The organism is Allomesorhizobium camelthorni, assembly GCF_011045125.1.
GTDB classification, from domain to species: Bacteria; Pseudomonadota; Alphaproteobacteria; order Rhizobiales; family Rhizobiaceae; genus Allomesorhizobium; species Allomesorhizobium camelthorni.
The window spans coordinates 1-45325 of the sequence record NZ_JAAKZF010000045.1 but is presented as its reverse complement, the minus strand read 5'-3'; the positions used below and the strand labels follow the sequence as shown (position 1 = coordinate 45325).

Below are 45325 nucleotides of genomic sequence, written 5' to 3'. Positions count from 1 at the left end.
GCAGTTCTCGAATCTTACGGTTTTCAGGCAGGGAAGGCTGCGTCGGCCGGTCCTGCGTAATCTGCTTCTTCAGTCCGTTGCGTCTGTCGCGCTACTATGCCTCACCGATGCGCGGGCGTTTGCGGATTGCGCGCCGGCGAATCCCGGACCAGGAGGCACGGTGACGTGCTCCGGCGCCGACAATGACGGTTACCCGGCGCCGGTCAACACGCCAGTCACGATCAATGTCCAGAGCGGCGCATCGGTCGGCGGCAGCGGGGTCAATGTTTCTGGAACAGGTAACAGCTTCATCAACAATGACGGCTTCATCAATGGCGGCCCTTCATCCGTCGTGTTCAATGGAGTTGCTGGTTTTTCCAAGACGCTGACCAACAATGGGACGCTCAACACCGGCATCGTGGGGTCGGGCAACGGCATCATCGTCATCAACCACAACGGGGTGATCAACAGCGGAGGCATAACGATCACCGGGGCCGGCCAGAACACGCTGAACATCTTTGCCGGCAAGACTGTCAACGGTTTGGCGAATATTACAGGTGCGAGAAATTTCGTCGACAGCCAGGGAACGTTCAACGCCGGCCTGACGATGACCAGCACGGAGTTGAATTCGGTGATCATCCGCGCCGGCGGCGCGGTAAGCGGCACCTTCAGCCTCACCGGTCCTAACAATTTCATTGACAATTTCGGCACGTTCAACAGCGGCATAACGCTGACAGGTGACGGAATTAATCTTGTCGTCAACCGCCAATCCAGGGTGATGCAGGGAGTTACCAGCAACGGCTCGGCGAACGACTTTTTCTTCAATAACGGGACCATCAACCAAGCCGTCATGCTGGGCGATGGCGACGACGTTCTCATCAATCGCAGCACTGTGTCCAACGTCATCGATATGGCGCCGGCGAGGATGTATTCGACATGGCGGCCGGCACGGTCAACGGAAACGTGCTCTTGGGTTCGGGCGAGGATCAAGCGCTCATCCGAAACGGGACGATCACGAACACCGTTCAAGGACAGGATGGAGACGACCACGTCGTATGGACCGGTGGTGAGATCATCGGCCTCGACACGGGAGCCGACACCGACTTTGCTCATTTCATCGGCCTCACGCCAACCAACCTGAAGACCGGGCTTCCCGTCAATGGCGGGTCAGGATCGGATGATGTGCTGCTATGGACAAATACTGTCGGCGGCGACGTTGCTCGTTATACCAACTGGGAACGGTTTGAGCTTACCGATAGTTCCGAGCTGACGTTTGACAATTTCGCGACACTTACGCTGGGCGATGCCGGCACTGGGACCGGCGTGCTTTCCATTGACGAAACCAGCACGGTATTTGCCGGCAACGGCACGCATACGGTAGCGCCATCCACCAGCGGCCAACTCGTCACAGTCAACAATTGGGGCGCCATCGACCTCACGAACAACAACACAAATGTATCCGACAGGTTCGTCGTCGAGGGCAATTATGTCGGCCAAGGTGGAAATCTTAATCTGCAGACCTTCCTCGGCACCGATGCCTCTCCCTCCGATCGGCTGGTCATCGACAGCGGTCAGGGGAGCGGCTCGACAAACATTCTGGTGACCAATGTGGACGGGCCGGGCCAACTGACGGTCGCCAACGGTATCCTTGTGGTCGATGCGATGAACGGCGCCAACACCACTGCGGGCGCGTTTACGCTTGGCGGACCTGTTGCCGCCGGGCCGTTTGAATACCTGCTGTTTCGCGGAGGCGTGACGCCGTCGACGGAGACGGACAACGACTGGTTCCTGCGAAGCTCCAGGTCTTCGCCGTCACCGCCGCCGCCGCCGCCACCACCGCCACCGCCACCGCCACCGCCGCCGCCGCCACCGCCGCCACCGCCACCGCCGCCCATCCCGTTCGTGCGACCTGAGGTCCCTGGGCATATCATGGCGCCGCTTGTCGCCGAGCGGATGGGACTAATGACCATGGGCACTTTCCATCAACGGCGCGGCGATCAATCGCTTCTGATTGGAGACGGCGCCCTGGTGTATGGCGTTCCTGAACCGCAGGGCGCCGACGTGCCATCGGAGGGAGTCCGCCCGCCGCCCGCTATCTGGGGCCGCGTGTTCGGCGCCGAGAGCGACTTGGGTTCCGGTGCGAATGTGAGCGTCGTTGGCTTCGATATCGCACCGTCCTTCGATGGCAATTATTGGGGACTGCAGGCCGGCAGCGACCTCGTTGGCATTGAACATAGTAATGGCCATGTCGATCGCTTCGGGTTGTTCTATACGCACGCCGAGGCGTCCGGCGACATCAGCGGCAACGTGCTGGGCGGCTTGCAACTGTCGGCCGGCAGCCTCGATCTGAACGAAGACAGCATCGCCGGCTACTGGACCCATCTGTCGCCCGACGGCTGGTACGTTGATGTCGTCGCCAAATACGCCTGGCTCAACGGTTCCAGTGAATCGAACCGTGGCATCGGCGCCGATCTCGATGGCAACAGCATCGCCGCCTCGATCGAGACGGGGGTACCCTTCGTGATCGCCGACGGCTGGACGATCGAACCGCAGGCGCAGCTGATCTGGCAGCGCATCGACTTCGACGACAGCAGCGATCCGTTCTCCGAGATAAGACATGACGATTTCGACTCGTTGACCGGACGAGTGGGTGCGCGCCTGGAGTACAGTAGAGAGGCGCTGCTGGCGCATGCCGGCGTCAACCTGTGGCACGGCTTCTCGCAGGACCCGTCCGCCGTCACCTTCAACACCGTTCCGATACTGGTTGGGAGCGAAGGGACCTGGCTGGAGGTGCATGGAGGCGTGGCGTTTACGATCAGCGAAAATCTGTCCGCCTTCGGCGACGTCAGCTACAATTTCGATGTCGAAGACAGCGATCGCAATCTGTTCGGCGGCCAGATCGGACTCAAGGTGAGATGGTAAAGTCCCGCGGCTGGCCTTGACCGTCGCGTCGCCGGCGCAAAGGCTTGGCTTCGGCGACAAGGCCGCCTGCATCTGATCTGACGTGGTAAGCTCCTTTCATGAACCAGCTAATCGCCTATGTCATTGATGGACACGAACTGCGTATTCGGCCTGCGCCACTCGAGCGCCAGTGGATGGACGATAGCGACCAGCGTTTCGCCTATCGCTGCCTGCCGCTGAACATCGCCAATACGCATGGCTGGGAGATTTTGTGCACGGCCGCCTTTTCGGCGATCTGGGACGGCCGGAGAACCAACGATGCGATCCGCATCAAGGCAGAACCCGGGACGCCGCCGCCGGCGGTCAGCCATTTCGGCGGCGGCGTCCTGACGTTCCACATCCCTTGCCTTTTCCGGACTGATCCGGGTGTGGACCTGTTCGTAACCGGGCCGATCAATCGGCCCAAGGACGCGATCTTTGCACTGTCCGGGGTCATCGAGACGGACTGGTCGCCCTACACGTTCACCATGAACTGGCAGTTTACGCGACCCAATCAGCGCGTCCATTTCGAGGTCGACGAGCCATTCTGCCACCTGTTTCCGGTCAAGCGCGGCGAACTCGAAAATCTGCATCCGGCCGTCCGCTACCTCTCCGAAAATCCCGAACTCGAACGTGAGCACAAATTGTGGTCGCAGAGCCGCAACACGTTCAACGCCAGCCTTGCCGATCCAGCCTCGAAAGCCGCACAGGACCAATGGCAAAAAACATATTTCCGGGGCAAAGCGCCCTCGGGAAAGCCCGCTCCGGACGGACATCGCAGCCGCCTGCGGTTGCGGCCATTCGGAACGAAACGTTCATAATCAGGGTAGTCCTTCGATGCCGCGCCGAGCGAAAGTGCGGTCGAAAGCCGCCAGAGCAATCAGCGATGAACTTGAGAGGAGCCCGGCTCGGACGGTGTTTCAAGCAGAAGCGCAGCACCGTACCGGCAAAGCCGCGTGTCAATGTACCTGCGAGCGCTACTCGTCTTGAGTTATCCTGAACTGACACGAAACTGGCGTGCCCGGCTGACGGCATCATCGACCGCCGGGCGCCGTGATCGTAGTTCCGCATGAGGCGCGACTCCGCGCCCGGACAGGTCTGTGTTCCTTAAAAATCGACGAGAGGCGTGTCTGGCATCTGCTGCTCGAACAGGACCCAGAACGGCGATCCTCGGGTTTCAGCGTACCAGTGTTCGAAAGCCGCAATGGCCTCGTGAGCCTTGGCCGAAGATTCCTCCTCGCTCGATACTTCGGCGCGAAATACCGCCAGCGCTACCGGGCTGAAATGCATAATCACCTCCGATCGCGCCTCGCTGTCCAAGTTCCAGCCGAGGCGCGTGCGCAGGGCGGCAAACGCGCTCGCTACGGCGATCTCCTCGCTTTCGGCTGATGCCATAGCCTCGGCGATGGCCTGCATGAGATTGAGCCGCCTGAAGGCGAATGCGCGCTCCTCTTCGAGAGCCGCAATTCGCAGGGCGGCCTCCCGCCGGAAGCTTGCTTCAGCGGTTTTGGCGGCTTCGGCCGCCGTCTTCAGTTCACGGAGGAGCAATGCGGTCATTGTCATCGTCCTCAGGAGGATGGCGGAAGAGAGTGGGAGTCGAACCCACCAAGGACCGGCTCGCGGCCCCTCCCGGATTTGAAGTCCGGACGCCCCACCGGGGACGATGCTCCTCCAAAGGCTTCCGCCGTCGGCGGCCGGTCATCGGCCGGACAGCGAAACTGGTCCAGCCGATGCCGGTTGGGGCGGCGCAGATCGCCACGCCGCACGGTGACACCATGCCGATCGAGAAATTCGAGGATATGGATGGCGACCTTGCGGCCGCTACCGGCGCGATCGCGAAACTGGGCGGCGACGAACTGTCCGTCTGGCGTCGTTGCCGCAAGCTCGCGGATAATCTCGACGATCTCGGCCAGTGCGTTGCGCAGGAAAAAATGGTCATGGGCGATTTCGTGCACCTTCCCCATGCGGGCAGTAAGCTTCAAGAGCCTTCGAATCTCAGCTTCCGGCCCGGCAAGCATTTCGGCGATGTCGCGCACCCTCGGCGGATGGAAACGTTGCGGACCGCCGAGGAGCGGCTGGATTCGCAGCCAGAGGGACTCGTCCTTCGGCGCAAGCCGTACTTCATGGCCCGGAAGCCGTACCCAAGCGCCGTCGAGAGCCAGGTCACGGGTGCGCGACAGGTCACGCAGAACGGCGGCGAAAGCGGGGGTCGGAAGACGTGGATCGAGTTGAAGCCGCAGCCTTTCCATTCCGATGCCCGGCAGATCGGGGTTGTCGGCGTGGAAAGCCTCCAGCCTGGAGATCAAGGCACCTTTGAACGCCATCCATCGCTCCGGCAAGAACGCAAGCAGCATCTCTCCGACGGGAATACGAACGAGCCCGAGGCTCTCGATCAGGCTTTCCGTCTCGTCCGTGCCGAGCGCCCGATCACGCCCGAAAGTTTTCAGGTCGAGATAGTGGGGCGGCACGTCGAGGAGCGCGGCCGCGGCCTGCTCGGACAGCGGGATAGCGTGTGCCTCGAGCCGGGCAAGCCGTTCCAGTGTGCGGCGCTTGCGGCTGGGCGCCCTGAGGTCGAGAAAGCTTCCACCGCCGATGGTCCGCTGCGCCGAGGTGTCGCGCAGAACATAAGCGTCCCCGGCTGCTGCGGCGATCGGGCTGTCCAGCACCAGTTGCACCGTGGCCGCGCCGCCGGGCCTGACCGGTTCGTCGCCGAGGAGCACGATCCGCGCCCCGACCTCGGCTGCGGCATGATGCAGCCGCACCGGAAACCATTGGCAGATCGGTTTCGGTTCTGCAGGCAGAACGCGCAGCCTTGCGTCGATACGGTCCGTTGGCGCGTGAAGCTCCGGATCGAGTATCACGTCGCCACGTCGAATCGCCTCCTTGGTGATGCCTTCGCCAGCAAGGTTGAGCGCGCAGCGATCTCCCCCATTTCCGCGCTTGGCCGGCCGGTTCTGCGTATGGATAGACCGGACGCGCGCGGACAACCCCGGCGGACTGACCACGACGCTGTCGCCGATGCCCACCGAGCCTGACAGAACGGTGCCGGTGACAACGGTGCCGACGCCATGCAGCGTGAATGAGCGGTCGACCGCCAGTCTGAAGCGGCCCGAGGCCGCACGGCCGGCAAAGCGGGTCGCTTCCTGGAACAGGAGTTGCCGAAGAGCGTCGATGCCTTCGCCGGTGATGGAAGAGGCCGGAATTATTTCCGCCGCGGCGAGCGCTGTATCTGCGAGCGTGGCGTGTATCTCCGCCGCAATGGCAGCGCGTCGTGCCGTGTCGGCAAGGTCTGATTTTGAGAGCACGACAGTGCCGCGCTTGATGTCGAGCAAATCGACGATGGCGAGGTGCTCCCGCGTCTGCGGCATGACACCATCGTCAGCAGCTACGACCAGCAACGCGAAATCGATGCCGCTGGCTCCTGCGAGCATCGTGTGCACGAACCGTTCGTGACCCGGGACATCGACGAACCCGATAATGTCTCCGCTGGGCGCCGGCAGGTAGGCGAAGCCGAGATCGATCGTCATGCCGCGCGCTTTTTCTTCCAGGAGGCGGTCGGTGTCGACGCCGGTGAGTGCATGCACTAGCGCGGTTTTGCCATGGTCGACATGCCCAGCCGTGCCCACGATCATGGCGCGATCTCCGGCAATGGCGCGGCGGCGCGGCGCTCAGCCTCGGCGATTTCCTCAGTGCTGAGGGCGGCACGCGCTGTTGTCAAATAACGGGCTGCCAGCGGGCTGCCGCCCGCCTGGGCACGCAGCAACCACGCCAGCGCCTCAACCGCGTCCACGGGCACGCCCGCGCCAAGATGGCAGGCGGCGCCCAGCATCGCTTGGCCGTCCGCATCTCCGCGCGCGGCCGCGCTGCGCCACCACCGGACAGCTTCGGCCGGATCGCGCGGTACGCCGAGCGCGTTGTGATGGAGCATGCCGACCCGGGTCATCGCCGAGGCGATCCCCTGCCGGGCCGCTGCCTCGGCCCAGCGCCGCGCTTCCGCGACATCGGGATCAACCACCTCACCTTCGAGCAGCATCCAGCTCAGCATGTCCTGCGCCGGTCCGTCGCCTTGTTCCGCGGCGCTCCGATAGAGCTCGGCCGCACGCATGTAGTCTTGCTCGACGCCTTCGCCGCGGAAATAGAACGACGCGAGATTCCGCTGCCCGACCGGATCGTTGCCCTCCGCAGCAAGCGTCAGCCACCGGAAGGCAAGATCGGGGTCGCGCACAACGCCGAGCCCCTCGGCGAAGCAGGCGCCGATATTGTTCTGCGCGCGGGCCACACCGGCCTGGGCCAGCGGCTCCCAGATGGCGAGAGCCGTGGCATGGTCGCCTCGCCTGGCGGCTTCGAGGGCCGTGGCCATGCGTTCCGACACCGGCACTTCAGCTGGTTGGCGCGCAATGCGGTCAAGCCAGCGCATTGGCGCCTCCCGCATCGAGACCGGCGAGATTGGCGGTGAAACCGGCTTCGTCTTCAAGGCAGCGCAGATCGAGCGCCAACGTCTGGTTAGCGATGCGCCCTATCACCGGAACCGGCAGTGCACGCAGCGCGGCCGCGAGTGCCTCCAGCGCCTTTCCGCTCCCGGATCGCGGGCTGAGAGCGAGACCAGCGCTGGGCAGTGTTTCAAGCGGCAGCGCGCCTGATCCGATCTGGCTCCGGCACTCCACCACGTCGACTGTGAAGGCCTCGCCGAGAGCATCGGCAACCACGGGGCGAAGGTGCGCCGCCAGTGCTGCGATGTCGGCCGCCGGACGCGCCAGCAATCTCAGTGTCGGCAAGCGTCCCGCCAGGCGGTCGGGATCGCGATAGAGCTTGAGCGTCGCCTCGAGCGCGGCGAGGCGAAGTTTGTCGAGCCTGAGCGCCCGTTTCATCGGATTGCGGCCGAGCGCCGCGATCAGATCCTTGCGGCCGACGATGAAGCCCGCCTGAGGGCCCCCGAGCAGCTTGTCGCCGGAAAACGTAACGAGATCGGCGCCATCGGCGACCGCCTCGCGCACGGTCGGCTCGTGCCCGAGGCCGTAACGGGCGAGGTCGACGAGCGTGCCGGAGCCGAGATCATGGACCAGCGGCACACCGCGCGCTTTCGAGATCGAGGATAGTTCCCGCGCCGAAACCTCGGCCGTGAACCCCTCGACGCGGTAGTTCGACGTGTGCACCTTGAGGACAAGTCCGGTCTCTGCGCCGAGCGCTGCCGCATAATCCTTCGGATGCGTGCGGTTGGTTGTGCCGACCTCGACCAGCCTGGCGCCGGCGCGGGTCATGATGTCCGGCATTCGGAAGGAGCCGCCGATCTCGATCAGTTCACCGCGCGAGACGATAGCCTCTCGGCCAAGCGCGAATGTGTTGAGGACGAGAAGAACTGCCGCTGCGTTGTTGTTGACGACGGTTGCATCCTCGGCGCCGGTCAGTTCGCAGACAAGCGAGCGCAGATGATCGTCGCGCTCACCGCGCTCGCCCTTCTCGACATCAAATTCGAGGGCCACAGCCTCGCGCATGGCAGCGCGGATGGCCTCGATCGCCTCTTCTGCGAGAAGGGCACGGCCGAGATTGGTGTGCAGCACCGTTCCGGTCAGATTGAAGACGGGGCGCAGGGAGGAGCGTTCCCCGGCCTTGAGCTGCGCAAGCGCCTCGGCGGCTACATCGCTCGCTTCCGGCACGGCAGCGCCCGCAAGCCCGGCCGCGCGCGCATTAGCGAGCGCGTTGCGAACGGCATCCGTGACGGCGTGCCGCCCGAAGCGCTGGATCGCCGTCGCAGCGGGCGGTTCCCTCAGCACCTGATCGACCGATGGCAGATTGCGCAGGCGGCTTGCGGGCAACGCGGTCATCGCATCCTCAATAGCCGATCAGGAATGGATTGAACGATCCGCGCCGATAGCCGCCTTCGCGCACGAGCAGATCGAGGCCGAGCGTCGCGACATCGTCGGCGACCGGGTCGAGCGCCGGATCCTTGTGCTGATGCAGGATCTTGACGTAGCAGCCGCATGCCTCGCAGGTTTCGGCCTTCACCGTGCCCGGACCGCCTTCGATTTCCTGATAGCCTATCCCCTTGGTCGAACCGCACAGGGTGCATTTGATACGCACGTAATTCCACAATGTCCCGCAGAGCGAGCAGGCGCAAAACCGCGCGCCGTGGGCGCCTTGCCAGCCGACGATTATGGAGGACACTGGTGGGCCGCCGCAGACAGGGCATGCTCCATCGCCAACGGGAACCAGCGCGGCGGCATCGAGCCATCCGGCAAGGCGGGTGAAGTGAACCTGCAGCGCGGCCGCGACATAGACATGCTCGGCCAGAGCTTCCATTGGGATCGCATCGGCGAGCACGTTGCGCACCATGCCGTCGCGTTCGGAAGGCCCGGCCTGTTTCAGCCGTTCGAGCGCCCCTGTCGCCACTTCCGGCTTCTCGACCTTCGATGCCGCAACAATCAGCCGTTCGAGCGTTTCGGCAAGCGCCGCAGTGGCGGGTCTGTTACGATCGAGCGGCGGCATGCCGAAAGAGCGTGCTCGCTCGCGTGCGTCGATGTCCGGCGCTGCAGGATCGGGCAACCCGTCCCGGATATGGTGCTGGGCGTTGCTCAGGGCGGCAAGGAAGCGAAGATATGGGCCGAGTTGATGTCCTTCAGCCAGCGCAGCGAGCCGTTGCGCGCGGCGCGCGAACAGAATTGACGGGTCAGGCAGTCGAGCGAAGGGTGGCGCCGAAACTTCGCCGATAGCGGTAGGGTCGGAACCGGCTGGAACGATTTGTCTCGGCATTCAAACCTCACGAACCGCACGGGCCACGTGGTTGCGCCTGACCAGCGCATAGATCAAAGCGGTACTTAGGGCGGCGTGATCGAAAGTCATCCCGCCGGCGCCTGCTCTATTCGGCGGGCTTCGATCCCGATCCTTCTTTCGATCTCATCGTGACGAGCTCCCGCAGCCACTTGCGATGGTGCCGCCAGGCCCAGCCTCCGGTTACCGAGCCGCGGATCATCGCGGGGATCGTGCCGCGCACCCAGATCGCGGAATAGAAGTGGATGATCCACACGCCGATGATAGCGACTGCTGCGACGGCGTGGACGAGGAGCGCCACCCGTTGCTGACCGAGCGTGGTGTACGCGGAGAAGTACTGCTCCCAGATCACAAGTCCGCTCGAGATCAGAACGATGATCAGGATCGACATCGCCCAGAATACGAACTTCTGGCCTGCATTGTACTTGCCAACCTCGGGGACGTTCTCCTCGTGATTGGCCAGCACGTCGCGAAAGCGGGCAAGCCACGTCCCGTCCTCGCGTTTCCAGAGATTGGCCTTCCAGAAGCGAAGAAACAGTCCGAAGAAGCTGAAGAAGAGCAGGACGCCGATCCAGGGATGGATGAAACGCGTGAACTGGCCGCCGCCGAACAGGCCGGACAGGAAAAACAGGCTCGGATGAAACAGCGCCAGCCCGGACAGGGCAAGCAGGATCAGGCTCGCCGCCGTGATCCAGTGATTGATGCGCGCGCCCACCGTGTACCGGTCCACCACAACGGGCTTGCCGGGGTGAACCTTCTCGCTTGGTCCGACATCATACGCGGCCATGACCGTCACCTTCCGTCAACTCTTCGGCGTGCTCCTCGTCATCTTCCGTGACCCTGTTCGGTCCCATGATCAGATGATGCAGGACGCCGACGCCGGCCGCGACGCCAAGCACGGTCAGGCCGGCATATTTGGTGATGCCCTTCCACGCCTCCACCAGTGGGCTGATCCTCGGCTCCCTCGGCAGGCCGGAATAGAGTTCCGGCTGGTCGGCATGATGCAATACATACATCACATGCGTCCCGCCGACACCGGGCGGATCGTAGAGGCCGGCATTGGCATAGCCCCGTGATTTCAGGTCGGTGATCCGGCCCTCGGCGTGCTGCTTCATCTCATCTTTCGTGCCGAAGACGATCGCCTGCGTCGGGCATGCCTTGGCGCAGGCCGGCCCCTGGCCGACCGCGATGCGGTCCGAACAGAGCGTGCATTTGTATGCCGTGTTGTCGACGCGCGAGATGCGCGGGATGTTGAAGGGGCAACCCTTGATGCAGTAGCCGCAGCCGATGCAGTTCTCGTGGACGAAATCGACGATGCCGTTCGAGTACTGAACGATCGCGCCCGGCGCCGGGCAGGCCTTGAGGCAGCCCGGATCGGCGCAATGCATGCAGCCGTCCTTGCGGATCAGCCATTCGAGCTCGTTCGTCTCCGGGTTTTCCCACTCGCTGAAGCGCATCAGCGTGAACATGTCCGGCGTCAGGTCGGGCGGATTCTCGAAGACGCCGGCGAAGACGCCGACCTCCTCATGCGTGTCGTTCCACTCGATGCAGGCTGTCTGGCATGCCTTGCAGCCGATGCATTTCGAGACGTCGATGAGTTTCGCGACTTCAGTCAGCTGCTGCTCCGGAGCGGGGACCGTCGATGCCGATCGGCGGATGAGGTCCTTCTCGGAGAAACGCGGCGCCACATCCGTGGTCGAAGGATTTGGGATTGGAGGAAACATCTTCTCGCCTCCCTATGCCACCGGCCCCGGTGCGGGCTCGATGTTGACCAGGAACGCCTTGTACTCCGGCGTCTCGATATTGGCGTCACCGACATAGGGCGTCAGCATGTTCGGGCCGAAGCCTTTCTTCGCCGCGCCGGTGAAACCCCAGTGGAGCGGTATGCCGACGATATGGACGGTCTTGCCGTCGCAGGTGAGCGGCCTGATCCGCTTGGTCACCATGGCTTTCCCGGTGATGGAGCCGCGCTTCGACCAGACGCGCACCCAGCCGCCCTTGGTGATGCCCTTTTCCGCCGCAAGCTGTTCCGAGATTTCCACGAAGAACTCCGGCTGCATCACGGCATTGACGATCACGTGCTTGGTCCAGAAATGGAAATGCTCGGTCAGGCGGTAGGAGGTCGCCGCATAGGGGAACTCCGGCGAAGCCGCCTCGGCGAATTGCGCCAGGTCGCCCTCGAACACCCGCGCTGCGGGATTGCCGCGAACATTGGGAGCAACCGGGTTGGCGATGGGCGATTCGAACGGCTCGTAATGCGCCGGGAACGGCCCGTCGCGCATCATGCCCCGAACGAAGAGGCGCGACACGCCTTCCGGGTTCATGATGAACGGGCCGACCTGATCCGGCTTCGCCGTCGGCGCGATGTCGGGGACGTCGTAGCCCGACCATTTCGCACCGTCCCATTCGATAACCTTTCGGGTCGGATCCCAGGCCTTCCCGGCGAGGTTCGCCGAGGCCCTGTTGTAGAGGATGCGGCGATTGGCGGGCCACGAGAACGCCCATTTCGAATAAGCACCGGTTTCGTCCGGGTCGGCCGTATCCCGCCGGGCCATGTTGTTGCCGTTCTCGTTGAAGCAGCCGGAATAGATCCAGCAGCCGCAGGATGTGGAGCCGTCGTCGCGCAGCGCGGCGAAGCCCGGCAGCAGCTTCCCGGCCTCCGCCAGCACCTTCGTCGGATCGGCTGTATCCGTCACTCTGGCCAAGGCCCGGCCGTTGATCTCCTGGGCGATTTCCTCGGCTTTCGGATCGCCTGGATCGGCGTAAGGCCATTCGAGATTGAGGATCGGGTCAGGAAAAGCGCCGCCTTCCTGGCGGTAGAGTTCCTTCAGGCGCAGGTGAATCTGCGCCATGATCCAGGTGTCGCGCCTAGCCTCGCCGGGCGGCGTCCCACCGGCCCAGTGCCATTGCAGCCAGCGTCCAGAATTTGTGAGCGAGCCGTCATCCTCTGCGAAGCACGTCGACGGCAGTTCGATGACCTCGGTCTGGATCGTCGCCGGGTCGACATCGTTGTATTCGCCGTGGTTTTCCCAGAACCGCGCCGTCTCGGTCGCAAGCGGATCCATGACGACCAGGAATTTGAGCTTGGAGAGCGAGGCGGTGATCTTCTGCCTGTTGGGGAATGACTGCAGCGGGTTGAAGCCCTGGCAGAGATATCCGTTGATCTTGCCCTGGTGCATCATGTCGAATGCACGCAGCACGTCGTAACCAGGCAGGTCGAGCTTCGGCAGATAGTCATAGGCGAAGTCGTTTTCCGGCGTCGCAGCCGAACCCCACATCGACTTCTGGAAGCTGACGAAGAACTTCCTGTAGTTCTGCCAGTAGCTCATTTGGTTCGGCCGGAGCGGCTTGAAGCCGCGGGTCGACATGTAGGCGGCGAGGTCCGGCTCCTTCTGCGTCGGCAGCGTGAGATAGCCCGGCAGCAGGTTCGACATCAGCCCGACATCGGTCAGCCCCTGGATGTTGGAGTGACCGCGAAGTGCGTTCATGCCGCCGCCGCGAATGCCGATATTGCCCAGAATAAGCTGCAGCATCGCCATGGCGCGGATGTTCTGCGAACCCTTCGAGTGCTGCGTCCAGCCGAGGGCGTACATCGAGGTCATCGCCTTTTCAGGCGACGAGCATTCCGCGATCATCTCCGCCACCTTCAGGTACCTGTCCTTCGGCGTGCCGCAGATGCGCTCGACCATTTCCGGCGTGTAGACGGAGACGTGGTTCTTCAGAAGATTCCAGACACAGCGCGGGTTCTGCAAGGTATCGTCGACGACGGCAAAACCGTCCGCGCCGATATCGTAGTCCCAGGTGGACTTGTCGTAGTCGCGCTTCGCCTCGTCATAACCGGAGAAGAGGCCGTCCTGGTATGTAAAGCCCTCCTTCACGACATAGCCGGCATTGGTAAATGCCTTTACGTAGTCCCGCTGCACCTTGTCGTTCTGAATGCAGTAGTTGATCAGGCCGAGCAGGAAAGCGATGTCTGTTCCCTGGCGGATCGGCGCGTAGACATCCGACACCGAAGCCGAGCGCGTAAAGCGCGGGTCGATGACGATGAGCTTGGCGCCGCGGTTTGCCTTGGCTTCTGTAACCCATTTGAAGCCGCACGGGTGCGCCTCGGCGGCATTGCCGCCCATGATGACGACGAGATCGGTGTTCTTGATGTCCGTCCAGGAATTCGTCATTGCTCCACGGCCGAATGTTGGGGCGAGACTCGCCACCGTCGGGCCGTGTCAGACACGCGCCTGGTTGTCGAACACCAGCATTCCCGTGCTTCGGACCACCTTGTAGGTCTCGAACGCGGTTTCGTTTGTCGTCGCCGACGCGGCGAGGAAGCCGGTTGTGAGCCAGCGGTTGACCGTCACGCCGTCATTGTTCGTCGCGACGAAATTCTGGTCGCGGTCGTCCTTCATCAAGCGGGCGACGCGGTCGAGTGCATCTTCCCAGGAGATCGGCTCGAACTTGTCAGATCCCGGCTTGCGGATCATCGGCTGCTGCAGCCTGGTCGGAGCCTTGACGAAGCCGAGCAGGGCCGAACCTTTGGGGCATAAGGTGCCGCGGTTGGTCGGGTGATCGGTATCACCCTCGATGTGAGTGATTTCGGCCTGTTCGCCCTTCCTGAGGTCGCCCTTCGAATACAGGATCACGCCGCAAGCAACGGAGCAGTACGGGCAGGTGTTGCGCGTCTCGGTCGTGTTCGCGAGCTTGAAGGGCCGTATCGCCGCCGCGTGCGCAGCTTCGATATCGCCGAAGCCGAAGGCCCCGAGCGTCGTGCCCGCCAGACCCGCGCCTGCCGTCTGCAGAAACGCGCGTCGCGAGAGTTCGATATTCATTGAATTTTCTCCCGAAGCCGATGCCCCGAAGGACATCCCGAACCAAGAGTACCGGGCTATTTTCGAACCGAATCAAATCAATGTCAAACAACGGATGCGTGCGGCGGCAGCAAAGGCCCGTATTTGAGCATTGCGTACAATAGCGGATCTCGTATTATACTTGAAAATCATTCTCATGTTTTCGGGTGAGGCGGTCCGATTGACGCTCGCCAAAGGGTCGTCCTACAGTGAGGCGTGGTGTTGGAGACGGCTCCCGCGTGCCGGGGCGCTTTTCGAGCGAGGATTAATGGAGGCGATGTCACGCGCTCCATCGCCGAGCGTACGTCTCGCCCATCGTCTTCCCAATCGTGCCGCCAAGGCAGATCCGCACAGTTTGCACCGTCACTGGTGATTTCTTCGTTCCGGCTACTCGCCACAAGACGCAGCAGGCGTCCGCCTGGATGCGGGTCATCCGAAGCGTTCATTCGGCATTCCAAGGAGCCCTGAACCATGGCAACCGCCCTCATGACAGAAATCGCCGACGCGCCTGCTGTGCGCCTGACCAGCCTCGCCCATGGTGGCGGCTGCGGCTGCAAGCTGGCGCCGTCCGTGCTCCAGCAACTTCTCGCTGATCAGGTAGAGGTCAATCCTTTTCGGCACCTTCTTGTCGGCACCGAGACCGGCGATGACGCCGCCGTCTGGCAGCTTGACGAAGACACCTGCGTCATCGCGACCACGGACTTCTTCATGCCCATGGTGGACGACCCGTATGATTTCGGCCGGATCGCGGCGACGAACGCGATCTCCGACGTCTATGCCATGGGCGGGCGGCCGATCATGGCGCTGGCTATCCTCGGCATGCCTCTTGATAAGATCTCCACCGATATGGTCCGTCGGATTTTGCAGGGCGGCAAGGCGGTCTGCGCAACAGCCGGAATCCCTGTCGCCGGCGGCCACTCGATCGACTCACCTGAGCCCATCTATGGCCTCGCCGTGGTCGGCACATGCCGGCCGAAGGACGTCCGGCGCAATTCGGGCGCAAAGCCGGGCGATGCCTTGATTCTGACGAAAGCTCTCGGCGTCGGTATCTATTCCGCCGCCATCAAAAAAGAGGCGCTTTCCGAGAGCGGCTATGCCGAACTGATCGCCTCGACAACTCTCCTCAACCGGATCGGATCGGAGCTTGCGCAGGACCCGAACGTCCATGCGATCACCGATGTGACCGGTTTCGGGTTGCTCGGACATGCGCTCGAAATGGCGCGAGGTTCCGGCTGCGCTCTCGTCATTCGGGAATCCGATGTTCCCCTCTTTTCCGAAGCAGCTTCGCTTGCTTGTGATGGTTATGTCACCGGCGCATCGCGGCGCAACTGGGCGAGCTATGGCGAAGCGGTGATGCTGCCTCCGGACATGCTGGAATGGCGCCGCCATCTTCTCACCGATCCGCAGACGTCGGGCGGGTTGCTGATCGCCTGCGAACGCGTCGGCGCAACGGCGCTGGTCGAGAAGATTATCGCGGATGGTTATCCGTCAGCCCGACTGGTGGGCCATGTGGAACTCGGTCTGTCTTCCATAACAGTCCAGTGAACGAACCCGCTCGCATTGAGCGCTGCGGTGGCGGAGTGTGGCATGACCGGCGTTGTCCGCGACCGCGCGGGACTGGACATGCTTCGGATAAGAGGAGCGGTGCATTGGAATGCGCTCGTCTTACTCAGGCTATATTGCAATGCGCGCGTAAGCTTCCGGCGGGGCGTCATTGGCACGCATCAGATCGTGCATGAGAAGCGTCATTTTGCGTTGGATGTCGGGCAAGGAAAGCGGCGAATTCTGCCCGGGATCATTGGTGAGGTCGTAGAGGCGCGTTTCGCTCTCCAGCAGCGCACCCGGACCGTAATTGTCGAACATGGGCGAACGTCCGGTCACCGGGATCTTGAGGACCGGCGCTCCCTTTGCGTCCGCACGGCTCATACTCCCTGCTCGAAGCGCTGGACTGGGGGCGGGATGGGCTTGGGCGGCAGCGCCGGCGGCTGCGGCAACGGGTGGAACTGCGGAGCATGGGTGTCGAGCGACGGCTCGTAGCGCATCATGAACTGGCCTCTGGCCTCTCGGCCGGCATCGTCCTGCAGCTTCTGAATACGGCTGGCCGTTTCGTTCGACCAGGGCAGCACGATCGGCCGCGGCTCCGAGCGAGCGGGATCGTCGAGATATAGATAGATCGCCTCGTCCTGGACAAGCTTCGTCGCCAGCACGCGATGCTCACCGGGTGCGAGATCCCAGACGAGCTTCAGCGGCTTGTGCCAGCCGAGGCTTTCCACCGCAACGGTGGCAATCGCAGGCAGGGCGAAGATAAACAGAAGAACTGTAGCCGCCCGGCCCCAAGTATCGCGCCTCGACCAGATCGCCAGCCAGGCTTCGCCAGCAAACAGAACCAGAATTCCGATCGAAAGCCAGACGACGTATGTCATTGCCCACCTTTTTCCGCTCGGAGCGGGCGGAAGACGGCGTTCATGGAATTCGGCACCACTCGCCCATCGGCATCGAGCCTGAAGCGCAGCGCGGTCTTCTCCTCGCCGTTGACGCGAAGCTCCACCGCGGTTGTGGCGACGGGCCTCGCGCCCTTGCGGTTGTCGCCGGTATTGATCGAGATTTCGACGTCGACCTTCTGCGGTACCACCGAGCATCGATAGCAATGGACGTTGACAATGTACTCGCCGGCGACAATGCCGCGGCTATAGGCGTTCTCGTAGTTGAGCGGTGTAGCGTCCGGCCTGTCGCCGAGGTCGTCGCGCAGCAGGTCGAATAGGACACCGCCCTTGTTGGAGTAGCCGACGGGCACCAGTTCGCCCGGACCTGTCAGCCACAGATCGATGTCGGTATTGCCCGCTGGCCAGGTGATCGCGACCACGACATTTCCGGGAGGAGCGGCGTTGGCGTTCTGAGCGGGCGGATTGACGTGGGGCAGAAGCCAGATCACCATCGCCACGAAGCCGAGCACCATCAAGAGCGTGAAGTCGCGAAAGACCGTACCGGCTGCGCGCCCGATCATGGCTTCATCCTTTCCAGTTCGACCGCGGTCTTCGCCGCCACAGGCGGTTTGCCGGGCGCCCGGTTGATCGGAATCGGGGTCGCATGGTCCGGATCGTATCGGCTGGGAAGGGTGACCGGACGTTCAGCCATCCAGGGCCGATCTATCTGCCAGACCGCCACCCGCTCGCCCCAATAGACCGCGAGCGCGGTCTTCAGCATGCGGATATTGACCTCGTGCCAGAGTGCGAACGACGCGCCGAGCAGCGTTGTGTTGAGAGCGACCCGCATGCCCTGCATGAGTTGGGCGACCGCCGACTGGACGCCGGCCGCGGTGGACAGCCCGCCCTGATCCACGCCCGAAAGCGCCATGGAGAAGCCGACGACGGTGCCCAGGAGACCGAGTGCCACTAGCCATTCGGAAACTGTGCTGAGCCACTCGGTCTTGGCAAGTTCCTTGTCCCGCTGGGCTTCACAGGCTGGCCGCGCTCCCCGCCGCTTCACGTCGTTGAGCCTGAAGCTCACCTGTACGGCCTTACGCCAGGACCACAGCCAGCCCATGAGAAACAGGGCCGTGATGACGAAGGTCAACCGGCTCTGGTCATTCTGGAAGAGAGGCAAAAGGTATCCCGACCACCCTAGAACGGCCGTGACAGCGATCATCAGGCCGTTGAAGATGATGAAGCGGTAAAGCAGGAGGTTCGAGAACATGGTCAGTTCTTTCCCTGAGAAACGACGCGTCCGGATCGCTGTGCGCGGCCGCCGGCCAGCCTCTGCCCAGAACCGCTTTCAGGCGGGAGGTGAAAGACCTCGTCGAACTGCCGGTTGAGGGACTTTTCGACCGTGCGTGCCAGCGCCAAGTACTGGCGCCAATCCGCCTCGCCACCCGGCGAAAGCACGGCGGCGAGATCGCGGGCGATGCGTTCCACTGCAATCATGACGACACTCCATTCTTTGACCGGCCGGAGGTTGCGGTTTCCCGGCCCGGCGCCGGCTGAGGAAGGCAATAAACCGATAAATTCGCATATCGCGCTCCTTGCCTTTGTCTTTCGAGATGGGGAGCCGCAGGCGCCGGCTGTGTGGTCTCCCTCACAGTTCACGGACAAATGAGAAGCTGTGAATGCCTGAGGCGATCGCGGGGCTTGCGCCCGCCCCGCTTCGGCGCTCATCCTCCGTGGATGACAACACAGTCGGATGTACTCGATAAGGTGCGGATTGATTCGGCGACGGAAGTGCGGCGCGCACTGCTCGGCCGTCATCCCGTGCTTGGGCTTCTCGAGGCGCGGGACCTCGACCATATGCTGGCCTTTGCGGTCGAGATGCACTACCCGGAAGGCGCTACCATCTTCCGGAGAGGTGATCCGGGCCGGAGCCTGATGGTCATCGTCGAAGGGCAGGTGAAGATCAGGGTTTCGGCATCGGATGGTAGGGAGGCCGTTCTGGCGGTTCTGCAGGCTGGGGACATCCTCGGTGAAATGGCCATAATCGAGGACAAGCCGCGCAGCGCCGACGCGATCGCTCTGTCACCCAGCAGGATGCTGGTCCTGCATCAGCGCGATTTTATCCCGTTTCTTGAACGAAATCCGAAGGCTGCCATTCGGCTGTTGGCGCTGCTCAGCGAACGTCTCCGGCGCACGAGCGCCCTGCTCGAGGCACGGATGCTTCGCCACTTCCCGGAGCGGCTGGCAAAGGCGCTTCTCGACCTTTGCGAATCCGCTGGCTCCGACTGCCGGCCCGGTGCCCGTCTCGAGCTGCCGCTCCGGCAAAAGGTATTCGCTTCCCTGCTCGGCACCTCGCGCGAGACGCTGAACAAGCAACTGCATGCGTGGCACAACGACGGACTGATCTGCATCCGGCGCGGCTCGATCGTCATTGAACAGCCCGAAAAATTGGCCGAGCTCGCCGACCGGTAGTTCGTATCAAGGAATTGCCACGCGCGTGGCTCCACGCGACCGCGGCGCGTTCCCTTAAGAAGCCCGCCGGGTTTTGGCCAGCGCGACCGCCGATCCGGCGATGCTGCGCCACCGTCGCCGCCCGCGCGTGCCAGGACGCGCAGGGCGATGGCAGCCGAGAGCCCTGCCATCGTCCGCGCATCCAGCGAGGATGGAGACGAAGCTTTGCCGAAATCGCTGGCAAGTACCCGGTGTATCGTACGCTCGAAACAAGCGCCAAAGTCAGCACCTGGTGGAAGGCGCACCCGGCATCGACGAAAATGCATCGGAAACAATAAATCAGGGCTAGGCAGGACGACGCGGCCGCGCAAGGCAAATGAGCCTTGACCCGGTAGCTTGCTGCGGAGCGCGGACTTGTCCGCGAGATCATCCTGCATGCTTTGCGAATTGCCGGACGGGAGCGTGCCATGACCCTATTCGCCGGTTTGAGGCGAGCAATCGCCGCAGTCGCGGTTCCTGTCGCGCTCGTCGCCGGCCTGGCGTCCGCACCTTCATCGGACGCCGGTTCAATCTCGCAAGGTTGATTTTCAGTTGAGAGGGCTTCGGGCGCATCGTTGATGTCGCCTGCGGCATTCATGGCCGATCGGGAGGCTGGGGTGACTGAAACGAGAGATACGCTCCTTGATCGTTTGGGACATTTCCTGGCGCGGCGTCTTCGCAGCGAGAGCTCCGGCTACAAGCCCTACACGCCGTCGGATTATCGCACCCTTTGTGCAACGCTCAGGCCCGCGGACATCTTGCTTGTAGAGGGCAACCAGAGAATATCGAGCGCCATCAAATATCTGACACAATCAACCTGGTCTCACGCGGCGATGTTCACAGGGGACCGGCTTGAGGAACCCGCGGACGGATCGGAACGACCCCGTCTGATCGAGGTCAATCTCGGAGAGGGATGCATCGCGGCTCCGCTATCGAAATACGAGACGTTCAACACGCGAATCTGCCGAGCCAAGGGCCTTACCGAGAGCGAAAGGATCGTTCTCGTCGAGTTCATGGTCGAGCGGATCGGGCTGAAATACGATCTTCGCAACATTTTTGATATGCTGCGGTACTTCGTTCCAACACCGCCGGTGCCAGTGAGATGGCGCCGCAGAATGATCGCTTTCGGGTCGGGTGATCCGACGAGGGCGATTTGCTCCTCGCTCATCGCGCAATCGTTTCAGGCCATCAGGTATCCCATCCTGCCCGATGTTTCCGAGGGGCACTCGAACGGCAATTCGGGATATGCCCGAAACGAGATCCTTCACATTCGCCACCATTCACTGTTCACGCCGAGGGACTTCGATCTGTCCCCGTATTTCGAGATCATCAAGCCGCGCTTGACTTCGAAATTCAACCACAGGCGCCTGGTGTGGAGCAGCGACGTGGAGAGCGATACGCCTGCTCTGGAGAAGGAAAGATCATGAACGGCTGCCATCGAACAGGGCTGCTTTTCGGGATGGCGCTCATGTTGATTGCAAATGCCTATTTCATTGCTTGCTACACATGCGCGAGCCGCGATCAACTCAACGCGAGTTCCCTGGAGTGGAGCACTTTTGGCGCGAGCTGACGAGGGGGCACCCGTTCATCGCGTAACCTCACCACCCTTTGTGAGCCAACTGGGATTGAACCAGCGGTCCGCCGGCCCGTCATACGGTAGACGCGTAACATCCCAGTGGCTGACGAAGCGGGCGTAGGCGTCCCATACCGGTGGACCGCCACCGATGAAGGCGATACGGCCGGCAAAACGCTTGAGCGTGTCTTCGGGATCCATGTGGGAACGCAAGACGACAAGTTCTCGATCGCCGCGAGCGAACGCCGGAATGCTCGCGATCGTCTTGGGACCGGCGAGCAAGACGTGTCCTCTCGTGATATCGAAAAACCGCGCAACGTCAGCGACGAACTCCGGCGATCGGTTGCCTTCCCACGGCAAGCCGCCGTTAAGACCGAGTTGCCCCGATTGGCCGATGGCACAGACTACCCTGACGACGGGCTGCTGCATTGGACCTCCACAGTGCGTGTGCGTGTGATTGCACGGGCGAAGTCTGCAAATCACTAGATGCAACAGTCTCTAGTAATCGCCCGAGCCAAACTCACCCGCAGATTACCACCGATCAAGCAGCGTCCGATATGTCAGACTCCGGCTCGAAAATTCCAACAGGCAGGGACAGCGATCTCGCGATCCGATCACGATAGCCCTTGTTGTATCTCAGACCCGACTCGATATTTTTGATTTCCTCAGCGGCTAGCCCGCACGCCACCGCCAGCTCATCGATCGAATAGCCAAGGTGCTCACGATAAGCGCGGATGATGTGTGTCCCCTCTGACATAGCCCTCAAGACTGTTTCGGGAATGCGCGAATGCTTCATAGACACCTCCAAAAAGAACAGGGATGGCTGATGCAACCGGGAGATTTCCTCCCGACATGGCGATCTCAGCAATTAAATAAACGGACGTCGATCCGGCCGGATCGGCCTCATCCATGAAATGGGCCACCTGAAATTGGCAGCCGGATCAGAATATGGCGGTTCGCCTGGTTCTGATCAAGTCCAAGAGCCTGCCCTATCACGGCCTGGTTGGCTGAACCGCACCATCCCCTGCACAGTCCCACCTAGCGGGGTGCCTCAATCCCATTGCTGACACTTGTCAAAAAAAGCGCTGTTAACCAATTTTTTCAACCCGCCAATGCTTATTCGCGGGGTTGAAGGAGTGAGGTGACCGATGGGTGATTCAAATATAAGCGCATTTCCGCTGCATCGGCGGCGGAAATTGGTGGAGGGGATCGCCCGTGTTCTGGAATCCAAGAACGGCGAAGACGCAAACGCCTTCTGGCGCAGCACCGCCAAACAAATTCTCTTTCAACTGTCCGAATCGGGAATTGCACCCGGGCTCGCCGAACAGGAAGTCGGAGCGCTTCTTCATGCCGTATTAGGCGATATGGCCGCCCGGAGTGCTGCGAAATTTGCACAATAGCATCGGCTCACGAAAGAAATTGCCTCGTGGGGTACGCCGTCGCCATCCTTTAGAGGGCAAATGCCAGGCAGCTCCAAGCGGCCCGCGGTCAATCAGATTGTGTAAAGCTCGATAGGCTTCTCAAATCCCTTCAAGTGGTATTCCCGGCATTCACCTTCAGCCGTTTGGTGCGGGGCTTGATCGCAAACTGCCTTCGTTACAAGAATCCGCCCGGCGTCGGCGACTGACTGGGCGCGGGCTGCGGTGTTCACGACCGTTCCAATCGCGGTGAGATCCCGGTGTGATCGGCCGAACTCTCCGAAGCTGGTTTCACCGGTGTCGATACCGATACCGATGCCGAGATCACTTCCGTCCAAGCCAACGCCATCAGTCGCGAGAAGCTCACGACGCGTATGCCAGCGGCGTTGGATCTCCCGCGCCGCGAGCACGGCACGTCCGGCGTGGTCGTGGTGGTGAATGGGAAAGTTGAATATCGCCATAATCGCGTCTCCGACGGTCTTGTTAAGAAGCCCGTCACATTCCCAGATGGCGGCCGCGCATTCATCGTAGAAGGCATCCAGCAGCGATGAGACAATTTCTGCCGAGAACGACTGCGAAAGCGTCGTATAGCCCCTCAGATCAACAAAAAGCACCGAAACGTCGACTGTGACCTGGCGGGCTTTCATCACCCGCGTGAACATGAGCTCGCAAATCGTGCAGGTGTTCGGATTCATCCGGCTAGGGCGTATGCCAAAGGCGCGAAAGGGAATGGAAGCCGGCCCACGGAGAGGCACTGGCAGCCGCATCTGCTGCCAGCAGCCCTTGCAAATTCTTGATTGAGAAGTCGACACGTGCGGCTGTCCTTCTGTGCGTCGCTCGCAGACTCTCGCACGCCCTGCCAAGAAAATCTCGAGAATAAACCATATCTCCCAAGGAGCTATGCCAGCCAAGGCGGGGCAAGACCGCGTCGATAGCGTATCCAGTCTTCAGAATAGCCTTAAAAAGCGGATAAAGTGGCGACAGAACGATCATCGCGGTGCTTTCCCGTAACCTTACCACCCTCCGTAAGCCAACCGGGATCGAACCGGCGGTCTGCAGGCCCGGCATTTACCTGTTTTATCTGCTCCTTAATGGATGGACTGTCTAACGACGGCGTCTAATAATTTAATCCCACAAATTCTGGAGAATGGTCGGCAATCGGACGGAACTTTCACGAAAGCGTGGTAGTATAGCGAGCGTTGCTGTAGGACCGTCGCGGTGCGTTGGTAGCTAATCGAAGTCCTGCATCTACCCAGCAACTGATCAATGGTCGCAATCCAATCTCTGAGCTTCTCCTTCGCAACGGGCGTGTCGGCGAAAAGGAGCGGTTCATGATAATCGTTAAATGGGTTAGGTAGACGGCCTTCGAGCCTGCCCAATTGTGCGCGGAAAATCTCGCGCTGGAGCATGCACCATTTTTCGAGGTGATCTATCGGTGCGCCCTCCCATTGCTTCCCTGGAACAGCATCCGGACGTCGACAGTTCCTTCGGTCCGGCAACAGTGGGTGCCGTGATCGGCCGGATCGGTTGTCCGCTGTTCGTTCGTGCGGCATGGCAACCGAACCATCATACCTTCTGAGTTTTAACGCATTCCATAACGTCGCCATCGATACTCACCGAGATGGCTCTTTGACAGTCGGCCCAACTCAGGTCGTCATCGATCGTATAGACGTTGGTGCCAATGAAAATAACGAGCGCGTAGAGCAATTTGCCTTCTCCCTCACAACGAGCCCGGCCGAAAGTGGTCGGGCCCGTAAATTGACCCCGCTGAGGAGTTCAAGCTAATTGTCGGATTTCTTCTATGGGACGTCTGTGGCCTGTCTCACATATCGAGAAACTCGGCTGATGACCCCCAGCCGCCAAAGGCTTGGCCGACATTGTGTGATCTCCATCTTCAGTCTAGCATCCTGGTGTCACAGATATATTGAACCGTTCCGGCGGAAGCGGAACCCATGCACATCGGCAAAGCGCGCGCGGTCACCACTGAAATCTGCATCGCGACAGCAGACGCCGTCGAAGTGCGCGGAAAAGATCTCTGCGGCGATCTCATGGGGCGGCTGAGCTTCACTGAGTATTTCTACCTGCTCTTGACCGGGCGCGAGCCGACTGAGGATCAGCGCTATTTCCTGGATCTCCTGCTTGTCGCCATCGCGGAGCACGGCATGATGCCCACCGTCCAGGCCGCGCGGATGACGCACGCTGCGGACCCGAATGCGCTGCAGGGCGCGCTCGCCGCCGGCATCCTTGGCTGCGGCCCGGTGCTGCTCGGCACCTCCGAGCTCTGCGGCACGCTGCTGTCCAAGGCCCGCAAGCGGGTGGCCGAGGGCGAGGACGCCGATGCGGTCGTGCTGGAAATGGCCCGGGAAATCCGCGAATCCGGCGGGAAGGCGCCGGGTTTCGGGCATCCCGTGCACCGGCCGCACGACCCGCGCGCCGAACGCATCCTGGAACTTGCCGACCAGCGCGGCGTCAGAAGCCCGCATGTCGACCTGGCGCGGCGCATGCGCGAAGCGGTGGCGCAGGTCTGGGGAAAGCCGCTGGTCATGAACGTCTCGATGCCGATCGCCGCGGTGCTTCTCGATCTCGACTTCCCGCCTGCGATGATCAAGGCGATCCCGCTGCTTGCCCGCGCCGGCGGCATCCTCGCGCATCTCGCCGAAGAGCAGCAGAACCCCATCGGGTTTGTGCTGGCCGGCCATGCGGAAGCAGCCGTTTCCTACGGCGCCAAGGGCGGGACGTGAGCCATGTTCGATCCGGAGGTGGAGACCCGCTCCTGGCGCGATCAGGCAAGGCAGGACGACGCCAGATACCGCCGGCAGGTCGCATATCTTCTCGCCCGCTCGGCTTTCTACCAGAACAAGCTGAAGCAGGCCGGCTTCACCACCGCCGATGAGATCGGCGGTCTGGAGTCGATCGAAAGACTGCCTTTCACCGAGAAGGACGAGATCAGAGCGTCGTGCAGCGCCGACCATCCGATCGGGACACATCTTGCGGTCCACAGGGAAGAGATCGTGTGCATCTTTTCCACCAGCGGCACCACCGGCACGCCCAGCTATATTCCCCTGACGGCGCAGGATCTTGAAAACTGGGTGGTGACGTCGGCCCGGAGCTATTCGGCCTCTGGCATCGGCCCGGGCGAAGCGATCGTCTCGACCTACAATGCCGGGCCTTTCGTGGCGGGCGCGGCGCTCGGCGCGTTCGACAGGATAGGAATGACTCACATTCCGGTCGGCACGGGAAATACCGAGCGGCTGATGGTCGCGATCCGCCTGCTGAAGCCAGCGGCGGTGGTGATGACGCCATCCTACGCGGCCCATCTCGCGGAGTGGGCGGAGGAGCGGGGCTTCGACCTCAGGGGCTCCAGCGTGAAGCGCGTGCTGGTCGCAGGCGAGCCCGGCGGCGGCGAGCCGGCCCTACGGGCGCATCTCGAGCAGGCATGGGGCGCCAGGGTGACGGAGGCTATGGGCATCGGCGACATCGGCGTCTCGCTGTGGGGCGAGTGCGAAGAGCAAAGCGGCATGCATCTTGGCGGCCGCGGCTTCGTCCACCCCGAACTGATCGATCCCGAAACCGGCGCATCCATCGCAATGGAGGATGGCGCGCGAGGCGAACTCGTCTTGACCCATCTCAACCATCAGGCGGCGCCGCTGCTGCGCTTTCGCACCCGCGACCATGTCCAGGTCTGGACCTCGCCTTGCCGGTGCGGGCGCACCGCGCCGCGGATACGCTGCGTCGGACGGACCGACGACATGCTTCTCGTGCGCGGCGTCAACGTCTTTCCCTCGGCCATTCGCGAAGTCGTCAACCAGTTCATGCCCGATGTGAGCGGCGTGATCCTCGTTAAGCCGCAGGATCCAGGCGTGCGGCAGGAACCGCCTTTGCCGGTGGTGGTCGAACTGGCGAAGGATTATGCTGGTGGTCCGGAACTTGCCGCCCGGATCCAGATGCGCATCCGCGACATGCTCGTGTTTGCGGCGCGGGTCAATCTGGCGCCGTGGGGCACGCTCCAGCGCAGCGAGTACAAGTCGAAGCTGGTGCAGCGCTGACGGCGCCGGCCCGAGGGAGGAGGAAACCCGAATGCGGAAGCTTCAATCGCAGGGAGTTCATCACATTACGCTGGTCGGGGCCGACCGGCAGACCTCGATCGATTTCTGGGAAGGGGTGCTGGGCATGCCTTTCATTTTCGAGCAGCCCAATCTCGACCGCGCCTCGGAAAGCCACCTCTACTTTGATCCAGGCGACGGACGGCTCATCACGGTTTTCACCAATGAGGAACGGAAGCCGGATCCGAAAAGGACGTCGACGGATATCGGCTGCGTCCACCATATCGCCTTCGCTGTCTCCCGCGTGTCCTTCCTGCAGGCGGTGGAGCGGCTCGACGAACGCAACATCAAGCACAGCGGCGTCAAGGACCGCGGCTTCATGGATTCCATCTATTTCGAGGATCCGCTCGGCCTTCTGGTCGAGCTCGCCTCGTATCGGTTCGAGCCGCCGCACGGCTTCACCCACGCCGACGTCTTGATGGAAGCGCACAGGATCAGGGTGCAGCGGAATGAATACGCCATCGCCGAAATCCATCTCGCCGACGCGATAGAGGCGCTGACGGCGCGCTCCCGGTCGACCCTGTCGCCGGACCGCGAACCAAAGAACCCGTATTGAACCACCAAGGGAGGAGTTGAAATGTCCGAGATCAAACTCAACGTGATCAAGCCCAGCGTCAACAATCTGACGGTGCGGGTTTTCCTTCGCGCCGCGGGGCTGGAGTTCAGCGAGCACGATGTCTTTGGCCAGACGCGGCAGGCGGAGTTCCTGGCGCGCAATCCGGCGCACCTGACGCCGATGATCGAGGAGACCGGCCTGCCCAGAGGCGCGCTGTGGGAGAGCTGCGCCATCATGCAGTATCTCTGCAACAAGCATGGCCTGGAGGAATTCTACCCCACAGACCCGGCCCGCCGCGCTATGATCGACAGCGCGATGTTCTACCTGATCGGCACCTTCTATCCCTATCTCGCCAGGGCCACCTATCCGTTGCTCGGCTTCCCGCAATATCCGGGCGAGGTCGGCCACAGCGATGCGGATGCGCCGAGCAAGGAAGCCGCGCGCATGGCGGCCGTCGAGGCCATAGCCGAACCGCTAAGCGTCTTTCAGAGCTTCTACATCGGCGATCAGCCTTTCATCGGCGGGAACAAACCGTCCATCGCCGATATCCGGTTTGCCTGCACGCTCGAGTTCCTGGCCGTCATCGACTATCCGCTGCCGGATTGGGCGAAGAAGTACATGGCCAATATGGAGGAGACTCTGGGTGCGGCATATAGCGAGCCTGCCGCCGATGTGCGCGGCTATATCTCCTATGTGAGATCGAAAGCCGCGTAGCGGAGCCGGCATAGCGAGAGACAGCGAGGCTGGTTGGACAGTCCAACCTCCGCCTGGCCACGCGCTGCGATATGTGTGGCGGAGGATCCTGCCCAATGGCCAATGCCTCCCGTAGGCACGCCACCTGCGCGGGTCGGAAAAGCGGAAGATCGACCCTCAGCAGGGCGGTGTTGACGGCAGCAGAAGGTGCAACCAGAGGCGATTTCGGCTGAATGCGGGAGGAGGATTAATCCACCTTGCGGATCACGCGGCTTCGATCGGCCAACAGCAGCCTGCCGGTCGGTTCGAACAAATTCGCCGGGGCGTTGAGTTCGCTATTTACCTGCACCGGCTTTGCGCAGAATATCGTCGCGTGGGAGGAGGCATTCGGACCCCTTCGATAAATTGCCCGAGTGGCTTCCGACCTCGTTGGTTTCAAGGGAGGACCAATCATGAGGCGTATATTCTCGCTCGCGGCATGCGCCGCGGCGCTACTGTCCGGCGTCTCGTACGCCAACGCACAGTCCGGCAGCGTCGAAAAAGCAGTCGGCGGCTACAACTTCGAAGAAGCCGCAAAAGAGGCGCCCGGCACCAAGGACTTCCATTCGGCCGATGGCAAGCTCACTTTCGCCATCGTGACGCATACGGCCGGCAACGGCTTCTTCGATCCGGTCTATGTCGGGGCGAAGGTCGCCGGCGACATGATCGGCGCCAACATCCTGCTGCTCGGCTCGGAATCACCGACCGACGATCCCGCCCGCGAGATCGAGATCCTCAACCAGATCGTGCAGGACCCCACCGTCGACGGCATAATCATGACCACGCCGCAGGTCGGTGCGTATAATGACATCGTCAAGGCCGCCGAGGCAAAAGGCATCCCGGTCGCCACCACCAACTCGTTCGACGGCACGATCCTCAACCGCAGCGGCATCAGCCACACCGGCCAGGATGCGTCCGCCGCCGCGATCGCCGGCGAGGCGCTGGTAAAATGCCTGGCCGACAAGGGCATCGAAAAGGGCTCGATCGTGCTGCCGTCGTCGACGGCGATGGGCAACATCGAGGTGAACAATCGCGTCACCTCGGCCTTCAACGCGATCGTCAAGGGCCTGAACGAGGCCGGCAAGCTCGAGAATTTCAAGGTCGACGCCGGTCCGGAGAATACTGGCATAGACACCAATCCGAACGATCCGGTCAACGGCATTGTCACGCTGTTCGAATCGCGCGGCGACGTCGTCGGCGCCTTCGCTGGCAACAACGTGTTCACGCCGGCCCTTGCCAAGGCCGTCGCCCAGACCGGAATGACCGGCAAGATCTGCGCCTACGGCTTTGACCTCGGCCCGGCCCAGCAGGACGCATTGAAGAGCGGCGACCTTACCGGCGCGCTCGGGCAGCAACCCTTCCTGCAAGGCTTCTGGCCGGTCATGCAGCTCTGGCTGCAGATCGACCGCGGCATCGCGGCGGCGAACCTCGACACCCGCGCCCAGCTCGTGACGCAGGAGGATGTCGAGAAGGTCGGCAAACGCTTCGAGAACTGAGTCCGCTCGAAACGTCTGAAATCGCTGCGGGAGGGCGCAGGCTCCCGCAGCGCGACAGCAGGGAAACCGACCAGAAGAGATCCATGGCGCTTACCGCGACCACATCGCTCGGCCGTGCGCCGTCCCAGATTGTCGGCGGCTGGGAGGCGGGGCTCCTCGCCCTGCTTTTGCTGCTGTATCTCGGCGGCGCTTTCGTCAATCCCGCGTTCTTCGGGTCAACGGGGGCGTTTCACTCGCTCCTCCGCGACACGTCGCGGGTTGCCATCATCGCGGTCGGAGTGACCTTCGTCATAGTCAACAAGGATCTCGATCTTTCGGTCGGTTCCACTTACGGCCTGGTCGCCGTCGTCTTCGCCAGGCTGTTCGCTCCGAACTTTCTCGATCTCGACGTCGTCACGTCGGTGACCCTCTGCGTCCTCCTCGGAATGCTGATCGGTCTCGTCAACGGTGTGCTCGTCACCATCCTGAAGGTCCCCGCCTTCATCGCCACGCTGACGATCCTCTTCATCGGCCGGGGGTTCGTGCTCGCGCTCACCCACGGCCAGGCGATCTACTATCCCGCCAAGGCGGCCGGCTATCCGCTGTTTTTTCACCTGGGCGAAACCAATCTCTTCGGTTTCAACAACCAGATCGCGATCTTCGCCCTTGTCGCCGCGATCGGCGCCTACGTGCTCGCCAAGACGCGCTGGGGCTACGAGACCTTCGCCACCGGCGGCAACGAGCAGGCGGCGTCCTATGCCGGCATACCGACGAACTGGGTACGCATCCGCGCCTATCTGATCTCCTCGCTTTGCGCCGCCCTCGCCGGGCTGATGTCGGCGGCCCAGGACAAGGGCGTGACCCCGCTCTACGGCATCAGCCTCGAGCTGATCGTCATCGCCGCGGTGATCATCGGCGGCGCCTCGATCCTTGGCGGCCGCGGCCGGGTCGCCGGATCCTGCCTTGGCGCCCTGCTGGTCGTGCTGCTCGACAAGGTGTTGCGCGAGGGTTGGCCGATCACGCGCATAATCAAGATCGGCGATGAGGAAATAGCCGTCAACGCGGTCTACTCGCTGCCGGTAGGCGCGGTTCCGGTCTTCCTTGGACTGCTCCTCGTCATCGCCGTGCTTATCGAGCCCTATCTCATCCGCCGCCAGGTCGCGGCGCGTCTTTGGGCATGGCTCCGCGGCAGGCCGCCGCCCCCCGCCTACGAGATCGGCGGCGTCGCGATCGAGGGCGTCCAGACCAAGGGGGCAATGGCGACCGACATGGCGCTCTCGGCGGCCGGTTTCGGCAAGTTTCTCGCCCGGCGCGACGCGCTCGCCATCATCCTGACGGTGGTGCTGTGGCTGACAGGCTTCGCTCTCAGGCCCGACTACTGGTGGAACCTGTCCAACAGCTTCGCGATCCTGCTCAACTACACCGAATTGGCGCTGATCACGATCGGGCTCACCTATGTCATTGCCGCCGGCGATATCGATCTTTCCGTCGGGGCGGTGCTCGCGCTCGCCGGCAGCACCGCGGCTTATTTCCTGAAAGTCCTCGGCGCCGACCCTCTCACCGCAGTTACGATGGGCCTGCTCGCAGGAATGGCCGCCGGCCTCGTCAACGCCGTCGTCACAGTCGGGTTCAAGCTGCCGGCCTTCATCGTCACGCTTGGCATGTTCTACATCGCGCGCGGCCTGGCCGCCTGGTTCGTTGCCGGCCAGCAGCTTACCGGCTGGCCGGAGGGCTACAATCTGCTTGGCCGCAAGGTGAACGACATCCTGCTCTACTACCGCATCTCGCCGCCGGATGGGCTGTTCCGCACGGTTGCCCAGGTGGTGAGCGTGCAAACCATCTGGATGCTCGTCGTCGCGCTCCTAGCCGGCATCGTCCTCGCCTACACGCCGTTCGGGCAGAAGGTGTACGCGACGGGCGGCAATGTCCGCGCCGCCGCCTATGCCGGCATCAACACCAACCGGGTCCGCTTCGTCGCGCTCATGCTGGCGGCTCTCTGCGCGACCATGGCCGGAATCATCAACGTCGCCTATTTCCGCAGCTTTAATCCGGTCGCCGGCCAGTTCCGCGAGCTCGACGCCATCGCCTCCGTGATCATCGGCGGCGGGTCGATCTTCGGCGGCCATGGCACCATCATCGGCGCGCTCGCGGGCGCGGCGGTGATCACTCTGGTCCGCTCGCTCCTGCAGCTCAACGTCCAGGGCTTCAGCATGCCGCAGCACTGGATCAACGTCTTCATCGGCGGCATCCTCATCGTCGCGGTGCTGATCGACATATGGGTGCGCCAGGCCAACATTTTCGGCCGCTTGCGGACCCGCTTCACAAGAGGCGCACGAACACCGGAAACTAAGCATGCCTGACGCGAAACATCCCGAGCCGATCGTGGAAATGCGCGGCATCGAAAAGGCCTTCGGTGCGGTGCAGGCGCTCCGTAATGTCGATCTCGTGCTCTACCCCGGCGAGATCCTTGGCCTGGTCGGCGACAACTCGGCCGGCAAGTCGACGCTCATGAAGATCCTGACCGGCGCCTATCAGCGCGACGCTGGAGAAATCTTCGTTGCCGGCAAGCCGGTTCACTTCAAGAGCCCGCATGAGAGCCGCGACGCCGGCATCGAGATGATCTACCAGGATTTTGCGCTCTGCGGGAACATGGATGTCGGCCAGAACATCTTTCTTGGCCGCTGGCCGCTCAGGGGCCTCTTCGTCGATCGGAAGAAGATGTACGCGCAAGCCGACAGCGTGCTGAAGCGGCTCAAGGTCGACGTGAACTCCGTCTATCAGAAAGTCGAGAGCCTGTCGGGCGGGCGCCAGCAATCGGTGGCGATCGCCCGCGCGATCTCGTTCGAGCCGCGCGTGGTGATCCTCGACGAGCCGACCGCCAATCTCTCGGTGATGGCGACCGAGCGCCTGCTCGAAACCATGCTTGAGCTGAAGAAGCAGGGTGTTGCCCAGATCATCATCTCGCACCGCCTGGTCGACATCTTCGCCGTGGGCGACCGCGTCATGGTTCTCAAGCGCGGCGAGAACGTCGGCGACCGCTACGTCAAGAGCACCGACGAGCACGAGGTCCTGGAGATCATCGTCTCAGGCACGCGGGAGCACGCGCTTACCGCCGATGAAGCAAGGTCGATTTGACCTGTCAGGGGGCTTTTCCAGACGCGGCGCGATTTTGCAACCAAGGTGTGCCGCCGTCCCGACCCCATTTGTCAGCAACCAACGGTGCGGGCGACAAGTGAAGGGGCACAAAACCCCAATCGACGCCACGTGTTATGACGGCTGGCATCCTAGCCTGGCATTTCATCCCGTCTTGCAGGGCGGTTCGCCTTTGAAATCTCTTGCCAGGCAGCCGTATTTGTCAAACACCTGGCCCGTATCTCTCGCGGCTTTGGCCGCTCCGCAGCTTGCGAGCGTCAATGCAGTCAACACGATCAGTATAATTTTCATAGCGAGCGAGGGCCGGCTGGCATCGACCCGGCGAGGCGGCAACCCCGCCGGGTCGGACGGAATCAGTAACCGCCGCCGTAGTAGCGCTCGTCACAAGGGGCGGTGTAGACGCTGCCGTCGGCCGCCCGGTAACGACAAAGTTCCTCGCCGCGACGCTTTGGCGTTGTCGCGGTTCCGATCGCAGCTCCAAGAAGCGCTCCGCCTGCGGCACCGACGACCGTGCTCTTTGTGTTGCCGCCTATGGCCTGGCCGGCGAGCGCGCCGGCGCCCGCACCCAACAACGCGCCCGTCCCGGCACGCTGCTGTTGTTCGCTCGTTGCGCAACCGGCGAGCGCCATCGCCACGAGGGCTGCTGCGGCAACGGTGATCTTTCGAAACTCCATCGTTCATTCCTCTCCAACATAAGCCCCACCGCTGCCCTGCGGGCTCAATAGGGCGGAAAAATGATCATCAGTCTCTCGGACTTGGCACGCGGGACTCTTTGCGCGCCGGACGCCATGCGCGCCCGGCATACGAATATGGAGTAGCGAGGCGCAGCGCCTACTTCACCGCCCCAGCCGTCATGCCCTTGATCAGATAGCGCTCCAGCACCACGCCGATGATGATGAGGGGCAGGATCGCGGCGAAGGAGAGTGCGGCCATCGACCACCAGTTGATGCCCTGGCTGCCCGTCTGCGAAGCGACCATGACCGGCAGCGTGTTTGCGTGGGTCGACGTGAGCAGGGCAGCGAAGAAATACTCGTTCCAGGTCAGCACGAGGCTCAGGATGAAGGCCGCCACCATGCCGGGCAGCGCGATCGGCAGTATTATCTGGAAGAACGCGCCCCATATGGACAGGCCGTCGACCAGCGCCGCCTCTTCCAGCTCGGTCGGAATCGACTCGAACTGGTCGCGCATGATCCAGATCACGATCGGCAGCACGGTCAGCGTGTAAAGGAGAATAAGCCCGATCCGCGTGTCGAGGAGGGCGAGTTCCCGGTAGAGCACGAGGAATGGCAGGGCCAGCACCACCGGAGGCAGAATGAGCTGCGAGAGGAAGAAGAAGGAGATGTCGGAGTTCCTCATGAAGAGGAAGCGGTAGGAAAAGCGGGACAGGCCGTAGGCCGCCAGGGAGCCGAGGATCACGGCGATCGTCGAGGAAGAGAGCGCCGCGATGGTCGAGTTGAAGAAGCGTTTCAGGAACTCGCTGCGAACGGTGCTCTCTGCGCCGATCGTCTCGGGTGAAAGACCAAGCGATCGCCAGCCGAGCCAAGCCGGCGTGTAGTCTACCCAGGGCACCAGCGCGCCCTGCATGACGTTCGGCGCCATTTTGAAGCTGGTCGTCGCAGTCCAATAGATCGGGAACAGGCACACGGCCGCCCAGGCGAGCAGAAGCGTGTAGACCAGCGTCTTGCCGGCGAACCGCCCGGCCTGGAACGACAGGTCGCTCTCGCTGTCGCGGAAGACGGGCTTGTTCATGTCCGTGGCCTCGCGAAGCGTTCGGCGAGTTTCATCAGGACCGTCATCGCAATGATGATGATGACCAAATAGACCATTGCCAGCAGTGTGCCGTAGCCGACGTTCGAGCGGTCGCGATACTCCCGGAAGATGAACGAGGTAACCGTGTCGGTTGCCCCGCCGGGACCTCCGGAGGTTATGTTGATGACGATATCGGCAAGCTTCAGCTTGAAGATGATGCGTATCAGGATAGCGGTAACCGAAACCGGCAGCATCAACGGGAAGGTGACTTCCCAGAAGCTCTTCCATGGCCCGGCGCCATCGACGCGCGCCGCCTCCGTCAGTTCCTTCGGGATTGCCTGCAGGCCGGCGAGGATCATGATCATCATGAACGGAATGAAGGTCCAGGCATCGAGCAGCATGATGGTGAATTTCGCGATTTCCGGCGAGCCGAAGAAGGACGGGTTGTCCCAGCCCAGCCATCGCGCGAATCGCGCGATCGGGCCGAAGCGCAGCTCCAGCATCGACTTGCCGATCATCCAGCTCACGGCGACCGGCGAAAGCATCAGTGGAAGGAGAAATGCCACGCGGAAGAACTTGCGCGCCCGAATCTCGGCGTTGAGCAGGAGCGCAAGGCCGAAGGCGACCGCGTATTCCACCAGGATCGCTAAAGAATACCAGACCATATTCCCTAGCGCGTTCCAGTAGAACGGATCGCTCCACATCTGCCGAACATTGTCGAGACCGTTGAATTGCCGTCCGAGCGGTGAGGACAGGTTCCAGTCCGAGAAGGCGATGACCAGGCCGAACAGCAGCGGGAACACTGTCAACGACACGACGAAAAGCGCGGCCGGAAGCACGAAGAGCGTGCGCTTGCCATGTTCGCCCCGGATCAGCACCTGGCTCCAGCACAGGCAGATGGCCCAGAGGATGTAAGCGTAGAGCGTAGGCCGCCACGTCTGAAAGCCGAAATCCGCGAAGCCGGTCCGCTGCGCGGTCTGCGCGGCGGCGACCACTGCAAGCAGAAAGGCCGCCCCCCAGACGATCGCATGGCCGAAGCGCCGCCGCGCGGCTGATATGTCGTCGGCGGCGACGACGTGGAGGAGATCACGCTGGTTCATGTTCACACGTTGGTCGGATGGCAGGTTGCGCGCAGGCGGTCCTGCGCTCCGGCGTGGGACATCCCCGTCACCCTGCCGGAAGGATGGGGTGCGCGGGTGCGCACCCCCTTTTCGTCCTACATGCCGAGCGAGGCTTTGTAGAGCTTTATCTGGTTCTCTCGCCCGATCTGGTCTGTGATCTTTTCCCAGGCGGCGGCGATGGCGTCTGCCGTCTCCTGTGCGGAGGCGTATTGGCCGTTGATGCCTTTCACCAGTTCGTCCTCGGCGATCGAGTAATACTGGAAGATACCAGGGATGCGCGGCTCGATCGCTGCGTTCGGGTGATTGTAGCTATCGAGGTTCGAGCCCAAATAGTCCTCGACGAAAGCGCGGTCATAGCCGGCCGCCTCCCACTCCTCATACTGGAAGTGCGAGTTGCGATAGGGCTGGAAGCCCGACGGATAGGCGGCCGTCCACAGCGAAAGATCTTTGCCGCCAAGATGCGCCGCGGCGGACCAGGCCGCCTTGCGCTTCTTCTCGTCGCTCGAGACGCGGCTTGTGACGTAAACGCCCCAGCCGATATACGCCATGTTCGGAGCGAAGTTCTCCTTCTCCTCCCAGGCGGCGGTCTTGGAGTTGTAGACGCGCTTGGCGCCCGGATTGATCGAGAATCCAACCACATCGCCGACCACGGACGTGTCTGAGGTCCGTGCGTTCGAGCCGACGTCGCCCCACCACGTAAGCGCCGCGCCGGTGCCGCCGAGGAACTGCGAGAATGCGGTGGCGTTGGGATCGGCGTTGAGCTGATCGGGTGGATAGGCGTTGGCCTTGACCAGATCGAGTACGTCCTGGATCGCCTGCACCCAGGCCGGGTTGTTCACGCGCGGCTTCATGGTGTCAGGATCGAACAACCAGGCCGGATCTTCGGGATGCTTGGCATAGGCCGCGGCGCGGTCCTCGAGGAAGTAGAAGCCGAAACCGCCCCACTGGTATTTCAACGGATCGAGGAAGCCGTAGGCCGGCGTTCCAGTCAACGGGTCGTTCTTGCCGGCCAGGGCCGCGGCCAGCTTATTGATGTCTTCCCAATGCGTCGGCACTTCGGCGAGCCCGCTGATCGAGCCATCGCCAAAATAGTCCTTGCGGTATGCGAAGGTGTGGCAGTCGCCGTCGATGGTGATCCGGTAGGTCTTGCCGTCCCAGGTTCCGACCGGGGCTTTCAGATAGTTGACGAGGTCGTCCGCCTCGATCTGCGTCTTTACCCAGTCGGGCATCTCGTCGAGCAGACCCTTGCTGGCGGTATCGCCCTCGAACGGCGCGCCCATCTCGATGATGTCGAAATCGACCGTGCCGGTGGCGATGGCCTGCTGCAAGCGCGGGTTGTAGTCGGCCTGGGCAAGGTCGATCCAGTTGATCTTGGCGCCCGTATAGGCCTCCCACGGCTTCAGGAAGCCGCGGAACAGGAGGTTGTGCAGGTTCTGGTTGTTGAGACCCATGAAGGCAAGTTCGACACCGGCAAATTCGCCTTCCTTCACATTCGCCTTCGTCGCGCCAAGGCAAAGTTCGCCGACCTTTTGCCAGTCGGCATCCGTCGGCGAACCCTTGCCGACGCCCGGTATTTGCAGGATTTGCGCGCGCAAATTGTCTTGCGCCGACGCCTGGCGCGTCAGCGCGCCGAGCGCTCCCGTCGATGCGGCTGCGAGCGCGGCAACGCTCGCCGCGCCCTTGAGCACATCGCGGCGGGTCTTTCCGGCGCGCACCAGTTGTTCGTATATACCTACCTTCATGTCGTCGTTCCTCCCAGAACATGATTAGGGCAATGCAGCGAATTGATTCCCCGACACCGATCCGTCCGTTCCACCCGGTCGAAAACCGGCCAATCGATTGAATTACGTGCCGTTTCCGTCGGCGGTCGAGAATACCAAGACGTTAGAAAGCGGCTGACACTATGGATGAAGTCGGACCGGAGTCAACGCGACAGGCGAATTGGTCCTGCCGCGATTTGTGCTGTGGACTTGACCGGTCCTGTTGACTAGCTTCTGGCCAAAGAGACGCTGGGGGGAAGATGGCACAAGTTGCAATCCGCGATGTATCGAAGGCGTTCGGGGCGGTGCAAATCCTGCACGGCGTGAGCGTCGACATAGCGGATGGCGAGTTTGTCGTACTGGTCGGCCCGTCCGGCTGCGGCAAGTCAACCCTGCTCAGGATGGTCGCCGGCCTGGAGGCCGTGACCGGCGGAGCGATCGTCATCGGCGACCGCATGGTGAACCATCTGCCGCCGGCCAAGCGCGACATCGCAATGGTGTTCCAGAACTACGCACTTTATCCGCACAAGACGGTGGCGCAGAATATGGCCTTCGCGCTGAAACTGCGCGGCGCCGATCCGGCTGTCATCGCCGAGCGCGTCCGCAGGGCCGCGGAGATCCTCGACCTCGGCCCCTATCTCGACCGCTACCCCCGCCAGTTGTCCGGCGGCCAGCGCCAGCGCGTCGCGATGGGCCGCGCCATCGTGCGCGACCCGAAGGTTTTCCTGTTCGACGAACCGCTGTCCAATCTCGACGCCAAGCTTCGCGTGCAGATGCGCGCAGAGATCAAGGAACTGCACCAGCGCCTGAAGACGACGACGATCTACGTCACCCACGACCAGATCGAGGCGATGACGATGGCCGACAAGATCGTCGTCATGCAGGCCGGGCGGATCGAGCAGATGGGCGCGCCGCTCGAACTCTTCGACCGGCCGGCCAACGTGTTCGTGGCGGGTTTCATCGGCTCGCCATCGATGAACATGCTGAAGGGCAAGGTTGAGGGCGGGAACGTGATCGTCGACGGCGCGAGCTTGCCTTTTTCGGGCAGCCGCGCGGTTTCCGAAGGCCAGGAGGTCCTCTACGGCGTCCGGCCGGAGCATTTCGAAATTGCCGATGACGGCCTGCCGGCGCGAATCTCGGTGGTCGAGCCGACCGGCTCCGAAACCACGGTCGTCCTTCGCTTCGGCGAAAGCGAGATCGTCGCGCTGTTTCGGGAACGTCACGACTTCAAGCCGGGCGATACGCTTCACCTCAAGCCGCGCAAGGATCTGGTGCACCTGTTCGACCCGCAGAGCGGGCGGCGAATCTGAATGCGGCGGCCGCCGCCAAACCATCATGACCTCGGAGGGTCTAGCTGAATGCTGAAGGGTATCCATCCGCTCCTCAACGCCGACGTGCTGCAGGCCCTGCGCGCCATGGGACATGGCGACGACCTGATCATCGCCGATACCAACTTCCCGTCCGATTCAGTCGCCCGGCAAACGAGGCTCGGCAAGCTGCTCAGGATCGACAACACAACCGCGGCGCAGGCCGCAGCCGCGATCCTTTCGGTCTATCCGCTCGACAGCTTTGTCGAGGACGCCGCGGCGCGGATGGAGATCGTCGGCAAGCCGGACGAGATCCCGCCCGTTCAGAGGGAGGTCCAGAAGGCGATCGACGAGGCCGAGGGCAAATCCTGGCCGATGATCTCGATCGAGCGCTATGCATTCTATGAGCGCGCCAAGCAGGCCTATTGCGTCATCCAGACGGGCGAGCGGCGTTTCTACGGCTGCTTCGCCTTCCGCAAAGGCGTCATTCCGCCGGACGCCGGGTAAGTCCGATGGCCACGCAGAAGCCGGTCGTCATCCTCGGCGTCTTCGTCGCCGACACGGCCTACCGGGCGGCGCGGGCGCCGCGCATGGGAGAGACCATTCTCGGCTCGGATTTCAAGCTCGGGCCGGGCGGCAAGGGCTCGAACCAGGCGGTGGCCGCCGGAAGGCTTGGCGCGGACGTCACCTTCATCACGCGGCTCGGCCGCGACCCCTTCGCCGACATGGCGAGGGCGACCTGGAAAGAGGCGGACGTCAAAGCTGCCGTAATCGAAACGCCCGAAAGCTACACCGGAGCAGCCTACATTTTCGTCGAGGAGACGACGGGCAATAATGCAATTATCGTCTGCCCAGGCGCCGCCTCGCTGATCTCAATCGCCGACATCGACGCCAATGCGGATCTGATTCGCTCGTCCGGCGTCTTCGTCACGCAGCTGGAGCAGCCGATCGAGGCCGCCACGCATGCGCTCGAGATCGCCCGCGCGGCGGGCGCAACGACGATCCTCAATCCCGCACCCGCGGCAAGGCTGCCGGAACGGATTTTCGGCCTCGCCGACTACCTCACCCCGAACGAGACCGAGACCGAAGAACTGACCGGAGTAAAGGTCGAGACGGTCGAGGACGCGCGCCGCGCTGCCGACAGGCTGCTCGCCATGGGCGTCGGCACGGTCGTTGTCACGCTCGGCGAGAACGGCGCACTGCTGCATTCGGCCGGGCAGTCCGAACACATCCCTGCCTTCCCGGCCGGACCTGTCGTCGAGACGACGGGCGCCGGCGACGCGTTCAATGGCGGCCTGGCCGCTGCCTTGTCGCTAGGAGCCTCTCCTCCGGAAGCCGTGCGCTTTGCCTGCGCCGTCGCCGGCATTTCGGTAACGAAACCCGGCACGGCGCCCTCCATGCCCACGCTTGCCGAAGTCGAGGCGATGCTTCGAAAGAAAGGGTAGTTTCAGAGCGGCCGCATTGCTCCCGGTAAGGTCATTTAAGGCTACGGCGTGAGATCCGGCTAACGTCAGCCTTTCCAGGGCCATAGCTCAACTACGCTACGCGGCTTGGACTAGCGAAGTTGAGCGCAGGGATCGAGGAACAGCACCACGGCACCCGCCCAGGTGACGCCGGCGAACGATAGAGCCGTCAGCAGGCGCATAGCTGAGATCGAGAAGCGTCGATCGGTTTCTTCAGCCGCGTCGAAGCGTAGCAATCGCGCGACTTGGCGCGGTCGCCAAAAAACCAGCGCCAGCGTCGCCATCGATGTCACTGTCAACACGCCGACCAACGCCGTTATGACAAACGGAGCGACTACGATCATACCGTCCGCACGAAAAGCGCAGAGCGCCGACTGCGGGCCGTAGACGAGCAAAAGATGAGCGGCCCAGATAACCGGACCAATCAACAGATAAAAAATCCCCCCGGCGAGAGGACCTGCATCATTTCCTGCTTTCATTTCACTTCCCTCGGTTTCAGCCGACAAGCCTCGGAAAGCCATGAATGAGCGCCAACCCCAACAGCGATTGGACCACTGTGTAATGATAGAGCAGCGCGAGATTGTCGAAGGTGACGCGCCGTTCGCGATCGAGCTTGCCTGCCGCATGCCGCGCGATGGTGAAGAGCCCTATGATGACAAGCGCGAACGCCAACTGGCCGAACAGGAAGACCCCGAGATAGACCATGGCGCCGTATGCGTTTGCAGACGGCGACAGTCCGGTGCGCCAGTGCCCCGCAATCTCGATCGCAAGCGATCCCGCCAGGCATGCCAAGGCAAGAAAGATAGCTAGAGGAACCGCCACGCCGAATTTCCCTGCGGGCGGCAGCAGACGCCCGGCGGCAACGACGAACGTCGCGCCGGCGAGCAGCAGGAATGTGGAAGCGGCGGGCCAACTCAGTGCCGGAAGCGCGGGCGAGCCGGCCGGCGACCAGACCTCTGGCGATACCGTCCAGAGGAAGAGGTAGGAAAAGACGTAAGCGAGATAGAGCGAGGCCGCTACGAACATGAGAACAACCATCGCCCACCAGGAGTGCGACGTCGGTCCGGTCACATATGTGGGCAGGCTTATGCCGCCGCCGATGTCGATCGAACCTTTCGCCGGACCGACGTCGAGACTCCAGGTCCAGATGAGGCAGAAGGCAACCGCGATGACGCCGCAGACCGCCGCAACGATGACCAGCTTGATCGTCAGAAGCAGGAAGAACGCAGCGGTGAAGATCGCCGCCAGCAGCGGGGGCCATCCTGGTCCCGGCATCTGGATTATATATTGCGGACGGGCGTCGATGGGCGACGTCACGATCGTCTCGCGGCCACCAGTCGGGGCGTTCGGCAGGAAATAGCGGCCCTCCCTAACGTCTTCTGCGAGGTCCGGCTGGTCCCAGATGGGTTCTCGGCTGGTGACAAGCGGAATGCTGCGCGTCGAATATACGTCGTTCGGCAGCCATTCCAGCGTTCCAGCCCGCCACGGGTTTTCAGGGCCGCTTCCACCGGGGCGGAAGCGCAAGAGAAGGTCGAAGACGAAGAGGAACACACCGGCTCCCAGCATGTAGGCGCCGACGGTCGAGATCATGTTGAGTGTGTCCCAACCGAGTTCCGACGGATACGTCCAGACTCGCCGGGGCATGCCGAGTAGGCCGGTGAGATGCATCGGGAAGAACGCTATGTTGAAGCCGAGAAACATCAGCCAGAACACCCAGCGGCCGAGGCGTTCCGACAGCATGTTTTTGCTCACCATCGGCGTCCAATAGTAAAAGGTGGCGAACAGCGGAAAAACCATGCCGCCCACGAGCACGTAATGAAAATGGGCGACCACGAAATAGGTGTCGTGCACCTGGAAATCGAACGGCACCATGGCGACCATGACGCCGGTCAGTCCGCCTATGGTAAAGATGAACAAGAAGCCCAGTATGAACAGCGACGGTGTGGTGATGCGGAATCGCTCGCGTCCGGCGGCGATGGTGGCGATCCAGGCGAAGACCTGGATGCTTGAGGGAAGGGCCACCGCCATGCTTGCTGCCGAAAAGAAGGCGAGGCTGAGCGCAGGGATGCCGGTGGTGAACATGTGGTGGACCCACAGGCCGAAGCTGAAGAAGCCGGTTGCGATCAGGGCCACGACGATGAGGCGGTAGCCGATCAACGGCGTCTGCGCCATGGTCGGCACCATCATTGAAACCAGCCCGGCTGCGGGCAGGAAGATGATGTAGACCTCCGGATGTCCAAAGAACCAGAAAAGGTGCTGCCAAAGAAGCGAGTCGCCGCCGAACTCGGCCGTAAAGAACGGCCAACCGAAGGATCGTTCGATCTCCAGCATCATGGTTGCCAGTATCACGGCCGGAAAGGCGAACATGATCATCGAGGCGAAGATCAGCATCGACCAAGCAAAAATCGGCATCTTGGCGAGCGACATGCCGGGTGGGCGCGTCCGCAACGTCCCCACCACTATCTCGACTGCACCCGCGATAGCCGAAATCTCGATGAAGCCGATGCCCAGCAGCCAGAAATCGGCGTTGTCGCCCGGAGAGTATTCCTTGAGCGTGAGCGGCGGATACATGAACCAGCCGCCCGCGGGGGCGAGGTCGTAAAAGATAGTCGAAAAGAATACGAGCCCGCCAACAACATAGGCCCAAATGGCGAAGGCGCTGAGGCGCGGGAAAGGAAGGTCGCGCGCGGCCAGCATCTGCGGCAGCAGCATCACGCCAAGCGCTTCGACCGCAGGCACGGCGAAGAGGAACATCATCGTCGTTCCGTGGACCGTGAACATCTGGTTGTAGAGTTCCTGGCCGATGAAGTTGTTGTCGCCGACAGCGAGTTGCGTCCGCATCAGCAGCGCCAGAACGCCTGCCATGAGGAAGAACAGGAACGCCACGCCGATATAGAACAGCCCGATGACCGTGTTGTTGACGGCGGTGACGATCCGCCAGCCCTTGGGTGTCGCCCAGACGCGCTTCAGTTCCTCCAGTTCGCCCGGCGGCCGCGGTGTCGGATTGATCGCGGTGAAATCGACCATGATGGTCACCTCAGGCTTTCGAGATAAGCGGACAGTTGGGCAAGCTCCCGCTCGGTGTAGATCTCATAGGGCGGCATCATATTTTCGGGTTTGATGTGCTGATTGTCGCTTATCCAGCGGGCAAAGGCCTCGGCGTTGTTGGGAAGTGTCGCCGCAGCCAGTGAATGCCGGTTTCCGACATGAGTGAGGTCGGGTGCGATCGTGCCACTAGCGTTAGTGCCGCGCACAGTATGGCATGCACCGCAGCCGCTCCGCACGAACAGCGCGTGGCCTTGAATTTCTGCTTCGTCGGCGGGAACCGCTGCCGGTTGGCTTTCGCGCACCAGCCACGCCTCGAAATCGGCGGGCGGCATGGCGATAACGAAGAATGACATCAGTGCGTGGGCGCCGCCGCAATATTCAGCACACTGTCCTCGGCTGATGCCCGGCCCGCGAACGTTGAGCGTCAGTGTATTCGTGCGGCCTGGTATCATATCGAGCTTGCCTGCCAGCTTCGGCACCCAGAAACTGTGGATCACATCCGCGGACGTCAGCTCGACATGGACGGGCTGGTCGATGGGCACGCGCAACTCGTTGGCGCTCTCGATGCGGCGGCCGTCGCGAGCGGTATAGATGACGCGCCACCACCAGCGCTCGCCGACCACCGATATGCGAAGGCCGTCCTGCCCCTCGGCAGAACCTGCCATACCCATAATCATGACGCTGTAGCCAAGCAGAGCGGAAAGCGCTGCCGCGGGAAAGATAAGCCCCGCGCCGATGACAAGTCGCTCTCCAGCCAATCGCTGTCGCCATCGATGGCTTCCGAACAGCGCGATCATGGTGGCTATGGCGACACCGAGAAAAACAACCGAACAGAAGATGATGAGAATCCAGGAGAGCGTGTGGATGCGCTCGGCCTCTCCTCCGGCGGGGTTCAGAGCCGACTGCACGTCCACGCAGCCGGCGGCGATCAACAGAATGGGCAGCGTGGCGAAAATCTGGAGAGATCGGTTCCACATCACTCTGAACCCGGTGATGCCGAGGCCGCGTCATTCCGATAGGCTTCCGGTGGCAGTGATGCAAAGTAGGCCGCCACATCCAACATCTGTTCGTCGGTCAGTCGGCGGGCGATCGAAGCCATGATCTGGCCATATGCGGTGCGGTTACGCCCGCCGCTTTGCCAGACACGCAATTGACCGGCCAAATAATCGGCGTGCTGGCCGGCAAGCGCGGGAAACTCCGCTGCACGAGAGCGTGAATGACAGGCAAGGCAGCGAGGGATCGCGTTTTTTGGATCGCCTTCGGTGGCCAGCGCCCGCCCGCGCGCTATCCTCGCTGGGTCGATGACGTGCTGTCCCGGCTGGACATCGAGACTGGCGTAGTAGTCAGCAAATTTCGCAATTTCTCTGTCATCGAGATGAGTGGCGACGGGCTGCATGATCCCGCTCGGCCGCACGCGGGCGGCGTACTCTTTCAAAGCCCGCTCAAGGTATTCGATCGACTGCCCGCCGAGTTGGGGAACGAGAGTGCTGATGGTCGACACCGCCGCATCGTCATGACAGCGGATGCATTGGGTCAGGGTGACGGCCTCTGTTTGGTGTGTCGGCTCCGTCCCCGCGAGTGCCCCAGAAGGTACCCGGTCGAGGCCCGCCAATTGGCGGTAGTTGTCCATCTCGCCGCCTGCCAACTCCATCAGAAAGGCTGTGAGTGCCCAAACCTCATCGTCGCGGATGGGGGCGGGCCAGGCGGGCATGCCAGTGTATTTCAGGCCGTGCTTGACGATCCAATAGAGTTCTTCCGGGGGTTGCCCAGCAGCGACGTCGGCCAGATGCGGGGGCGACGGCAGCATCTGGCTGACGATCACGTTGATGGGTTCTCCGGGCCTGCTGTGGCAGGGAACGCATCCTCCCTCATAATGAGCGGCGCCCAGGCGGACCAAGTCGGGATCGTCGAGCGGAGGAGTTTCGATGAATGCGCTTTGCGTCGCGACCGACTGTTCGAGAACCTTTTCCAGAATCCATGTCGTCACCGAAAAATGGTCGCGCGACGCGGCTACATTGTACAAACCCGACCATATGAACGCGGCCCCGGCGGCGGCGACAAGAGTTAGGAGGACGGCTAGGGAAACGATCAGCCGGTTCAGTGCGAGTTTAGCCCACATGCCGCGCCTCTCGCACGGCAAGTGAAGGCACTTGGCGATCTGAGGTGTCGTCGGCGTCGAGGTCGAAGAACCATCGTGCGGCGATGACGATACCGGCCAGGACGTAGGTGGCCGGACAGGCTATAAGCATGAACAGGCCCGCGAGTTGCTGGTCGGCAAGCGCGTCCTCTATCTGATGCATCGCCCCTGGCGGGTGCACAATTGGGAGATCCGGGTAAAGGACTCTCGGCGCGAAAACCAGAAGAACACCAAGAAGACAAAACAGTTTGCTGGTGATGAGCAGCGCCAGAATGGCGCGCCAACGGTAGTC

General features: G+C 62.4%; 41 protein-coding genes, 1 tRNA gene and 1 pseudogene. 16 read left to right on the top strand and 27 right to left on the bottom strand.

Features of this window, described 5'->3' with window-relative positions:
• Nucleotides 1-189: 189 nt before the first annotated feature.
• Nucleotides 190-1092, bottom strand: coding sequence for a hypothetical protein (locus G6N73_RS24075; RefSeq protein WP_165032262.1), 903 nt, complete (start codon nt 1090-1092; stop codon nt 190-192).
• A 69-nt stretch (nt 1093-1161) separates the two neighbouring features.
• On the opposite strand from G6N73_RS24075, the gene G6N73_RS24070 reads away from it, so the two are divergent.
• Together G6N73_RS24070 and G6N73_RS24065 are read left to right on the top strand one after the other, a co-directional pair.
• Nucleotides 1162-2901, top strand: coding sequence for an autotransporter outer membrane beta-barrel domain-containing protein (locus G6N73_RS24070; RefSeq protein WP_165032260.1), 1740 nt, complete (start codon nt 1162-1164; stop codon nt 2899-2901).
• A 98-nt stretch (nt 2902-2999) separates the two neighbouring features.
• The gene (locus G6N73_RS24065) at nt 3000-3740 is read left to right on the top strand and encodes a DUF6065 family protein (RefSeq protein ID WP_165032258.1); all 741 of its coding nucleotides are present in this window, start codon (nt 3000-3002) and stop codon (nt 3738-3740) included.
• Nucleotides 3741-4026: 286 nt separating this feature from the next.
• Here the strand turns inward: G6N73_RS24065 and G6N73_RS24060 are convergent, their stop codons facing one another.
• The 9 genes and pseudogenes from G6N73_RS24060 to fdnG form a co-directional block, all read right to left on the bottom strand.
• Nucleotides 4027-4476: a hypothetical protein gene (locus G6N73_RS24060; RefSeq protein WP_165032256.1), complete on the bottom strand. Its 450-nt coding sequence runs from the start codon at nt 4474-4476 to the stop codon at nt 4027-4029.
• Nucleotides 4477-4496: 20 nt separating this feature from the next.
• Nucleotides 4497-4592 (bottom strand) — tRNA-Sec (locus tag G6N73_RS24055).
• A 126-nt stretch (nt 4593-4718) separates the two neighbouring features.
• Nucleotides 4719-6551: pseudogene (gene selB, locus G6N73_RS24050) on the bottom strand (selenocysteine-specific translation elongation factor); the annotation flags it as partial.
• On the bottom strand, nt 6548-7336 hold the full coding sequence (locus G6N73_RS24045; RefSeq protein ID WP_165032253.1) for a tetratricopeptide repeat protein: 789 nt from the start codon (nt 7334-7336) through the stop codon (nt 6548-6550). The gene G6N73_RS24045 and the pseudogene selB, both read right to left, overlap by 4 nt.
• Nucleotides 7323-8741 carry an L-seryl-tRNA(Sec) selenium transferase gene (gene selA / locus G6N73_RS24040; RefSeq protein ID WP_165032251.1) on the bottom strand — a complete coding sequence of 473 codons (1419 nt, stop codon included), beginning with the start codon at nt 8739-8741 and terminating at the stop codon, nt 7323-7325. The genes G6N73_RS24045 and selA overlap by 14 nt, the downstream gene beginning before the upstream one ends.
• A 7-nt stretch (nt 8742-8748) precedes the next feature.
• Nucleotides 8749-9666 carry a formate dehydrogenase accessory protein FdhE gene (gene fdhE / locus G6N73_RS24035; RefSeq protein WP_165032249.1) on the bottom strand — a complete coding sequence of 306 codons (918 nt, stop codon included), beginning with the start codon at nt 9664-9666 and terminating at the stop codon, nt 8749-8751.
• 106 nt (nt 9667-9772) lie between these two features.
• A complete protein-coding gene (locus G6N73_RS24030; RefSeq protein WP_165032247.1) occupies nt 9773-10471 on the bottom strand; it encodes a formate dehydrogenase subunit gamma in 699 nt (232 codons plus the stop codon).
• On the bottom strand, nt 10458-11408 hold the full coding sequence (gene fdxH / locus G6N73_RS24025; protein ID WP_165032245.1) for a formate dehydrogenase subunit beta: 951 nt from the start codon (nt 11406-11408) through the stop codon (nt 10458-10460). The genes G6N73_RS24030 and fdxH overlap by 14 nt, the downstream gene beginning before the upstream one ends.
• A gap of 12 nt (nt 11409-11420) precedes the next feature.
• Nucleotides 11421-14507, bottom strand: a complete 3087-nt coding sequence (gene fdnG / locus G6N73_RS24020) for a formate dehydrogenase-N subunit alpha (RefSeq protein ID WP_165032243.1) — start codon at nt 14505-14507, stop codon at nt 11421-11423.
• Between the two features lie 489 nt (nt 14508-14996).
• On the opposite strand from fdnG, the gene selD reads away from it, so the two are divergent.
• The gene (gene selD / locus G6N73_RS24015; RefSeq protein ID WP_246252507.1) at nt 14997-16070 is read left to right on the top strand and encodes a selenide, water dikinase SelD; all 1074 of its coding nucleotides are present in this window, start codon (nt 14997-14999) and stop codon (nt 16068-16070) included.
• Between the two features lie 129 nt (nt 16071-16199).
• Here selD and G6N73_RS24010 read toward each other — a convergent pair whose 3' ends face one another.
• From G6N73_RS24010 to G6N73_RS23990, 5 genes are read right to left on the bottom strand one after another with little or no spacing between them, the layout of a single operon-like run.
• The gene (locus G6N73_RS24010) at nt 16200-16451 is read right to left on the bottom strand and encodes a hypothetical protein (protein WP_246252505.1); all 252 of its coding nucleotides are present in this window, start codon (nt 16449-16451) and stop codon (nt 16200-16202) included.
• On the bottom strand, nt 16448-16948 hold the full coding sequence (locus tag G6N73_RS24005) for a hypothetical protein (RefSeq protein ID WP_165032241.1): 501 nt from the start codon (nt 16946-16948) through the stop codon (nt 16448-16450). The genes G6N73_RS24010 and G6N73_RS24005 overlap by 4 nt, the downstream gene beginning before the upstream one ends.
• Nucleotides 16945-17529 carry a hypothetical protein gene (locus tag G6N73_RS24000; RefSeq protein ID WP_165032239.1) on the bottom strand — a complete coding sequence of 195 codons (585 nt, stop codon included), beginning with the start codon at nt 17527-17529 and terminating at the stop codon, nt 16945-16947. The genes G6N73_RS24005 and G6N73_RS24000 overlap by 4 nt, the downstream gene beginning before the upstream one ends.
• Complete coding sequence (locus G6N73_RS23995) at nt 17526-18218, bottom strand: MotA/TolQ/ExbB proton channel family protein (RefSeq protein WP_165032237.1); 693 nt, start codon at nt 18216-18218, stop codon at nt 17526-17528. Before G6N73_RS23995 ends, G6N73_RS24000 begins: the two co-directional genes overlap by 4 nt.
• 2 nt (nt 18219-18220) lie before the next feature.
• Nucleotides 18221-18445 carry a hypothetical protein gene (locus G6N73_RS23990; protein ID WP_165032235.1) on the bottom strand — a complete coding sequence of 75 codons (225 nt, stop codon included), beginning with the start codon at nt 18443-18445 and terminating at the stop codon, nt 18221-18223.
• Between the two features lie 270 nt (nt 18446-18715).
• Between G6N73_RS23990 and G6N73_RS23985 the strand changes: the two genes are divergently transcribed.
• Nucleotides 18716-19420 (top strand): cyclic nucleotide-binding domain-containing protein, encoded by a 705-nt coding sequence (locus G6N73_RS23985; protein ID WP_165032233.1) that lies wholly within the window; start codon nt 18716-18718, stop codon nt 19418-19420.
• A 635-nt stretch (nt 19421-20055) separates the two neighbouring features.
• Nucleotides 20056-20865 (top strand): C40 family peptidase, encoded by an 810-nt coding sequence (locus tag G6N73_RS23980; protein ID WP_165032231.1) that lies wholly within the window; start codon nt 20056-20058, stop codon nt 20863-20865.
• 158 nt (nt 20866-21023) lie between these two features.
• Here G6N73_RS23980 and G6N73_RS23975 read toward each other — a convergent pair whose 3' ends face one another.
• Together G6N73_RS23975 and G6N73_RS23970 are read right to left on the bottom strand one after the other, a co-directional pair.
• Complete coding sequence (locus G6N73_RS23975; protein WP_165032229.1) at nt 21024-21440, bottom strand: dihydrofolate reductase family protein; 417 nt, start codon at nt 21438-21440, stop codon at nt 21024-21026.
• 112 nt (nt 21441-21552) lie between these two features.
• Nucleotides 21553-21807, bottom strand: coding sequence for a helix-turn-helix domain-containing protein (locus tag G6N73_RS23970; RefSeq protein WP_165032227.1), 255 nt, complete (start codon nt 21805-21807; stop codon nt 21553-21555).
• A gap of 352 nt (nt 21808-22159) precedes the next feature.
• Here G6N73_RS23970 and G6N73_RS23965 point away from each other — a divergent pair, with 352 nt between their 5' ends.
• Nucleotides 22160-22411, top strand: coding sequence for a DUF6074 family protein (locus G6N73_RS23965; RefSeq protein WP_165032225.1), 252 nt, complete (start codon nt 22160-22162; stop codon nt 22409-22411).
• 92 nt (nt 22412-22503) lie between these two features.
• Here the strand turns inward: G6N73_RS23965 and G6N73_RS23960 are convergent, their stop codons facing one another.
• Nucleotides 22504-23196, bottom strand: coding sequence for an adenylate/guanylate cyclase domain-containing protein (locus G6N73_RS23960; protein ID WP_165032264.1), 693 nt, complete (start codon nt 23194-23196; stop codon nt 22504-22506).
• A gap of 1185 nt (nt 23197-24381) precedes the next feature.
• On the opposite strand from G6N73_RS23960, the gene G6N73_RS23955 reads away from it, so the two are divergent.
• The 7 genes from G6N73_RS23955 (at nt 24382) to G6N73_RS23925 (ending at nt 32430) form a co-directional block, all read left to right on the top strand.
• Entirely contained in the window at nt 24382-25170 is a 789-nt protein-coding gene (locus tag G6N73_RS23955; protein WP_165032223.1) for a citryl-CoA lyase, read from the top strand.
• A gap of 3 nt (nt 25171-25173) precedes the next feature.
• Nucleotides 25174-26475, top strand: a complete 1302-nt coding sequence (locus G6N73_RS23950) for a phenylacetate--CoA ligase family protein (protein WP_165032221.1) — start codon at nt 25174-25176, stop codon at nt 26473-26475.
• A 31-nt stretch (nt 26476-26506) separates the two neighbouring features.
• Nucleotides 26507-27088: a VOC family protein gene (locus G6N73_RS23945; protein WP_165032219.1), complete on the top strand. Its 582-nt coding sequence runs from the start codon at nt 26507-26509 to the stop codon at nt 27086-27088.
• A gap of 21 nt (nt 27089-27109) precedes the next feature.
• The gene (locus G6N73_RS23940) at nt 27110-27802 is read left to right on the top strand and encodes a glutathione S-transferase family protein (RefSeq protein ID WP_165032217.1); all 693 of its coding nucleotides are present in this window, start codon (nt 27110-27112) and stop codon (nt 27800-27802) included.
• A gap of 431 nt (nt 27803-28233) precedes the next feature.
• The gene (locus tag G6N73_RS23935; RefSeq protein ID WP_165032215.1) at nt 28234-29316 is read left to right on the top strand and encodes a substrate-binding domain-containing protein; all 1083 of its coding nucleotides are present in this window, start codon (nt 28234-28236) and stop codon (nt 29314-29316) included.
• 83 nt (nt 29317-29399) lie between these two features.
• Nucleotides 29400-31655, top strand: a complete 2256-nt coding sequence (locus G6N73_RS23930) for an ABC transporter permease (protein WP_165032213.1) — start codon at nt 29400-29402, stop codon at nt 31653-31655.
• A complete protein-coding gene (locus tag G6N73_RS23925) occupies nt 31648-32430 on the top strand; it encodes an ATP-binding cassette domain-containing protein (RefSeq protein ID WP_165032211.1) in 783 nt (260 codons plus the stop codon). Before G6N73_RS23930 ends, G6N73_RS23925 begins: the two co-directional genes overlap by 8 nt.
• A 371-nt stretch (nt 32431-32801) precedes the next feature.
• Here the strand turns inward: G6N73_RS23925 and G6N73_RS23920 are convergent, their stop codons facing one another.
• The 4 genes from G6N73_RS23920 to G6N73_RS23905 form a co-directional block, all read right to left on the bottom strand.
• On the bottom strand, nt 32802-33122 hold the full coding sequence (locus tag G6N73_RS23920) for a glycine zipper domain-containing protein (protein ID WP_165032209.1): 321 nt from the start codon (nt 33120-33122) through the stop codon (nt 32802-32804).
• 157 nt (nt 33123-33279) lie between these two features.
• Complete coding sequence (locus G6N73_RS23915) at nt 33280-34197, bottom strand: carbohydrate ABC transporter permease (RefSeq protein WP_165032207.1); 918 nt, start codon at nt 34195-34197, stop codon at nt 33280-33282.
• Complete coding sequence (locus G6N73_RS23910) at nt 34194-35297, bottom strand: carbohydrate ABC transporter permease (RefSeq protein WP_206079055.1); 1104 nt, start codon at nt 35295-35297, stop codon at nt 34194-34196. The genes G6N73_RS23915 and G6N73_RS23910 overlap by 4 nt, the downstream gene beginning before the upstream one ends.
• A gap of 116 nt (nt 35298-35413) precedes the next feature.
• A complete protein-coding gene (locus G6N73_RS23905; protein ID WP_165032203.1) occupies nt 35414-37060 on the bottom strand; it encodes an extracellular solute-binding protein in 1647 nt (548 codons plus the stop codon).
• 278 nt (nt 37061-37338) lie between these two features.
• Here G6N73_RS23905 and G6N73_RS23900 point away from each other — a divergent pair, with 278 nt between their 5' ends.
• The 3 genes from G6N73_RS23900 to rbsK are packed head-to-tail and all read left to right on the top strand — an operon-like array spanning nt 37339 to nt 39830.
• Nucleotides 37339-38388, top strand: a complete 1050-nt coding sequence (locus G6N73_RS23900; RefSeq protein WP_165032201.1) for an ABC transporter ATP-binding protein — start codon at nt 37339-37341, stop codon at nt 38386-38388.
• 48 nt (nt 38389-38436) lie between these two features.
• Complete coding sequence (locus G6N73_RS23895) at nt 38437-38892, top strand: RbsD/FucU family protein (protein ID WP_165032199.1); 456 nt, start codon at nt 38437-38439, stop codon at nt 38890-38892.
• Between the two features lie 5 nt (nt 38893-38897).
• Nucleotides 38898-39830, top strand: coding sequence for a ribokinase (gene rbsK / locus G6N73_RS23890; protein ID WP_165032197.1), 933 nt, complete (start codon nt 38898-38900; stop codon nt 39828-39830).
• Nucleotides 39831-39940: 110 nt separating this feature from the next.
• Here rbsK and G6N73_RS23885 read toward each other — a convergent pair whose 3' ends face one another.
• From G6N73_RS23885 to G6N73_RS23865, 5 genes are all read right to left on the bottom strand, one after another.
• Complete coding sequence (locus tag G6N73_RS23885) at nt 39941-40327, bottom strand: hypothetical protein (RefSeq protein WP_165032195.1); 387 nt, start codon at nt 40325-40327, stop codon at nt 39941-39943.
• Between the two features lie 16 nt (nt 40328-40343).
• A complete protein-coding gene (gene ctaD, locus G6N73_RS23880) occupies nt 40344-42875 on the bottom strand; it encodes a cytochrome c oxidase subunit I (RefSeq protein ID WP_165032193.1) in 2532 nt (843 codons plus the stop codon).
• A 5-nt stretch (nt 42876-42880) separates the two neighbouring features.
• A complete protein-coding gene (locus G6N73_RS23875; protein WP_165032191.1) occupies nt 42881-43873 on the bottom strand; it encodes a cytochrome c oxidase subunit II in 993 nt (330 codons plus the stop codon).
• Nucleotides 43873-45015 (bottom strand): c-type cytochrome, encoded by a 1143-nt coding sequence (locus tag G6N73_RS23870; RefSeq protein ID WP_165032189.1) that lies wholly within the window; start codon nt 45013-45015, stop codon nt 43873-43875. The genes G6N73_RS23875 and G6N73_RS23870 overlap by 1 nt, the downstream gene beginning before the upstream one ends.
• Nucleotides 45005-45325: cytochrome c oxidase assembly protein (locus tag G6N73_RS23865; protein ID WP_206079054.1), on the bottom strand; the 321-nt coding region annotated here is incomplete at its 5' end. The genes G6N73_RS23870 and G6N73_RS23865, both read right to left, overlap by 11 nt.

Bases quoted from the DNA above. Each gene is read 5' to 3' on its own strand.
- G6N73_RS23965 (WP_165032225.1), top strand. From the start codon at position 22,160: ATGGGTGATTCAAATATAAGCGCATTTCCGCTGCATCGGCGGCGGAAA.
- G6N73_RS23945 (WP_165032219.1), top strand. From the start codon at position 26,507: ATGCGGAAGCTTCAATCGCAGGGAGTTCATCACATTACGCTGGTCGGG.
- G6N73_RS23870 (WP_165032189.1), bottom strand. From the start codon at position 45,015: ATGTGGGCTAAACTCGCACTGAACCGGCTGATCGTTTCCCTAGCCGTC.
- G6N73_RS23930 (WP_165032213.1), top strand. From the start codon at position 29,400: ATGGCGCTTACCGCGACCACATCGCTCGGCCGTGCGCCGTCCCAGATT.
- G6N73_RS23915 (WP_165032207.1), bottom strand. From the start codon at position 34,197: ATGAACAAGCCCGTCTTCCGCGACAGCGAGAGCGACCTGTCGTTCCAG.
- G6N73_RS23955 (WP_165032223.1), top strand. From the start codon at position 24,382: ATGCACATCGGCAAAGCGCGCGCGGTCACCACTGAAATCTGCATCGCG.
- G6N73_RS24005 (WP_165032241.1), bottom strand. From the start codon at position 16,948: ATGACATACGTCGTCTGGCTTTCGATCGGAATTCTGGTTCTGTTTGCT.
- G6N73_RS24075 (WP_165032262.1), bottom strand. From the start codon at position 1,092: ATGAGCAAAGTCGGTGTCGGCTCCCGTGTCGAGGCCGATGATCTCACC.
- G6N73_RS23895 (WP_165032199.1), top strand. From the start codon at position 38,437: ATGCTGAAGGGTATCCATCCGCTCCTCAACGCCGACGTGCTGCAGGCC.
- G6N73_RS23960 (WP_165032264.1), bottom strand. From the start codon at position 23,196: ATGCGGCTGCCAGTGCCTCTCCGTGGGCCGGCTTCCATTCCCTTTCGC.
- G6N73_RS24065 (WP_165032258.1), top strand. From the start codon at position 3,000: ATGAACCAGCTAATCGCCTATGTCATTGATGGACACGAACTGCGTATT.
- G6N73_RS23995 (WP_165032237.1), bottom strand. From the start codon at position 18,218: ATGTTCTCGAACCTCCTGCTTTACCGCTTCATCATCTTCAACGGCCTG.
- G6N73_RS23925 (WP_165032211.1), top strand. From the start codon at position 31,648: ATGCCTGACGCGAAACATCCCGAGCCGATCGTGGAAATGCGCGGCATC.
- fdhE (WP_165032249.1), bottom strand. From the start codon at position 9,666: ATGCCGAGACAAATCGTTCCAGCCGGTTCCGACCCTACCGCTATCGGC.
- G6N73_RS23975 (WP_165032229.1), bottom strand. From the start codon at position 21,440: ATGCAGCAGCCCGTCGTCAGGGTAGTCTGTGCCATCGGCCAATCGGGG.
- G6N73_RS23940 (WP_165032217.1), top strand. From the start codon at position 27,110: ATGTCCGAGATCAAACTCAACGTGATCAAGCCCAGCGTCAACAATCTG.
- G6N73_RS23950 (WP_165032221.1), top strand. From the start codon at position 25,174: ATGTTCGATCCGGAGGTGGAGACCCGCTCCTGGCGCGATCAGGCAAGG.
- G6N73_RS24030 (WP_165032247.1), bottom strand. From the start codon at position 10,471: ATGGCCGCGTATGATGTCGGACCAAGCGAGAAGGTTCACCCCGGCAAG.
- G6N73_RS23910 (WP_206079055.1), bottom strand. From the start codon at position 35,297: ATGAACCAGCGTGATCTCCTCCACGTCGTCGCCGCCGACGACATATCA.
- G6N73_RS24060 (WP_165032256.1), bottom strand. From the start codon at position 4,476: ATGACCGCATTGCTCCTCCGTGAACTGAAGACGGCGGCCGAAGCCGCC.
- rbsK (WP_165032197.1), top strand. From the start codon at position 38,898: ATGGCCACGCAGAAGCCGGTCGTCATCCTCGGCGTCTTCGTCGCCGAC.
- G6N73_RS23970 (WP_165032227.1), bottom strand. From the start codon at position 21,807: ATGAAGCATTCGCGCATTCCCGAAACAGTCTTGAGGGCTATGTCAGAG.
- G6N73_RS24000 (WP_165032239.1), bottom strand. From the start codon at position 17,529: ATGATCGGGCGCGCAGCCGGTACGGTCTTTCGCGACTTCACGCTCTTG.
- G6N73_RS23990 (WP_165032235.1), bottom strand. From the start codon at position 18,445: ATGATTGCAGTGGAACGCATCGCCCGCGATCTCGCCGCCGTGCTTTCG.
- G6N73_RS23875 (WP_165032191.1), bottom strand. From the start codon at position 43,873: ATGTGGAACCGATCTCTCCAGATTTTCGCCACGCTGCCCATTCTGTTG.
- selD (WP_246252507.1), top strand. From the start codon at position 14,997: ATGGCAACCGCCCTCATGACAGAAATCGCCGACGCGCCTGCTGTGCGC.
- G6N73_RS23885 (WP_165032195.1), bottom strand. From the start codon at position 40,327: ATGAAAGCAGGAAATGATGCAGGTCCTCTCGCCGGGGGGATTTTTTAT.
- G6N73_RS24010 (WP_246252505.1), bottom strand. From the start codon at position 16,451: ATGAGCCGTGCGGACGCAAAGGGAGCGCCGGTCCTCAAGATCCCGGTG.
- fdxH (WP_165032245.1), bottom strand. From the start codon at position 11,408: ATGTTTCCTCCAATCCCAAATCCTTCGACCACGGATGTGGCGCCGCGT.
- ctaD (WP_165032193.1), bottom strand. From the start codon at position 42,875: ATGGTCGATTTCACCGCGATCAATCCGACACCGCGGCCGCCGGGCGAA.
- G6N73_RS24045 (WP_165032253.1), bottom strand. From the start codon at position 7,336: ATGCGCTGGCTTGACCGCATTGCGCGCCAACCAGCTGAAGTGCCGGTG.
- selA (WP_165032251.1), bottom strand. From the start codon at position 8,741: ATGACCGCGTTGCCCGCAAGCCGCCTGCGCAATCTGCCATCGGTCGAT.
- G6N73_RS23900 (WP_165032201.1), top strand. From the start codon at position 37,339: ATGGCACAAGTTGCAATCCGCGATGTATCGAAGGCGTTCGGGGCGGTG.
- G6N73_RS23935 (WP_165032215.1), top strand. From the start codon at position 28,234: ATGAGGCGTATATTCTCGCTCGCGGCATGCGCCGCGGCGCTACTGTCC.
- G6N73_RS23920 (WP_165032209.1), bottom strand. From the start codon at position 33,122: ATGGAGTTTCGAAAGATCACCGTTGCCGCAGCAGCCCTCGTGGCGATG.
- G6N73_RS23905 (WP_165032203.1), bottom strand. From the start codon at position 37,060: ATGAAGGTAGGTATATACGAACAACTGGTGCGCGCCGGAAAGACCCGC.